The organism is Rhizobium sp. RHZ01, from assembly GCF_014851595.1.
Taxonomy (GTDB): domain Bacteria; phylum Pseudomonadota; class Alphaproteobacteria; order Rhizobiales; family Rhizobiaceae; genus Rhizobium; species Rhizobium altiplani.
In genome coordinates this window covers 54,210-111,193 of the sequence record NZ_JACUZZ010000020.1, presented here as the reverse complement: position 1 = coordinate 111,193, position 56,984 = coordinate 54,210, and the positions used below count along the sequence as shown (strand labels likewise).

At 60.1% G+C, this 56,984-nt stretch carries 54 protein-coding genes, 2 tRNA genes and 1 pseudogene (2 of these 57 cut by a window edge); 19 read left to right on the top strand and 38 right to left on the bottom strand.

Annotation, left to right across the window (positions count from 1 at the left end):
* From gatA to IB248_RS20585, 3 genes are all read right to left on the bottom strand, one after another.
* Positions 1-242 carry the beginning of an Asp-tRNA(Asn)/Glu-tRNA(Gln) amidotransferase subunit GatA gene (gatA, locus tag IB248_RS20595; RefSeq protein WP_018857012.1) on the bottom strand. Its footprint begins 1,240 nt before the window's first position, so the window shows 242 of its 1,482 coding nt (coding positions 1-242); the start codon lies at positions 240-242; its stop codon lies beyond the left edge, outside the window.
* A gap of 54 nt (positions 243-296) precedes the next feature.
* Entirely contained in the window at positions 297-584 is a 288-nt protein-coding gene (gene gatC / locus IB248_RS20590) for an Asp-tRNA(Asn)/Glu-tRNA(Gln) amidotransferase subunit GatC (RefSeq protein ID WP_018857013.1), read from the bottom strand.
* Between the two features lie 124 nt (positions 585-708).
* On the bottom strand, positions 709-1,413 hold the full coding sequence (locus IB248_RS20585; protein ID WP_018857014.1) for a metal-dependent hydrolase: 705 nt from the start codon (positions 1,411-1,413) through the stop codon (positions 709-711).
* A 115-nt stretch (positions 1,414-1,528) separates the two neighbouring features.
* Between IB248_RS20585 and ruvX the strand changes: the two genes are divergently transcribed.
* Entirely contained in the window at positions 1,529-2,023 is a 495-nt protein-coding gene (ruvX, locus tag IB248_RS20580) for a Holliday junction resolvase RuvX (protein ID WP_018857015.1), read from the top strand.
* Here the strand turns inward: ruvX and IB248_RS20575 are convergent.
* The 4 genes from IB248_RS20575 to IB248_RS20560 form a co-directional block, all read right to left on the bottom strand.
* Entirely contained in the window at positions 1,960-2,292 is a 333-nt protein-coding gene (locus IB248_RS20575) for a DUF6105 family protein (RefSeq protein ID WP_018857016.1), read from the bottom strand. The genes ruvX and IB248_RS20575 overlap by 64 nt on opposite strands.
* Positions 2,293-2,584: 292 nt before the next feature.
* Positions 2,585-3,247: a TetR/AcrR family transcriptional regulator gene (locus IB248_RS20570; RefSeq protein ID WP_018857018.1), complete on the bottom strand. Its 663-nt coding sequence runs from the start codon at positions 3,245-3,247 to the stop codon at positions 2,585-2,587.
* A gap of 150 nt (positions 3,248-3,397) precedes the next feature.
* Complete coding sequence (locus tag IB248_RS20565) at positions 3,398-4,015, bottom strand: GNAT family N-acetyltransferase (protein WP_018857019.1); 618 nt, start codon at positions 4,013-4,015, stop codon at positions 3,398-3,400.
* Positions 4,015-5,664, bottom strand: coding sequence for an acyl-CoA dehydrogenase family protein (locus IB248_RS20560; RefSeq protein WP_018857020.1), 1,650 nt, complete (start codon positions 5,662-5,664; stop codon positions 4,015-4,017). Before IB248_RS20560 ends, IB248_RS20565 begins: the two co-directional genes overlap by 1 nt.
* 180 nt (positions 5,665-5,844) lie before the next feature.
* On the opposite strand from IB248_RS20560, the gene IB248_RS20555 reads away from it, so the two are divergent.
* The 4 genes and pseudogenes from IB248_RS20555 (at position 5,845) to dprA (ending at position 9,839) form a co-directional block, all read left to right on the top strand.
* Positions 5,845-6,801: an aspartate carbamoyltransferase catalytic subunit gene (locus IB248_RS20555; protein ID WP_018857021.1), complete on the top strand. Its 957-nt coding sequence runs from the start codon at positions 5,845-5,847 to the stop codon at positions 6,799-6,801.
* Positions 6,798-8,087, top strand: a complete 1,290-nt coding sequence (locus IB248_RS20550) for a dihydroorotase (RefSeq protein WP_018857022.1) — start codon at positions 6,798-6,800, stop codon at positions 8,085-8,087. Before IB248_RS20555 ends, IB248_RS20550 begins: the two co-directional genes overlap by 4 nt.
* A 20-nt stretch (positions 8,088-8,107) precedes the next feature.
* Complete coding sequence (gene plsY / locus IB248_RS20545) at positions 8,108-8,728, top strand: glycerol-3-phosphate 1-O-acyltransferase PlsY (RefSeq protein ID WP_169681814.1); 621 nt, start codon at positions 8,108-8,110, stop codon at positions 8,726-8,728.
* A 1-nt stretch (position 8,729) separates the two neighbouring features.
* Positions 8,730-9,839 (top strand): annotated as a pseudogene (gene dprA / locus IB248_RS20540) (DNA-processing protein DprA).
* 5 nt (positions 9,840-9,844) lie between these two features.
* On the opposite strand, the gene IB248_RS20535 reads toward dprA, so the two are convergent.
* A complete protein-coding gene (locus IB248_RS20535) occupies positions 9,845-10,024 on the bottom strand; it encodes a hypothetical protein (protein WP_018857024.1) in 180 nt (59 codons plus the stop codon).
* A gap of 258 nt (positions 10,025-10,282) precedes the next feature.
* Between IB248_RS20535 and topA the strand changes: the two genes are divergently transcribed.
* From topA to rpmG, 5 genes are all read left to right on the top strand, one after another.
* Complete coding sequence (gene topA / locus IB248_RS20530) at positions 10,283-12,934, top strand: type I DNA topoisomerase (RefSeq protein ID WP_018857025.1); 2,652 nt, start codon at positions 10,283-10,285, stop codon at positions 12,932-12,934.
* Entirely contained in the window at positions 12,931-15,303 is a 2,373-nt protein-coding gene (gene rnr, locus IB248_RS20525) for a ribonuclease R (protein WP_192241582.1), read from the top strand. Before topA ends, rnr begins: the two co-directional genes overlap by 4 nt.
* Before the next feature lie 31 nt (positions 15,304-15,334).
* On the top strand, positions 15,335-15,790 hold the full coding sequence (locus IB248_RS20520; RefSeq protein WP_018857027.1) for a DUF983 domain-containing protein: 456 nt from the start codon (positions 15,335-15,337) through the stop codon (positions 15,788-15,790).
* Positions 15,791-16,046: 256 nt separating this feature from the next.
* Positions 16,047-17,234 carry an MFS transporter gene (locus IB248_RS20515; RefSeq protein WP_192241581.1) on the top strand — a complete coding sequence of 396 codons (1,188 nt, stop codon included), beginning with the start codon at positions 16,047-16,049 and terminating at the stop codon, positions 17,232-17,234.
* 93 nt (positions 17,235-17,327) lie between these two features.
* Positions 17,328-17,495 (top strand): 50S ribosomal protein L33, encoded by a 168-nt coding sequence (rpmG, locus tag IB248_RS20510; RefSeq protein WP_003587245.1) that lies wholly within the window; start codon positions 17,328-17,330, stop codon positions 17,493-17,495.
* A 706-nt stretch (positions 17,496-18,201) separates the two neighbouring features.
* On the opposite strand, the gene IB248_RS20505 is transcribed toward rpmG, so the two are convergent.
* On the bottom strand, positions 18,202-19,572 hold the full coding sequence (locus IB248_RS20505; protein ID WP_192241580.1) for a PleD family two-component system response regulator: 1,371 nt from the start codon (positions 19,570-19,572) through the stop codon (positions 18,202-18,204).
* An 18-nt stretch (positions 19,573-19,590) separates the two neighbouring features.
* Complete coding sequence (locus IB248_RS20500; RefSeq protein WP_007531841.1) at positions 19,591-19,962, bottom strand: response regulator; 372 nt, start codon at positions 19,960-19,962, stop codon at positions 19,591-19,593.
* Between the two features lie 132 nt (positions 19,963-20,094).
* Between IB248_RS20500 and IB248_RS20495 the strand changes: the two genes are divergently transcribed.
* Positions 20,095-20,403 carry a DUF3572 domain-containing protein gene (locus IB248_RS20495; protein ID WP_018857030.1) on the top strand — a complete coding sequence of 103 codons (309 nt, stop codon included), beginning with the start codon at positions 20,095-20,097 and terminating at the stop codon, positions 20,401-20,403.
* Between the two features lie 2 nt (positions 20,404-20,405).
* Positions 20,406-21,077: a hypothetical protein gene (locus IB248_RS20490; RefSeq protein WP_018857031.1), complete on the top strand. Its 672-nt coding sequence runs from the start codon at positions 20,406-20,408 to the stop codon at positions 21,075-21,077.
* Here the strand turns inward: IB248_RS20490 and IB248_RS20485 are convergent.
* Entirely contained in the window at positions 21,052-21,639 is a 588-nt protein-coding gene (locus IB248_RS20485) for a GNAT family N-acetyltransferase (protein ID WP_018857032.1), read from the bottom strand. The genes IB248_RS20490 and IB248_RS20485 overlap by 26 nt on opposite strands.
* Positions 21,640-21,714: 75 nt before the next feature.
* Here IB248_RS20485 and IB248_RS20480 point away from each other — a divergent pair, with 75 nt between their 5' ends.
* Together IB248_RS20480 and IB248_RS20475 are read left to right on the top strand one after the other, a co-directional pair.
* Positions 21,715-23,004: a DNA polymerase IV gene (locus IB248_RS20480; protein WP_026371766.1), complete on the top strand. Its 1,290-nt coding sequence runs from the start codon at positions 21,715-21,717 to the stop codon at positions 23,002-23,004.
* Positions 23,005-23,098: 94 nt separating this feature from the next.
* Positions 23,099-24,334 carry a L,D-transpeptidase family protein gene (locus IB248_RS20475; RefSeq protein ID WP_192241579.1) on the top strand — a complete coding sequence of 412 codons (1,236 nt, stop codon included), beginning with the start codon at positions 23,099-23,101 and terminating at the stop codon, positions 24,332-24,334.
* A gap of 2 nt (positions 24,335-24,336) precedes the next feature.
* On the opposite strand, the gene dnaE is transcribed toward IB248_RS20475, so the two are convergent.
* Positions 24,337-27,837, bottom strand: coding sequence for a DNA polymerase III subunit alpha (dnaE, locus tag IB248_RS20470; RefSeq protein WP_192241578.1), 3,501 nt, complete (start codon positions 27,835-27,837; stop codon positions 24,337-24,339).
* Between the two features lie 303 nt (positions 27,838-28,140).
* Here dnaE and IB248_RS20465 point away from each other — a divergent pair, with 303 nt between their 5' ends.
* Both IB248_RS20465 and IB248_RS20460 read left to right on the top strand, forming a co-directional pair.
* On the top strand, positions 28,141-28,725 hold the full coding sequence (locus IB248_RS20465) for a hypothetical protein (RefSeq protein ID WP_113470093.1): 585 nt from the start codon (positions 28,141-28,143) through the stop codon (positions 28,723-28,725).
* A gap of 68 nt (positions 28,726-28,793) precedes the next feature.
* Positions 28,794-29,258 carry a DUF5680 domain-containing protein gene (locus IB248_RS20460; RefSeq protein ID WP_018857038.1) on the top strand — a complete coding sequence of 155 codons (465 nt, stop codon included), beginning with the start codon at positions 28,794-28,796 and terminating at the stop codon, positions 29,256-29,258.
* Here the strand turns inward: IB248_RS20460 and IB248_RS20455 are convergent, their stop codons facing one another.
* The 25 genes from IB248_RS20455 to IB248_RS20335 form a co-directional block, all read right to left on the bottom strand.
* The gene (locus IB248_RS20455; RefSeq protein ID WP_018857039.1) at positions 29,259-29,942 is read right to left on the bottom strand and encodes an ABC transporter ATP-binding protein; all 684 of its coding nucleotides are present in this window, start codon (positions 29,940-29,942) and stop codon (positions 29,259-29,261) included. It lies immediately after the preceding gene.
* A gap of 14 nt (positions 29,943-29,956) precedes the next feature.
* Complete coding sequence (locus IB248_RS20450) at positions 29,957-31,264, bottom strand: lipoprotein-releasing ABC transporter permease subunit (protein ID WP_018857040.1); 1,308 nt, start codon at positions 31,262-31,264, stop codon at positions 29,957-29,959.
* Positions 31,265-31,280: 16 nt separating this feature from the next.
* Positions 31,281-32,603 (bottom strand): proline--tRNA ligase, encoded by a 1,323-nt coding sequence (proS, locus tag IB248_RS20445; protein ID WP_192241577.1) that lies wholly within the window; start codon positions 32,601-32,603, stop codon positions 31,281-31,283.
* 575 nt (positions 32,604-33,178) lie between these two features.
* Positions 33,179-33,460, bottom strand: coding sequence for a DUF1467 family protein (locus tag IB248_RS20440; protein ID WP_018857042.1), 282 nt, complete (start codon positions 33,458-33,460; stop codon positions 33,179-33,181).
* A gap of 124 nt (positions 33,461-33,584) precedes the next feature.
* Complete coding sequence (mce, locus tag IB248_RS20435) at positions 33,585-33,989, bottom strand: methylmalonyl-CoA epimerase (RefSeq protein WP_018857043.1); 405 nt, start codon at positions 33,987-33,989, stop codon at positions 33,585-33,587.
* A 3-nt stretch (positions 33,990-33,992) separates the two neighbouring features.
* A complete protein-coding gene (locus IB248_RS20430; RefSeq protein WP_192241576.1) occupies positions 33,993-35,663 on the bottom strand; it encodes a ribonuclease J in 1,671 nt (556 codons plus the stop codon).
* Positions 35,664-35,680: 17 nt separating this feature from the next.
* Positions 35,681-36,445 (bottom strand): biotin--[acetyl-CoA-carboxylase] ligase, encoded by a 765-nt coding sequence (locus IB248_RS20425; RefSeq protein WP_018857045.1) that lies wholly within the window; start codon positions 36,443-36,445, stop codon positions 35,681-35,683.
* Positions 36,445-37,890 carry an NADH-quinone oxidoreductase subunit NuoN gene (gene nuoN / locus IB248_RS20420; RefSeq protein ID WP_018857046.1) on the bottom strand — a complete coding sequence of 482 codons (1,446 nt, stop codon included), beginning with the start codon at positions 37,888-37,890 and terminating at the stop codon, positions 36,445-36,447. The genes IB248_RS20425 and nuoN overlap by 1 nt, the downstream gene beginning before the upstream one ends.
* An 18-nt stretch (positions 37,891-37,908) precedes the next feature.
* Positions 37,909-39,420: an NADH-quinone oxidoreductase subunit M gene (locus IB248_RS20415; protein ID WP_018857047.1), complete on the bottom strand. Its 1,512-nt coding sequence runs from the start codon at positions 39,418-39,420 to the stop codon at positions 37,909-37,911.
* On the bottom strand, positions 39,420-41,420 hold the full coding sequence (gene nuoL, locus IB248_RS20410; protein WP_018857048.1) for an NADH-quinone oxidoreductase subunit L: 2,001 nt from the start codon (positions 41,418-41,420) through the stop codon (positions 39,420-39,422). Before nuoL ends, IB248_RS20415 begins: the two co-directional genes overlap by 1 nt.
* A 7-nt stretch (positions 41,421-41,427) precedes the next feature.
* Positions 41,428-41,736, bottom strand: coding sequence for an NADH-quinone oxidoreductase subunit NuoK (gene nuoK / locus IB248_RS20405; protein WP_007531803.1), 309 nt, complete (start codon positions 41,734-41,736; stop codon positions 41,428-41,430).
* A gap of 29 nt (positions 41,737-41,765) precedes the next feature.
* Entirely contained in the window at positions 41,766-42,380 is a 615-nt protein-coding gene (locus IB248_RS20400) for an NADH-quinone oxidoreductase subunit J (protein WP_018857049.1), read from the bottom strand.
* 141 nt (positions 42,381-42,521) lie between these two features.
* Positions 42,522-43,013 carry an NADH-quinone oxidoreductase subunit NuoI gene (gene nuoI, locus IB248_RS20395; protein ID WP_007789671.1) on the bottom strand — a complete coding sequence of 164 codons (492 nt, stop codon included), beginning with the start codon at positions 43,011-43,013 and terminating at the stop codon, positions 42,522-42,524.
* Between the two features lie 40 nt (positions 43,014-43,053).
* Complete coding sequence (gene nuoH, locus IB248_RS20390; protein WP_018857050.1) at positions 43,054-44,097, bottom strand: NADH-quinone oxidoreductase subunit NuoH; 1,044 nt, start codon at positions 44,095-44,097, stop codon at positions 43,054-43,056.
* A 12-nt stretch (positions 44,098-44,109) separates the two neighbouring features.
* Entirely contained in the window at positions 44,110-46,191 is a 2,082-nt protein-coding gene (gene nuoG, locus IB248_RS20385) for an NADH-quinone oxidoreductase subunit NuoG (RefSeq protein WP_018857051.1), read from the bottom strand.
* A gap of 219 nt (positions 46,192-46,410) precedes the next feature.
* A complete protein-coding gene (locus tag IB248_RS20380) occupies positions 46,411-47,034 on the bottom strand; it encodes a 5' DNA nuclease (protein WP_169681802.1) in 624 nt (207 codons plus the stop codon).
* 4 nt (positions 47,035-47,038) lie between these two features.
* Positions 47,039-48,343, bottom strand: a complete 1,305-nt coding sequence (gene nuoF, locus IB248_RS20375; protein ID WP_018857053.1) for an NADH-quinone oxidoreductase subunit NuoF — start codon at positions 48,341-48,343, stop codon at positions 47,039-47,041.
* A 10-nt stretch (positions 48,344-48,353) separates the two neighbouring features.
* Positions 48,354-49,490 carry an NADH-quinone oxidoreductase subunit E gene (locus IB248_RS20370; RefSeq protein WP_018857054.1) on the bottom strand — a complete coding sequence of 379 codons (1,137 nt, stop codon included), beginning with the start codon at positions 49,488-49,490 and terminating at the stop codon, positions 48,354-48,356.
* A 16-nt stretch (positions 49,491-49,506) separates the two neighbouring features.
* The gene (locus tag IB248_RS20365) at positions 49,507-49,779 is read right to left on the bottom strand and encodes a hypothetical protein (RefSeq protein WP_192241575.1); all 273 of its coding nucleotides are present in this window, start codon (positions 49,777-49,779) and stop codon (positions 49,507-49,509) included.
* Positions 49,779-50,969, bottom strand: coding sequence for an NADH-quinone oxidoreductase subunit D (locus tag IB248_RS20360; protein ID WP_025659947.1), 1,191 nt, complete (start codon positions 50,967-50,969; stop codon positions 49,779-49,781). Before IB248_RS20360 ends, IB248_RS20365 begins: the two co-directional genes overlap by 1 nt.
* Before the next feature lie 73 nt (positions 50,970-51,042).
* Entirely contained in the window at positions 51,043-51,645 is a 603-nt protein-coding gene (locus tag IB248_RS20355) for an NADH-quinone oxidoreductase subunit C (RefSeq protein ID WP_018857057.1), read from the bottom strand.
* A gap of 15 nt (positions 51,646-51,660) precedes the next feature.
* Positions 51,661-52,245, bottom strand: coding sequence for an NADH-quinone oxidoreductase subunit B (locus tag IB248_RS20350; RefSeq protein WP_018857058.1), 585 nt, complete (start codon positions 52,243-52,245; stop codon positions 51,661-51,663).
* On the bottom strand, positions 52,236-52,601 hold the full coding sequence (locus IB248_RS20345; protein ID WP_018857059.1) for an NADH-quinone oxidoreductase subunit A: 366 nt from the start codon (positions 52,599-52,601) through the stop codon (positions 52,236-52,238). Before IB248_RS20345 ends, IB248_RS20350 begins: the two co-directional genes overlap by 10 nt.
* Before the next feature lie 314 nt (positions 52,602-52,915).
* A tRNA-Asp gene (locus IB248_RS20340) sits at positions 52,916-52,992 on the bottom strand.
* A gap of 52 nt (positions 52,993-53,044) precedes the next feature.
* Positions 53,045-53,121, bottom strand: a tRNA-Asp gene (locus tag IB248_RS20335).
* A 543-nt stretch (positions 53,122-53,664) separates the two neighbouring features.
* Between IB248_RS20335 and IB248_RS20330 the strand changes: the two genes are divergently transcribed.
* Entirely contained in the window at positions 53,665-54,711 is a 1,047-nt protein-coding gene (locus IB248_RS20330) for a GGDEF domain-containing protein (RefSeq protein WP_018857060.1), read from the top strand.
* Positions 54,712-54,844: 133 nt separating this feature from the next.
* Entirely contained in the window at positions 54,845-55,450 is a 606-nt protein-coding gene (locus IB248_RS20325) for a class I SAM-dependent methyltransferase (RefSeq protein ID WP_018857061.1), read from the top strand.
* 6 nt (positions 55,451-55,456) lie between these two features.
* Here IB248_RS20325 and IB248_RS20320 read toward each other — a convergent pair whose 3' ends face one another.
* Positions 55,457-55,858, bottom strand: coding sequence for a cupin domain-containing protein (locus tag IB248_RS20320; protein ID WP_192241584.1), 402 nt, complete (start codon positions 55,856-55,858; stop codon positions 55,457-55,459).
* Between the two features lie 308 nt (positions 55,859-56,166).
* Here IB248_RS20320 and IB248_RS20315 point away from each other — a divergent pair, with 308 nt between their 5' ends.
* Positions 56,167-56,984 carry the 5' portion of an aldo/keto reductase gene (locus IB248_RS20315; RefSeq protein WP_018857063.1) on the top strand. It continues 169 nt past the right edge of the window, so 818 of the gene's 987 nt are visible here — the first part of the coding sequence; the start codon lies at positions 56,167-56,169; its stop codon lies off the right edge, out of view.

Here is a 56,984-nt window from a genome sequence, read left to right as displayed (position 1 = left end):
AGGTCCTTGATACCGAGCGGGATGCCTTCAAGCGCACCGCCCTTGCCGCTGGCAAGCCGCCCATCGGAGGCTTCGGCCATCTGCAGCGCCTTCTCCGGCGTAACCTTGACGTAGGCGTTGAGCTTGTCGTTGGCGGCCTCGATCGCCGAGATGTAGGCCTCGGTCAGTTCGGTCGCTTTGATCTCCTTGGCGCGCAGCTTCGTGCGGGCTTCGGCAATGGTCAGGCTGGTAAGTTCGCTCATGGTAATTCGCTTCAAATCTGGAATGGCAACGGGTTCGGAAAGCGGCGAAAAGCCTTATTCGACGACCTTGGGTACCAGGAAGAAATTCTGATCGGTAACGGGCGCATTCGAGACGATGTCGGCGGCCTTGTTGCCTTCGGTAACTTCGTCCGTGCGCTTCTTCATCTTCATCGGCGTGACCGATGTCATTGCCTCGACGCCTTCGACATCGACTTCGGAGAGCTGCTCGACAAAACCGAGGATACCATTCAACTCGCCAACCATGCGGTTTGCCTCTTCCTCCGAAACGGCAATACGGGCAAGGCGCGCTACGCGCTTAACGGTGGCAAAGTCGACGGACATGACATTCTCCGGATAGGATTTTTCCTACCCGCTATAAAGGCCATGCCCGCCACGTGCAACGGGCATGGCCTTTGGATTGTGTAGAATTCCGCGACCGAAGTCGACGCGGTTCAGCGGACCTCGACTAGAGAGAAAGGCTTTCGCCCGGCGTCGGCGTTTTCACCGCCGTCTTCGATCCATCCATGCCGGAGACGAACTTCTCGGGCGTCTGGTCGATGATCGGGAACGTGCCGTAGTGGCAGGGTATGGCGGTCTTGAAGTTAAAGTAACGCTGGCAGGCGAGAGCGGCAACCGCGCCGCCCATGGTGAATCGGTCGCCAACCGGCACGAATCCGATATCCGGCTGGTGCAGTTCGTTGATCAGCGCCATGTCGGAGAAGATGTCGGTATCGCCCATGGCAAGAATAGAAGCCTCCTCGTCGAAATGCAGCATCAGGCCGTTGGCATTGCCGAGCGCATGAGAGACGCCGTCCTCGGTGATCTGCGCGGACGAATGCAGCGCATTGGTGAAAGTCGCCGAAAAACCGTCGAACGAGATCGTGCCGCCGGTGTTGCCCGCTTCGATCTTCGTCAGGCCCTTCGAACCTAGCCAGGCGGCGAGATCGGCATTGGCGAGAACGACCGCACCGGTTTCCTTGGCAAGCGCAACCGAGTCGCCGACATGGTCGCCGTGACCGTGCGTCAGAAGAATATGCGTGACGCCGCGGGCAACATCCTTTGCAGCCTGCCCCGCAAAGGACGGATTGTGCGTGAGGAACGGATCCAGCAGGATTTTTGCCCTTCCGATCTCGATGCGGAAAGCAGAGTGACCAAGCCAAGTGATCTTCATGAAATTCTCCTTTATTGCCGATACAAAAGCCTGCTTTGCTCGTTATGGACATATCCGATGCCGCTACAAAGAAAAGCGGCACTGCTTCAAATTCTTTTGACGGGATGGAACGACGATGACGGTGCTGACGATCGAAGAACTGGCAACTGCGCTGCAGCCGGGACAGGCGATCGCGGGTCTCGATCTCGGCACGAAAACGATCGGGCTTTCGATGTCCGATCTCGGCCGGCGCTTTTCGACGCCGCGCCCTGTCATCAAGCGCGAGAAATTCACGATCGATGCGGCAACGTTGCTGGAATTTGCCGAGAAGGAGAAGGCCGCGGCCTTCGTCATCGGCCTGCCTATCAACATGGACGGATCGGCCGGGCCGCGCGTGCAGGCAACACGCGCCTTCGTGCGCAACATGGAGCAGAAGACCGCCTTGCCCTTCGTCTACTGGGACGAGCGTCTGTCGACGGTCGCTGCCGAGCGCGCGCTACTGGAAATGGACGTATCGCGCAGGCAGCGTGCCGAGCGCATCGACTCGGCGGCGGCAAGCTTCATTCTTCAAGGAGCGCTCGACAGGCTTTCCTTGCTCGGCAGAGCGGCATGGGACGATTTCGATGCGTGACGGGCACGCCACCATGCGGTGATCGCCTTACGCCGGCGGAACCCAATAATTGCGAAAACGACAAGACTGTCGACGACGATCGCACGGGCGACCAGCGGCGGAATGGTTTCCGGAGGAATGCCGAGCACCTTCCCATAAATCTCGAAGGTCAGGTCATGGACTTGCCTGCTGAGCATGAAGATACCGAAATTCATGTCGTAGTAAGAGAGCCAGTACCATCCCGCTAGGAAGACAATGGGACCGGCCCAGAAGATCAGGAACCACTTCATGCGGTCGTCTCTCGTTCTTTTCGAATGGATAGTCCCTCGTAAGACACCGCCCATATCGACAACGCCATCGAACCCAGAACCAGCGCCGGTACGGCAATATCCAGCGCAAGCACAGCGAAAAACATCATCACGGCAACAAGAAACGTGGCTCTCGCGATTTTGGTTCCCATGGTCCCAGACACCCAACATTTTGGACTGCCCAGCAACGTGACTTGTTAACCGCGAGAGCGCAACGTAAACCATTTGTTAAGGTTAACGCGTAACGGGACGCCTGTGGATGGCCGAACTCGCCTCAGCCGTAGACTCCGCGAACGATGCGCTTCAGGGCGGTCGCCGCCTTCTCCCAATCCCTCGGCGTTTTCAATGCGAGGCCCGCGCATTGATCGCTCGAGGACGCGGAAAGCACGAGATGCTGGATAGCTGCGATCAGAATCGCATTGACGGCCAGGACGTCGACACCCTTCGGCGGCGTCAGCGATCCGCGCATGCGATCGAGCCAGTTTGCCAAGGCCTTCGACCGCGCCTCCGAAAGCCGCCTCACCTGCTCGGTGTTTTCGGAAACTTCCCAGGCGACGATGCGGCGAACAAGCGGATCGTCTCGCAAGGCCTCGAGGAACAGCAGCGATAGCCGCTCCATCAGATCGCCGTAAGTCAGGAGAAACATGCCGCCGGTATCTTCGGGAATGCGATCCTTGACCCAGGTACCAAGATCCGCGCCGATCGCCTCCACCAGCCCGTTGAGGCCGCCATAGTAGCGGTAGATCAGCTGCTTGTCGCACCCCGCGCGGCGGGCAACGGCGTTGATGCCGAAATTCTGGAACCCCTCCTCCGCCAGCAGCGACTTGGCTGCCCAGAGGATCGCTTTCTCCGTCGCGCTTCGGTCGCGGATACGCTTTTCGGGTTCGACGACGACGCTGCCGACTACGGGCGCCAACACCATGGGATCATTGAGCATCAGGGATTCGGTCCGAATTGTCACTTTGCGGTGAGTAGCAACGCCGCTCGGACCCGGCAACGGACAGGCCGCTCAAAGATTGTGGACAGTTTGCTATGGGTGCAAACAGGTGAGCAGGTGTCACCGCTCAGCGACACAAGTGCTGTGCCCCTAGAGTTTCTGCCCAAACCAGACGGTCCGGTCGGAAGGCTCCACCAGCGGTGGAGCGAGGCGGGCGAAACCGCGAGAGCCCCAGAATCGTACCGCACCATGATTGCTCGCGCTGGCTCCGAGGTGGACACCCTCCACGCCTGCCTCCAGCGCATCGGCAAACCATCGATCGAGCAGCTTGGTGCCCATCCCCTGTCCCTGTAATCGCGGCAGGAGGTTCATGTGGATGTGGGCCGGAAAGGATTCGACCAGCGCTGCAGGCGCATGCGCCGGGTGATGGATTGTGGCAATGCGCTTCTGATCCGCGTCCCAGCCGGCAGAATCGCCCTGCGGGTCGGCGTAAACCTTGCGAAGCGCCGGCCACCACTCGCGCTCCAGCCGCTCCTCGAAGGAACGCGTGTCGTGAACGCCGACGATATACCCGGCCACGCCCTCAGAATCTTCCGCCACTAAAGCGGTTTCCGGACTGAGCAAGACGTAAGGCGCAGCATAGATGTGTCCGATCAGCTTGCCGTCGCGATGCAATCTGGTCGCATCGCCGCCAGCATCGCCCGTCACCAGCGATATCAGATAGATCTGCTCGAGATCATCGGTGCGGATGGGACGCAGCGCTGTCATCAGCTTGCCGGCGGATAAAGAAGATCGACGATGTAGCTGGCGTCGAAACGTGAATCCAGCATGCCATAGGTCGAGCGCCAGCCGCCCGCGAGGCGGGTCTCGATGAAGGCATCGGCGATCCGCCCCGCCCCAAGGCGATAAAGCTCGGCGGCGCCGGCGGCGAGCGCCAACTGCTCGACCAGGAGGCGCGCAGCGCCCTCGTCCCGCTCGCAGAGCGCCATGGCGGCGCGCAGCACATCAATCGTCTTCTTCCCGGCCGGGCCGAGATCGCGCGCGAGCCCGGCAAACACCGTCTCGAAGAGATCCTTGCCGCGGTTCAGAATGCGCAGCACGTCGAGCGCCATGACGTTGCCCGAGCCCTCCCAGATCGCATTGACCGGCGCTTCGCGATAATGACGAGCGATCGGGCGCTCCTCAATGTAGCCGCTGCCGCCGATGCACTCCATCGCCTCGTAGATCAATGGCGGCGCGATCTTGCAGCACCAGTATTTCGCAACCGGCGTCATGACACGCGCGTAGGCTGCTTCTTCAGCGCTGCCGCGCGCCTTGTCGAACGCATCGGCAAGGCGGAAGGACAGCGCTGTCGCCGCCGCCACATCGAGCGCCATATCGGCCAAGACGCGCGTCATGATCGGCTGGCTGACCAGCATCTTGCCGAAGACGCTGCGCCCACGGGTGTGGTGCACGGCTTCAGCCAGCGAGGCGCGCATAATGCCCGAGGAGGCCAGCGCGCAGTCGAGCCGCGTCAGTGTCACCATGTCGAGAATAGTGCGGATACCGCCATCCGGCGTACCGAGCAGAAATCCGAACGTATCGCTGAATTCAACTTCTGACGAAGCATTGGAGCGGTTGCCGACCTTGTCCTTCAGACGCTGGAAGTGCAGGCCGTTTGCCGAGCCATCTTCCAGCAGACGTGGAACGAGGAAGCATCCCATTCCATCCTTCGTCTGCGCCAGCATCACGAAGGCGTCGCTCATCGGCGCCGACATGAACCACTTGTGACCGGACAGACGGTAAATGCCTTCGCTGACCTTTTCCGCCGTCGTCGTGTTGGCGCGGACGTCAGTGCCGCCCTGCTTCTCGGTCATGCCCATGCCGATGGTCACGGCGGACTTCTGCATGGCCGGCTTGTTGGTGGAATCATATTTGCGCGACAGGATCTTCGGCGCCCAGTCCTTCTGCACGGCCGGCGAAGCCGACAGCGCCGCGACGGACGCACTCGTCATCGTCAGCGGGCACAGGTGACCGGATTCCAGCTGTGCGGTCAGGTAGAAGCGCGCTGCCCTGACCTTGTGCGCCTGGTTCTTCGCCTCGGTGTCCGCCTGCGGATCCCAGACCGACGAGTGGAGTCCCGATGCCATCGAACGGCGCATCAGCGCGTGCCACGCCGGGTGGAATTCGACGACATCGAGCCGCTCGCCGCGCGGACCGTGCGTGCGCAGCTGCGGCGTGCCCTGATTCGCCATGCGCGCCAGCTCCTGCGCTTCCGGCGAGGTCACGTACCGCCCCATATTGTCGAGGTCGTCGCGGATCCCACGCGGCAACGTGCCGGTCAGATCGACGATCAGCGGATCGGACCTGTAGGCATTGATGCCGGACCAAAGGCTCGGCTGGTTGAGTTCGGCAAGTTTCTCTTCGGCAGGCGTCATGAATCGCTTCTAGTGTAAGAGGCAGGCAAAGGGAAACCGGAAGTTATAATTTCCCTACCTCTGCAATAGTTGAATTCGGGTAAAATTGCAGGGGGAGACGGGCCTTTGCCCACAGCGCAAGCTTGCCGCCGCCCGGCTCACTCTTTATAGACCCCGCAGACGACAGCAAGAGGCAGGTTCATGGTCTTCTTTCCCCACCGCCACCTCATCGGTATCAAAGGGCTCACCGAGCAGGATATCACCTTTCTCCTCGACAAGGCCGACGAGGCCGTCAAGATCAGTCGGCAGAGAGAGAAGAAAACCTCGACGCTGCGAGGCCTGACACAGATCAACCTGTTCTTCGAAGCTTCGACGCGCACCCAATCTTCCTTCGAGCTCGCCGGAAAGCGCCTCGGCGCCGACGTGATGAATATGTCCGTCGGCAATTCTTCGGTGAAGAAGGGCGAGACGCTGATCGATACGGCGATGACGCTGAACGCGATGCGGCCCGATGTGCTTGTCATCCGCCATTCGAGCGCTGGTGCCGCCGCCTTGCTCGCGCAGAAGGTTTCCTGCTCGGTGGTCAACGCCGGCGACGGCCAGCACGAGCATCCGACCCAGGCGCTTCTCGACGCGCTGACAATCCGCCGCGCCAAAGGCAAGCTGTCGCGCATCATCGTCGCGATCTGCGGCGACGTCCTGCATTCGCGCGTGGCGCGCTCGAACATCCTTTTGCTGAATGCCATGGGCGCACGCGTGCGAGTTGTCGCGCCGGCAACGCTACTGCCGGCTGGCATCGCGGACATGGGCGTCGAGGTCTTCCATTCCATGAAGGAGGGCCTGAAGGACGCTGATGTGGTGATGATGCTGCGCCTGCAACGCGAGCGCATGTCCGGGGCCTTCGTGCCGTCGGTTCGCGAGTACTATCACTTCTATGGGCTCGACGCGGAGACCCTCAAGGCGGCGAAGGAAGATGCCCTCGTCATGCATCCCGGCCCGATGAACCGTGGCGTCGAGATCTCCTCCGAGGTTGCGGATGGACCGCAGAGCGTGATTGCAGAACAGGTGGAAATGGGGGTCGCGGTGCGCATGGCCGTGATGGAGACGCTGCTGGTCTCGCAAAATCAGGGTCCGCGTACCGAAGGAGCCGGCGCATGAAGAACTCGATCGTCCTCAAGAACGTTCGTATCATCGACCCCTCGCGCAATCTCGATGAAGTCGGCACGATCATTGTCAAGGATGGCATGATCGTGGCAGCCGGCGCGGATGCGCAGAACCAAGGAGCGCCCGCTGGCGCCGACGTGCGCGATTGCACCGGTCTCGTCGCCACCCCAGGCTTGGTGGATGCCCGCGTCCATATCGGTGAACCCGGAGCCGAACATCGCGAGACAATGGCATCGGCGAGCCGTGCGGCGGCAGCCGGCGGCATCACTTCGATCATCATGATGCCGGATACCGATCCTGTCATCGACGACATCGCGCTGGTCGAGTTCGTCAAGAAGACGGCGAAGGACAAGGCGCTGGTCCACGTCTATCCGGCTGCGGCGATCACCAAGCATCTTGCCGGCGAGGAAATGACCGAGATCGGCCTGCTGATGGAAGCGGGCGCAGTCGCGTTCACCGACGGCCGCTCGAGTGTCCACGACACGCAGGTCCTGCGCCGGGTGATGACCTATGCGCGCGAATTCGGCGCGGTGATATCCTGCGAGACCCGCGACAAATATCTCGGCGCCACCGGTGTCATGCATGAGGGACTGTTTGCCAGTTGGCTCGGTCTCGGCGGCATCCCGAAGGAAGCGGAACTGATCCCGCTCGAGCGCGACCTGCGCATCGCCAAGCTGACGCGCGGCAACTACCACGCCGCGATGATCTCCGTGCCGGAATCGGTCGAGGCGATTGAGCTTGCCCGGAGCCGCGGTGCGACCGTGACCTGCGGCATCTCGATCAACAATCTCTCCCTCAATGAGAACGACATCGGCGAGTACCGCACCTTCTTCAAGCTCTACCCGCCGCTGCGATCCGAAGACGATCGCGTCGCGATGGTGGATGCGCTGGCGCGCGGCGCGATCGATATCATCGTCTCCTCGCATGATCCGCAGGATGTCGACACAAAGCGCCTACCGTTCGGCGAAGCGGCTGATGGCGCCATCGGCCTTGAAACGATGCTTGCTGCGGCACTCCGCCTGCATCACAGCGGCCAGGTCAGCCTGATGCGCCTCATCGATGCCATGTCGACGCGGCCGGCGCAGATCTTCGGCCTCGAGGCGGGCACGCTGAAGCCGGGCGCGAAGGCAGATATTACGCTGATCGACCTCGATGACCCTTGGCTGGTTTCGAAGGACATGCTTCTTTCCCGCTCGAAGAATACGCCGTTCGAAGACGCGCGCTTCAGCGGACGCGCTGTAGCGACCTATGTCGCCGGACAGTGCGTGCATAGCATATAAAAAGACCACCGGAGGGGAACATGGTCTCGGATCTTATGACCTGGCAGATCACGCTGCCTATCGCGCTCGTGGCTGCCGCCATCGGCTACTTGCTCGGCTCCATTCCTTTCGGCCTGATCCTGACGAAGGCAGCCGGGCTCGGTGACGTCCGCAGCATCGGATCCGGCAATATCGGCGCGACCAATGTGCTCAGAACCGGCAACAAGAAGCTTGCAGCCGCAACGCTTCTTCTCGATGCTCTGAAGGCGTCTGCAGCAGCCTGGATCGTCGGCTATTTTTTGGGCAGCGAGGCGGCGCTGATCGCCGGCTTCTTTGCCTTTATCGGTCACCTCTTCCCGGTCTGGATCGGCTTCAAGGGTGGCAAGGGTGTTGCCACCTATATCGGAACACTGCTCGGCATTGCGCCGATCATGGTTCTCGTCTTCGCCGCGGTCTGGCTGGCCGTCGCCTTCACGACCCGGTACTCATCGCTTTCAGCACTGGTTGCAATGCTTGTAATTCCGGTTGCATTGTGGATACTGGGCGCCGAGAAGGTTGCAGCTGTTATGGCCATCATGACTATTATCTCCTACTGGAAGCACAAGGCCAATATCTCCCGCCTGATGAGCGGGACGGAAACCAAGATCGGGGCGAAGGGATAGGATGGACGCTCTCAGCGCCGCGTGGCTGCGTCTCATTCGCTCGGACAATGTCGGGCCTGCGACCTTTCGCGATCTCGTCAATCACTTCGGATCCGCCGAGACGGCGCTGGCCGCCCTGCCCGAGCTTTCTGCGCGCGGCGGCGCCACGCTCTCCATCCGGATAGCGACGGAGAGCGAAGCGCATAAGGAGTTGGAGGCCGCGCGCCGCTTCGGCGCCCGCTTTGTTGGCATCGGCGAGCCAGAATACACACAGGCGTTGAAGCAAGTCGACGTGCGCCGCCGCTGCTTGCCGTCAAAGGCAATCTCGCCGTCTCTTCGCAGCCTGGCGTCGGTATCGTCGGCTCCCGCAATGCCTCCATCAGCGGCGCCAAGTTCGCCGCCACGATTGCGCGCCAGTGCGGCCGAGCCGGCTATGTCGCGGTCTCCGGCCTTGCGCGCGGCATAGATACCGCAGCGCATCGTGCAAGCCTCGATACCGGAACGGTGGTCGCCATGGCCGGAGGTCTGGATCAGCCCTACCCGCCGGAGAATGCCGATCTGCTTGACGATATCTGGAATGGCAACGGGCTCGCCGTCAGTGAGATGTCGTTCGGCTGGGAACCGCGGGCACGCGACTTTCCGCGCCGAAATCGGCTCATCGCCGGCGTTTCGCTGGGGGTCGTTGTCGTCGAAGCAGCGATGCGCTCGGGCTCGCTGATCACCGCAAGACTGGCCGGCGAGTTTGGCAGGCTGGTATTTGCGGTGCCGGGTTCACCGCTCGATCCGCGCTGCCATGGCACGAATGGATTGTTGAAAGACGGTGCCATGATTGTCACGACGCCAGATGACGTCACCGAAGCTCTGGCGCCCCTCTCGCAGATCGAACGGTACTCAACGCCGGTCGCCGAGGAGCCGGAGCGCGAGGGTGGCCGTTCGATGCTTCCGCCCGACGAATCCGATCGCTCGCTTTTCGTCGATGCGCTCTGCCCGACGCCCGTCGAGATCGATGATATCATCCGTCACACCGGTTTGCCGGCGGCTTCGGTTTTATCTTGTCCTGCTGGAGCTTGATATTGCCGGACGGCTTCATCGCCATCCCGGCGGCTTCGTCTCTCTTGCGATTGGCGACTGAGATCCCTACATCCGGGCCTGCAGATCGCCGGCCTCCACATAGGCCATCACGATCAGATAGCAGAGCATATCGGCGTTCTCTTTTTCCGCCACTCGCCGCAACTCAGCCAGCATCTGCCTGATGAACGCGATGTTCTCTTGCGAGCCGGATCGTCCGGTATCTTTCTTTGCGAACTTGGCCGCCATGGGATAGTCTCTGAGGAAAGAGAAACGCCGCCTTTCGGCTAGCCCGAACCACACTCCAAAAACGATACCTAAATTATCCTAACTTGCAATACGTTCGCTATCTCGCATTGGTTGCATCGCGTTGTAATACGCAAAAATGAGGTCAGACCACTTGACCGAAACGATTTCCCTGTCCATGTCGAAGAGCCGGTTATCCTGGCACGGCAGGGATTCCATCTGCTTATGCACCGGCTTGGCACGTTTTTTTAGAGAATCATGATGAATGTTGTAGTGGTAGAATCGCCCGCCAAGGCAAAGACGATCAACAAGTATCTGGGCTCCGGATACAAGGTGCTCGCCTCCTTCGGCCATGTCCGCGATCTGCCTGCCAAGGACGGCTCGGTCCTTCCCGACCAGGATTTCGAGATGCTGTGGGAGGTCGACGGCGCGTCTGCCAAGCGACTGAAGGACATCGCCGACGCTGTGAAGTCATCCGACAGCCTATTCCTCGCAACCGACCCGGATCGCGAGGGTGAAGCGATTTCCTGGCATGTCCTCGACATGCTGAACAAGAAGCGCGTCCTGAACGGCAAGACCGTGAAGCGGGTCGTTTTCAATGCGATCACGAAGAAGGCCGTGCTCGACGCCATGGCCGACCCGCGCGACATCGATGTTCCGCTGGTTGATGCGTATCTCGCTCGCCGTGCCCTCGACTATCTCGTCGGTTTCAATCTGTCGCCGGTTCTCTGGCGCAAGCTCCCCGGCGCGCGTTCGGCCGGCCGCGTACAGTCAGTGGCGCTGCGCCTGGTCTGCGATCGCGAATCCGAAATCGAACGCTTCATCTCTGAAGAGTACTGGAACCTTTCGGCTCTCCTGAAAACGCCGCGAGGCGACGAGTTTGAAGCGAAACTGGTTGCGGCTGATGGCAAGCGGTTGCAGCCTCGCGCGATCGGAAACGGCGAAGAAGCCGGCAAGCTCAAGGCACTTCTGGAAGGCGCGACCTATGTCGTCGACACGGTCGAGGCGAAGCCGGTCAAGCGCAACCCGGGACCACCCTTCACAACCTCCACGCTTCAGCAGGCAGCGTCCTCGAAACTTGGCTTTTCGGCGTCGCGGACGATGCAGATCGCCCAGAAGCTCTACGAGGGTGTTGATATTGGTGGCGAAACAGTTGGTCTGATCACCTACATGCGTACGGACGGCGTCCAGATGGCGCCCGAAGCCATCGACGCGGCACGCAAGGCCATCGTCGATCAATTCGGCCAGCGCTACATGCCCGAGAAGGCGCGCTTCTATTCGACCAAGGCAAAGAACGCACAGGAAGCGCACGAAGCGATCCGCCCGACTGATTTCAATCGGTCGCCCGACCGCGTGCGGCAGTACCTGGATGCCGACCAGTTGAGGCTTTACGACCTCGTCTGGAAGCGGGGCATTGCGAGCCAGATGGCATCGGCTGAGATCGAACGCACGACGGCTGAAATCACCGCCGACAACAAAGGTGAGAAAGCTGGGCTGCGCGCTGTCGGCTCGGTGATCCGTTTCGACGGCTTCATCGCCGCCTATACCGACCAGAAGGAAGATGGCGAACAGAGCGACGACGGTGACGAGGATGGTCGCCTGCCCGAGATCAACGCTCGTGAGAACCTTGCGAAGCAGAAGATCAATTCGACTCAGCACTTCACTGAGCCGCCACCGCGCTACTCCGAGGCAACGCTGATCAAGAAGATGGAAGAGCTCGGCATCGGGCGTCCGTCGACTTACGCGGCGACGCTGGCGACCTTGCGTGACCGCGAATACGTCACCATCGACAAGCGCAAACTGATCCCGCAGGCCAAGGGCCGGCTGGTGACGGCCTTCCTCGAAAGCTTCTTCACCAAGTACGTCGAATACGATTTTACGGCAGATCTTGAAGAGAAGCTCGACCGGATCTCTGCCGGGGAGCTGAACTGGAAGCAGGTGCTGCGCGATTTCTGGAAGGACTTCTTCTCCCAGATCGAGGATACGAAGGAACTTCGTGTCACCAACGTCCTCGATTCGCTTAACGAGGCACTGGCGCCACTTGTATTCCCGAAACGAGAAGACGGCGGTGATCCGCGCATCTGTCAAGTTTGCGGCACCGGCAATCTTTCGCTTAAGCTTGGAAAATACGGCGCCTTCGTTGGCTGCTCGAACTATCCCGAATGCAACTATACCCGCCAGCTTTCGTCAGAAGGCGGTTCGGAGGCCGAAGGCGTTGCGCTGAACGAGCCTAAGAATCTCGGTTCCGATCCGGTGACTGGCGAAGAACTGACCCTGCGTTCAGGACGCTTCGGCCCCTACATCCAGCGTGGCGAAGGCAAGGAAGCCAAGCGTTCTTCCCTGCCGAAGGGCTGGAAGCCTGAGGACATCGATTACGAAAAGGCGATGGCGCTGATTTCGTTGCCACGCGACATCGGCAAGCACCCGGAAACCGGCAAGATGATTTCTTCCGGCATCGGCCGTTATGGGCCGTTCCTGCTGCATGATGGAGGCTACGCCAACCTTGAAAGCGTCGAAGACGTCTTCTCGATCGGCCTCAACCGCGCTGTCACCGTGATCGCCGAGAAGGCGAGCAAGGCGCCGGGTGGGAGGACGGCGGCGGCAGCTCTGAAAGAGCTCGGCGACCATCCCGACGGCGGCGCAATCACGGTTCGCGACGGCAAGTACGGCCCCTATGTGAACTGGGGCAAGGTCAATGCGACGCTGCCGAAGGGCACCGATCCGCAGGCCCTGACCGTCGAGGAAGCGCTGGCGCTGATCGCCGCCAAGGCCGGCAAGGCACCGGCTTCGAAGAGTAAGGCAAAACCGAAGGCGAAGGCCGCTGCGGCTGAAACCAAGACGACCAAGACCGCGGCCAAGCCGAAGACGGCGAAGGCCAAGGCGCCGGCAAAGACGAAAAAGAGCAAAGAGTGAGCAAAATCCCGCGGGAAAGAATGAAGGGCATGGGCAAGCGTCCCGGCAAGATTGGACGCGCCAGCCAACAACCCGCAGCCGAACCGCTGAACATCGCTCACGGAGCCCTGCCTTCCCGCGACGTGATCCTGCGCTTCATCGCCGATCATCCGCAGAAGGCCTCGAAGCGCGAACTCGCAAAGGCCTTCGGGCTGAAAGGCGACAGCCGGGTCGAGCTGAAACACCTCCTGCGCGAACTGGAGCAGGAAGGCATGCTGCAGAAGACGCGCAAGTCGCTGATCCGGCCGGGCGCACTGCCGCCTGTCACCGTGCTCGACATCACGACGCGCGACAAGGATGGCGAACTGATCGGCCGCCCGGCGGAGTGGCCTGACGATCAGGGCGTTGCGCCTGCTGTCGCTATTCGCCAGTCGACCTCGCCTGCCGGGCGCAACGGCAAGGGCAAGGCGCTGGTTGCCGGCATGGGCGATCGCATCCTGGCGAAGATCTTTCCGGCCGCCGACCGTGGTGGGCCGGCCTACACGGCGCGCATCATCAAGATTTTGGACAAGCGCCGCGGTGCGCTGCTCGGGGTCTTCAAGGATGCGCCGGGAGGAGCCGGCCGTCTGCTTCCGATCGACCGACGCGGCGAGGAAATGGTGATCGACCCTGACTACAAGGGCGAGGCCAAGGACGGCGATCTGGTTGAAGTCGAAGTCGCTCGCCTTGGGCGCTTCGGCCTGGCACGCGCCAAGGTCCTGTCGATTGTCGGTTCGGTCGCATCCGAGAAGGCGATCTCGATGATCGCCATCCATGCTCACGGAATCCCTTATATATTTCCGCCTGCTGTGGTCGCCGAAGCCGACGATGCCAAACCTGCGACGATGTCGCATCGCGAAGATTGGCGAGATGTCCCGCTGATCACCATCGACCCGGCGGATGCGAAAGACCATGACGACGCCGTCTATGCGGAGACTGACCCTTCTCCCGACAATCCGGACGGCGTTATCGTTACGGTCGCCATCGCCGACGTCTCCTATTACGTCCGCCCGAGCTCGCCACTCGACCGCGAAGCTCTGAAGCGCGGCAACTCGGTCTACTTCCCCGACCGGGTCGTGCCAATGCTGCCGGAGCGCATCTCGAACGATCTCTGCTCGCTGAGAGAAGGTCAGGACCGGCCGGCGCTTGCCGTTCGCATGGTGTTTTCGAAGGAAGGCCGCAAAATCGGCCACACCTTCCACCGTGTCATGATGAAGAGCGCTGCAAAGCTCTCCTATCAGCAGGCCCAGGCGGCCATCGATGGCAAGCCGGATGACAAGACGGGACCGCTTCTGGAACCAATCTTGAAGCCGTTGTGGAATGCCTACAGGATCATGACGCGCGGCCGCGAGCGCCGGCAGCCGCTTGAACTCGACATGCCGGAACGCAAGATCCTGCTAAAGCCTGACGGCACCGTGGATCGCGTCTTCGTGCCGCCGCGCCTCGATGCACACAAGCTGATCGAGGAAATGATGATCCAGGCCAACGTCTCGGCCGCCGAGACGCTGGAGAAGAAGCGGCAAGTCCTGATCTACCGTATCCATGACGGGCCGACGCTCGCCAAGCAGGAAGTGCTGCGCGAGTTCCTGGCAACGCTTGGCATATCGCTTGCCAAGGGCGGCAACATGCGCGCCAACAATTTCAACATGATCCTCGCCAAAGCAGACGACACGCCGCACCAGACGATGGTCAACGAGATGGTGCTGCGTTCTCAGAGCCAGGCGATCTACAGCCCCGAGAATATCGGGCATTTCGGCCTGAACCTCATGAAATACGCGCACTTCACCTCGCCCATCCGGCGCTATGCGGACCTGATCGTGCATCGGGCGCTGGTCGGTTCGCTCGGCTTCGGTGAAGGCGGGATCACGCCCGACGAAGAGGCCGCGCTCGACGACATCGCCGCCGAGATCTCAACCTTCGAGCGCCGCGCGATGGCGGCCGAGCGCGAAACGGTGGACCGCCTGATTGCGCATCATCTTGCCGGCCGCGTCGGCGAGGAATTCGAAGGACGCGTATCAGGTGTGACGAAATCGGGACTATTTGTCACTCTCCCGGACTATGGAGCAGACGGCTTCGTTCCTATATCTACGCTCGGAACGGACTACTTCATCTATGATGAGGCGCACCAGGCGCTGTCTGGCGAAAAGACCGGGCTCGGATATCGCCTCGGCGACAGTGTCACGGTCAAGCTTGCAGAGGCCATTCCGCTTGCCGGTGCGCTACGCTTCGAGATGATCAGCGAAGGGCGAAAAATTCCCACAGCTGTACGTTCGTTCCACAAGGCGGGCCGGCGGGACGCAAGCCGGGCACGCAAGAAGGCCGGGACAAGGCCGCCAAGAGGGCGGCGATAGGCGTGTAGGGCGCCGCGAAAGGAAACGAACGATGACGACCACCTCGAGCGACCAGACGATCCGTTACGGAAGCAATCAGGAGGCGGAACGTCCGCTCGGCCGCTCTGTCAAGCGCGGCATGATGAACACCTGCCCCGCATGCGGCAGCGGCAAACTCTTCAAAAGCTTCCTGAAGCCGGTGGACAATTGTGCCGCCTGTGGCGAGGCCATGTACCATCATCGCTCGGACGACCTACCGCCTTACCTTGCAATCGTGGTGATCGGCCATGTCATCATCGGCGGCTACATGGCAACGGATCTCGTTTGGCCAATGCCCCTCTGGCTGACCTTCGCGATCTGGACACCCATCACATTGATTGCCACGCTTTTGATCATCCAGCCGATCAAGGGCGGTGTCATCGGTCTGCAATGGGCGTTGAAGATGCACGGCTTCGGTGGACAAACCGACGATCATGACGCCTACGAGATACCGGGCCGCAAGCGCTAGGACATTTCTGCCTTCACCTTGACGACACAATTGACGTGTAGTGGCAGCCCCAACGGCGCTGCGGTTCCGCGGGGCGAAATCTCATGTGTATTCGGTAAGCTTCTTTGACTATACGACTTCAAGAACATCCAGGTTATTGCCGCCAGCGCATTTCATCTTGTAAAGCACAGCCGTCACTTGGATTTGGCACGCCTGTGCCTTTCTATGGTGCGTCGCGGTGAGCGATTCTGTGCAGCAGGTCTCTAAGGATGCGTATATGTCTCAGCCGCGGAACGGCGCAACACCAGGCGATGTCGAAGAAATTCACTGGCCTTCACTGGTGGCAGCCATTTCGTCCATCTCCGCTGTCGGCATAGCAATCGGCCTGGGACTCCCGCTTCTCAGCATCATTCTCGAAAAGCGCGGCATTCCATCGACACTGATCGGACTGAATACGGCGATGGCCGGGGTTGCCGCCATGGCGGCTGCGCCGATCACCACGAAACTGGCGCACAAATACGGCGTCGCCCCGACGATGATCTGGGCCGTCGTGATTTCAGCGATCAGCGCACTCGGCTTCTACTATGCCCAGGACTTCTGGATGTGGTTTCCGCTGCGGTTCGCTTTTCACGGCGCGACGACGACGCTGTTCATCCTATCGGAATTCTGGATCAATGCCGCCTCGCCGCCCTCCAAGCGCGGCTTCGTGCTCGGCATCTATGCAACCGTCCTTTCGCTCGGTTTTGCAGGCGGGCCGCTGCTCTTTTCGATTCTCGGCAGCGAGGGCGTGCTTCCATTCGCGGTCGGCGCTGGTGCCGTCTTGTTGGCCGCCATTCCCATCTACATCGCACGCTACGAAAGCCCGGTTCTCGAGGAGAAGCCTGAACTTCATTTCATGCGCTACGTCTTCCTTGTGCCCACCGCAACGGCCGCCGTCTTCATTTTCGGGGCCGTCGAAGCCGGCGGTTTGGCACTGTTCCCGATCTATGCGGTGCGCGCCTCCTTTACGGAATCTCAGGCCGCGCTGCTGCTGACGGTGATGGGAATCGGCAACGTGATCTTCCAGATCCCGGTTGGGCTGCTCTCGGACCGCATGAAGGACAAGCGCCCGCTGCTGGCCGCGATGGCCTTCATGGGCCTGATAGGTTCCCTGATGCTGCCGGTTCTCGTGCACAGCTGGATTCTGATGGCGACCGTACTTCTGTTCTGGGGCGGCTGTGTCGCGGGCCTTTATACGGTGGGACTCAGTCACCTCGGCTCTCGCCTGACCGGCTCGGACCTCGCAGCAGCCAACGCGGCCTTTGTATTCTGTTACGCGGTTGGCACTGTGGCCGGGCCGCAGGTTATCGGCGCCGCCATCGACGTTGCCGGCAACAACGGTTTTGCCTGGGCGATCGCCGGATTCTTCGGGCTTTATGCCCTGCTTTCCTCGATCAGGCTGCTTTTCCTCCGAAAGCGGGCTTGACTTTTCGGGCGGGATTCGTAGTTTCGCGCCAGAATTTGCCGTGGAGCCTATCCGGCCTGCCACGGCTTTCATTTTATTAAAGGCAGGACGACCATGGCCAAGGCTACCACAATCAAGATCAAGCTGCTGTCGACGGCCGACACCGGTTTCTTCTACGTCACGACGAAGAACAGCCGTACGATGACCGACAAGATGACGAAGACCAAGTACGACCCGATTGCTAAGAAGCACGTCGAGTTCAAGGAAACCAAGATCAAGTAATCGCTTGATCTGACGTTTTTCGAAGAGGCGCGCGCCCATGGGCTGCGCGCCTTTTTGTTTTCCGGCTTTGCCGTCTGGTCTCGAGGCCTGAAAACAGAAACGCCGTCCTTCCTAAAATGCGGAAAGGACGGCGTTTTCCTGAAAGGGGGTCGACCAGCAAGCAACGCGGCACGAGGAACCGCTTATTGTTGCAAACCAGCCGACCGACCCCACGACCCAGGAGATGCGGCGGACCTGAGCATCATGGGGTACCTCGGACTCCTCACGGGAGTACTTATCTCTTATGGCCGATAATTTGCTCGAAAATGAAAGAAAATCAACAAATTCTTAATGGTTAGATTTCTGGGCTTGATTTCATGGTTAAAAGTACGGCTTTGGGACAGTTTTTAAAGCTTGGAATCGCGTACTTTTGCAAGAATAGCGCCTAATGGGCAAAGAAGGCCGAAACTATAGCCCAATAGTATTAGCTTCCGCCGATGCGGGCCAAAGCTTGTCCATTCGCGGCTACTTGCGAAATGCCGGCTACATCCGATTGATCCTCACATTTGTCCCAGCAACCGCGCGGCATCTGCCTAGCATGATATCAAGAGCGAGCAAACCTTCGGAGGGAAATGCCGGCTTTGCAACTGCAATTACTTCGTTGCCGTGCCGTCCGCCCTTAATTAGCAAGTTGTGGATGACCTGAAATGCCTCATAGAAGCATTGCTCAAGCGGCGGCGACCACGCGATTACGGCCACCCGTTTTTGCCTCGTAAAGCGCAAGGTCCGCCTGCTTCATCAACTGCCCTGGAGTGAGGATGGAGGAGATCCGCGACGAAATGCCGAAGGACGCCGTGACGTCCAGTTCCTGCCCCGTTGACTTCAGCAGGAACGGTACCGTCTCGACCACCGAGCGCAGTCGCTCCGCGACGGCTGCCGCCACTTCGGGCGAGGTATCCGGCATAACCACTACGAATTCCTCGCCGCCGTATCGGCAGGCCAGATCGGCACCACGGACGGTGGAGCGGATGCGCCTTGCAAACTCCCGCAGCACATCATCCCCCGCATCATGGCCATAGGTGTCGTTGACTTGCTTGAAGCGATCGATATCGGTGATCAGCACCGATAGCGGACGACCTCGCGCCATCGAGCGATTGAAGAGCGTGCTGAGGTGATTATCCAGGTAGCGGCGGTTGCTGAGCCCGGTCAGCGGATCGGTCACGGCAAGCTCGATCGTTTGCTTCACGCTCGCGCGCAGGCGATCATTATAACGCTTGCGGCGCATCTGCGTCAGGCTGCGCGCCACCAGCTCATTGGGATCGACCGGCCGGACGATATAGTCGTTGACGCCGAGTTCCAGGGCCCGGATCACCATGTCGTCGTCGCCCTGCTCGGTGATGATCAGGATCGGTAGAAAGCGCGTGCGCTCGAGCGAACGAAGCTGCGAGCACAGGCGCAGCGGATCATAGTTGTCGAAATTGGCGTTGACGATAACCAGTTCAAAGGGGGTTTCCGACGCTTCGAAGAGTGCCGCCTGCGGATCCGAGATTGCCGAGACATCGGCGATGGGCTTCAGCGCCTTGATGATGCGTTCCTGCGAATTGGCGCGTCCGTCGACCAGCAGCACCTGGCCCGATTCGTCGCTCCGCCCCTCGCCGGTTCGCAGCAGTTCATCGATCCCCATGGTCTGCGCTGTTTCGGCGCGAATGCGCAATTCGTCGCTGAGCGTCTTCAGCCGCAACAGGCTCTTCACCCGGGAAATCAGCTGAAGGTCATTGACCGGTTTGGTGAGAAAATCGTCTGCGCCGGCTTTCAGACCACGCACGCGATCGGCCGACTGATCCAAGGCCGTCACCATGACGACAGGTATGTGCGAGGTCTTGGGATTGGCCTTCAGGCGCTCGCAGACCTCGAAGCCGTCCATCCCCGGCATCATGATATCAAGAAGGACAAGATCGACCTGGTTGCGCTCGCATATTGCGAGGGCCTGATAGCCGTCGCCGGCGGTCAAGACATCGAAATACTCCGCGACTAGCCGCGCCTCGAGCAACTTGACGTTGGCCGGAATGTCATCAACCACGAGAATGCGCGCAGTCATAGGCTTCTTTCCGATGCGTCAGGCATCGCCCAAATAGGTCTTGATCGTCTCAATGAATTTAGGAACGGAAATGGGTTTGGAGACATAGGCCTCGCAGCCGCCCTGGCGTATGCGTTCCTCGTCACCTTTCATGGCAAATGCTGTAACGGCAATAACAGGAATGACGTGCAGGTCATCGTCTTCCTTCAGCCATTTGGTAACCTCGAGACCAGAAACCTCGGGGAGTTGGATATCCATCAAAATCAGATCGGGCCGGTATTTGCGCGCGAGGTCGAGCGCTTCCATGCCGTTTCGGGTCTGAATCGTCGTGTAACCGGACGCCTCGATGAGGTCGCGAAAGAGCTTCATGTTGAGCTCGTTATCTTCTACAATCATCACCTGCTTGGGCATGACACGCGTCCTACGTCCGTTCCGGTACCGCTTCCCCGCATGAAGAAGACTTCTGCGATGGCATGGTTCCATAGAACCGATCGCGGCACACTATCGCTATTTGGTTGAAAAATAGGTAATTTACCCAGAAAAATGCAAAGCAACTTCAAGACTTCGAAACAACTCGCGGCCGATCCGCAGCAGACTGCGATCTCCGTTCTTGCCTGGCTTGCCAACGATCCGGATCTGTTCGGTCGTTTTCTCGCATTGACCGGTGTTGAACCGGCCCAGGTGCGCCGCGTGGTCAGCGATCCCGGCTTCCTTTCCGGCATGATGGATTTCGTCATGCAGCACGAGCCGACGGCGATGGCCTTCTGCCAAGCGACCGGCACCGCGCCCGACGCATTGAATGCGGCATGGCTGCACTTTTCGCCGCCGGGACTTGGCTCGGGAGAATTTTGAGCATGGATATTGCTACCAACGTCAGCCAGGTGCGCCTCGGCGACCGGCCTTTGGTTGTGTGCGACATCGACGAAGTGGTTCTCGAGTTCCTCACTCCCTTCACCGCTTTCCTGCGCTCGCACAGCTACGACCTCCTGCCGCGGTCGTTCCGCCTCTACGGTAATATCGTCTCTCTGCTTGACGGCAGCGAGCTGGATAGGGACGCCGTCGATTCGTTCGAGGAAGTGTTCTTCGCGAACCAGCACCTCTGGCAGAAACCGGCGGAAAAAGCCGTTGAAACACTGCAGTCGCTTTCGGCCGACGCCGACATCGTCTTCTTGACCGCGATGCCACCTCGGCACCACGGTATCCGGCGCGAATTTCTCAATCAGCTCGACCTCTCGTTCGACCTGATCGCCACGGAAGAGCCCAAGGGGCCCGTCGTCGCAAGGCTGCATGATGGCCGAAGCCTGCCAGTCGCCTTCATCGATGATATGCAACGCAATCTCCTTTCCGTTGCCCATCATGTGCCTAAGTGCTTGCTCCTGACCATGATGGCCAACGCGGATTTCAAGCCGTTCGCGCCACCGCCAGTTGGAAACATCGTCGCTGCCGCCGGCTGGGACCATGCCGCAGAGTTGCTGAGGGCGCATTTCTCGGCGGATGTCCTCAAGGGCGCAAGTCCAGCCGCATGAGCGGTCGGCCATCCTTTCGTCTGGCCACGGTTTCAAATCCAGCCGCATCGAAGATCGCGGTTGATCCAATACAGAGCGTCACCGACTTCGATTGCTTGACGTGGTCAATCGGACAGCCCTCGAGGTAGCGGGCACCGTGGCGCCACGCATGGTCGATCGCACCGGCAAGCAGTTGATGGCTGAGCCCCTGCCCACGCAAATGCGATGTCAGGAAGAAACAACTCACCGCCCAGAATGACGGATCGTGTGCATCACCCTCTTCCATCGGTCGGGACACTGTCCGCGACGAGTTGAATTGCGGTACGTCGTGCCTTGGCCCGACCTGAACCCAGGCGACCGGTTCCTCATCGGCATAGGCCAGAATACCTGGCGGCGGCCCGACAGCGATCCTGCCAAGCATGTGCGACTTTCGCTCGTCCGGCCTCATCTTCGTCCGCACGGCATGAGGCAAGCGAAGCGCGACACACCAGCAATCATAAAACGCTCCGCGGGGACCGAAGAGCCGTTCGAAGTCACTCCACCGGTCTGCTGTCACCGGCTCGAAACGGAGATCGATATCCAATGCAAACCTCCCAGCCTCTCTTGAGACTCGAAAGTTTAGAAGCTAATGTTGCGATGTTCAATCTTTGTTCTCATCATGACACTTGCCTACGCCAAGACACCCGGCTTCTGTCGCGACTGCCTTGCCGAGCAGAAGGCCGAAACGTGCCGTTGTGTGGCGTGCGGCAGCCCCCGGCTTGTGCGACACAAGGAGCTGTACGAACTGACGCTGGCGCATATCGATTGCGACGCCTTCTATGCAGCGATCGAGAAGCGTGACAATCCAGAACTCGCCGATAAGCCCGTCATCATCGGCGGCGGCAAACGCGGGGTGGTCTCGACCGCATGTTACATTGCGCGTATCCACGGCGTTCGTTCTGCAATGCCGATGTTCAAGGCTCTTGAGGCCTGCCCCCAGGCAGTCGTCATCCGACCCGACATGGAAAAGTACGTGAAGGTCGGACGCGAAGTCCGCACCTTGATGCAGGAACTGACCCCGCTCGTTCAGCCGCTTTCGATCGACGAGGCGTTTCTGGAACTCGGCGGCACCGAGCGGCTGCATCACGATCCGCCGGCGCGCACGCTTGCCAAGTTCGTCCAGCGCATCGAGAAGGAGATCGGCATAACCATCTCCGTTGGGCTCTCCTACTGCAAGTTTCTCGCCAAGGTCGCGTCCGACCTTCAGAAACCTCGCGGCTTCTCGGTCATTGGCCGCGAGGAAGCAGTTTTTTTCCTGGCACCGCGGCCGGTGACGACGATCTGGGGCGTCGGCAAGGCGTTTGCAGCCACGCTGGAGGCCGACGGCATCCGGACGATTGGCCAGTTGCAGACGATGGAGGAAAACGACCTGATGCGCCGATATGGCAGCATGGGGCAGCGGCTGGCGCGTCTTTCCCGCGGCATCGACGACCGCGAAGTGCATCTGAACGACGCGGCGAAGAGCGTCTCGTCCGAAACGACTTTCTTCGACGATATATCCCGCCATGACGAGCTTGTTCCGATCCTCCGCAGTCTTTCCGAAAAGGTCTCCTGGCGGCTGAAGAAAGATGATATCGCCGGCCAGACCGTGGTTCTCAAAATGAAGACGGCGGACTTCAAGCTGCGCACCCGCAATCGCAAACTTGAAGACCCGACCCGGCTTGCCGACCGGATATTCCGTACCGGGCTGGACCTGCTGGAGAAGGAAACGGACGGCACGAAGTTTCGCCTCATCGGGATCGGCGTCACCGACCTTTGCGACCCCGCGCGCGCAGATCCGCCCGACCTTATCGATGAGCAATCGGGTCGTAGGGCCGCAGCCGAAGCGGCAATGGACAAGTTGCGCGACAAGTTCGGCAAAGGCACCGTCCAGACCGGATATACGTTTGGCGGCAAGCGCGATCACTAATACGTGAGGCTGCCTCAGGGTTCCTTATATCAAGTTTTCCTTAAGCTTCACCGACTAGGCTTCGGCTTCAAGTATTGCGTATCGGTTGAGTCATATGTTGTCGCGTCTCGTTTTTGGCCTCGGCTTGCTGTCGGCCACCGCGCTCGTGCATCCCGCTCTCGCGGCGGATGCACGCACGCTGCAGATCTTCGTATCGAAGGATGCGCAGTCGCTTACGCTCTACGACGGCACAGAGGTCGTGGCGACCTCGAAGGTTTCGACGGGGAAGCCGGGCCATACGACGCCGAGCGGCATCTTTTCCGTCATCGAGAAGCAGAGATATCACGAATCCAACATCTATTCGGCTGCGCCGATGCCGTTCATGCAGCGGCTGACCTGGTCTGGCATCGCGCTTCACGAGTCGAATTCCGTGCCGCGCTACCCAGCATCGCATGGCTGCGTCCGAATGCCGGCAGCCTTCGCCAAGCAGCTCTACAAGATGACGGCAATGGGCGTTCCGGTTGTCATTACCGACGCGGAAGTAACGCCGGAACCGATCGATCACCCGACGCTCTTCCGGCCGGATATGCCGGAGCCGCCAGCACTGCTTTCCGACGCTTCGCTGAGGCCGACGATCGGGCAGGCTCCCGTTCAGGTCGCCATGAACGACGTTGCGCCACCGCCTGCACAAATGCCGGCAGCGAGCGCTCCCGCAAACGACACACCGATCCGTATTCTCATTACGCGCCGCAGTCTGCGCGAGGAGATCATCGACCTTCAGACATATCTCAACGAGCTCGGATTTGCCGCGGGTGAACCGGATGGCCTCCTCGGGTCGGCAACGCTTCAGGCAATCAGTGATTTCAAGTTGCAGCATCCAGTCGAGCCGACCAACGACAAGTCACCGGCAAGTGACGCGCTCATTAAGGCGGTCTATGCCGCGGCGGGCAAGGGAGCGCCGCCGAACGGCGTCATCATGGTTCGCCAAGGCTTCCAGCCGGTTCTTGAAGCGCCGATCTCGATCGAGAACCCGGGCCTTGCCCTCGGTACGCATTTCTTCTCTGTCCACAACGTCGATTTCGAAACCGGCTCGGCGGACTGGATGGGAGCGACGCTTCCCAACACACTCGCCCGCGCGATCATGAACCGGCTCGGCATTAGCAGCCTGGAAAGCTCGATCATATCAGGCACGCCGATCGCCAATGCGCTGAGCCGTATCGATATTCCTGAGGAGGCGCGGCGGAAGATCGACGCCATGCTGACCACCGGCTCGACGTTGACAATCTCAGACACCGGCCTCGGACCGGAGACCGGCGAAGGAACCGACTTCATCACCCTTACAAGAGGCTGACGTCAGACCAGCTCGACGTCGATGACGCCGGGCGCTGCGCGCAGTGCGGCAGCAATCTCCGGCGTGATACGATATTTCTGCGGAAGCTCGACTTCCACCTCGCGCTTGCCTTCCTCCTTGATCACGATGAAGGAGACAAGGCCATCGCCCTTGGCATTGAGGTGTGCCGCGACGGCACGAAGCGGCCCGGAATCGCGCACGTAGACGCGCAGGGCCTTCTGCATCTGCAGCGATTTCTCTTCCAGCGACTGAATGGTCTGCAGGCGAAGGCCGATGCCTTCCGGCCGCTCTTCCCCTGTCGCCGTGATAACGAAGGACTTTCCGGACTCCAGCACGTCGCGATACTGGTTCAACATCTCGGAGAACAGAACGGCTTCGAACTGACCCGAGGAGTCGGAGAACACGATGATACCCATCTTGTTGCCGGTCCTGGTCTTGCGCTCCTGCTTGGAAATGACGGTGCCCGCAAGGCGGCCGTTGCTCGCGCCCTGCTTAACGGCCGCCGAAAACTCGGCGAAGGTCTGCACGCGCATCTTCTGCAGAATGCTCTGGTAGCTATCGAGCGGATGCGCGGTCAGGTAGAAGCCCAGGACCTGGAATTCCTTGAGCAGCTTTTCCGAGGCCAGCCACGGCGAAAACGGCGGCAGCGAGATTCTCTCTGGGCCGGATGAAAGAGCGCTGCCGAAGATATCCGACTGGCCGCTCAGCTTGTTTTCCTGCGCACGCTGGGCGTAGCCCATGATGCGGTCGAGCCCGCCCGCCAGTTGCGCGCGGTCGAGCCCGAAACAATCGAAAGCACCGGCGAAGATCAGGCTTTCCAGCACGCGGCGGTTCACCTGTCGCGGATCAATGCGCAGGCAGAAATCCTCAAGGCTCGCGAATGGGGTGCCACCGCGGACCTCCACGATATGATCGACAGCCGATTCGCCGACCCCCTTCAGCGCCGCCAGCGCGTAGTAGATCCTGTTGTCGCCGGTCTCGAAATGGCGGAACGAGGTCTGTACCGAAGGAGGGATTACCTCGATGTCGAGACGCTTGGCGTCCTGCCGGAAGTCGTTGACCTTTTCGGTGTTCGACATATCGAGCGTCATCGACGCGGCGAGGAACTCGACCGGATAATGCGCCTTCATATAGGCGGTCTGGTAGGAAACGATCGCGTAAGCGGCGGCGTGAGACTTGTTGAAACCGTAGTTGGCGAACTTGGCGAGCAGGTCGAAGATCACATCGGCTTGCGGCTTCTTCACGCCGTTCTTGACGGCGCCATCGACGAAGCGCTCGCGCTGCTGGTCCATCTCCGCCTTGATCTTCTTACCCATGGCGCGACGCAGAAGGTCGGCTTCACCGAGCGAGTAGCCCGACAGGACCTGGGCGATCTGCATCACCTGCTCCTGGTAGACGATAACCCCCTGCGTTTCCTTCAGCAGGTAGTCGATCGTCGGATGGATCGACTCGATCTCTTCCTCGCCGTGCTTGCGGGCATTGTAGACCGGGATGTTTTCCATCGGGCCTGGGCGATAAAGCGCCACGAGTGCGATGATGTCCTCGATGCAGTCCGGCTTCATGCCGATCAGCGCCTTGCGCATGCCCGCACTTTCAACCTGGAACACGCCAACCGTTTCGCCGCGCGAGAGCATCTCGTAGGTCAGCTTATCGTCCAGCGGGATCGAGGCAAGATCGACCTTGATGCCACGCTTGGCGACGAAATCGACGGCGACCTTCAACGTGGTCAGCGTCTTCAGCCCGAGGAAGTCGAACTTGACGAGGCCGGCCTGCTCGACCCACTTCATGTTGAACTGGGTGACAGGCATGTCGGAACGCGGATCGCGGTACATCGGCACCAGCTTCGACAGCGGGCGGTCGCCGATGACGATACCGGCAGCGTGGGTCGATGCGTGGCGGTAGAGACCTTCAATCTTCTGGGCGATATCGAGCAGGCGGGCGACGACCGGCTCCTTGTCGGCCTCCTCCTGCAGCTTCGGCTCTTCCTCGATCGCCTTCGACAGCGGCGTCGGGTTGGCCGGATTGTTCGGCACCAGCTTACAGATCTTGTCGACCTGACCGTAGGGCATCTCCAGCACACGGCCGACGTCGCGCAGCGCCGCGCGGGCCTGCAGCGAACCGAAGGTGATGATCTGCGCGACCTGTTCGCGGCCGTACTTGCGCTGCACATAACGGATCACCTCTTCGCGGCGGTCCTGGCAGAAGTCGATATCGAAGTCGGGCATCGAGACGCGTTCCGGGTTGAGGAAGCGTTCGAAGAGCAGCGAGAAGCGCAAGGGATCAACGTCAGTGATCGTCAGCGCGTAGGCAACGAGAGAGCCTGCACCGGAGCCGCGGCCCGGGCCGACGGGGATGTCATGCTGTTTTGCCCATTTGATAAAGTCCGAAACGATGAGGAAGTAACCCGGGAATTTCATGCGCTCGATGACGCTCAGCTCGAATTCCAGGCGCTCGCGGTAATCCTTCTCCTCATAGCCGGGCGACATGCCGAGAGTGGCAAGGCGCTTATCCAGCCCCTCCTCCGCCTGCCGGCGCAGTTCGAGTGCCTCTTCGCGTTCCGCCTCCTCGGGATCGGCGGTGGCGCCGGTGAAACGCGGCAGGATCGGCTTGCGCGTCTTCAGGATGAACGAGCAGCGCCGCGCGATCTCGATGGTGTTTTCCAGCGCCTCCGGCAGATCCGCAAACAGCTTCGCCATTTCGGCGCGGCTTTTCAGGTAGTGATCAGGCGTCAGGCGAAACCGGGTATCATCCGAAACGATGGCGTTGTGGGCGACGGCCATCAGGGCGTCATGCGCATCATAGTCGTCACGGGTCGGGAAAAAGGCTTCGTTGGTGGCGACCAACGGCAGGTCGTGCTCATAGGCAAGGCCGACGAGCTTCTGCTCATGGCGCTTGTCGTAAGTGCCGTGCCGCTGCAACTCAACATAGAGCCGGTCACCGAAATGGCGCTTCAGCAGCAGGAGGCGTGCCTCCGCCTGGGCGGCATGCCCATCCTTCAGCGCCACGTCGACCGGCCCCGTCAGGGCGCCGGTCAAAGCGATCAGGCCGTCGGTGCCGATCTCGTCGAGCCAGGAGGCACGAATGTGGATCGATTGACCGTTGCCCTCGCCGCCGAGATAGGCGCGGCTGACAAGGTCCACCAGCAGCTCGTAGCCGGCGTCGGTGGCCGCAAGGAGCACCAGCGACGGCAGCTTGGCGAGCGCCTGCTGGCCGCCGCGCCGTTCCGTCTCCAGTCCATCCTCCATGTCGATCGAGACCTGGCAGCCGATGATCGGCTGAAGGCCCTCGTCCATCGCCTTCTGTGAGAATTCGAGGGCGACGAACAGGTTGTTGGTGTCGGTGATCGCTATGGCCGGCTGGCTGTCGCCCGACGCCTTGTAGAGGATCTTCTTAAGCGGCAGCGCACCTTCAAGGAGCGAATAGGCCGAGTGGACCCGAAGGTGAACGAAGCCCGGCGTACCACCGATGAAACCGCCTTCCGCGTCTTTCTCCGCACCCGCCATGACATGCCTTCCGATCACCTGAATCAATCAGGTCTATTCTCAGCATTGAGGGGTTGATGTCCAGACAAGGGCTGCGCTCGGACCGCATGGCAGCCATGCGGTCCCCGGAATTCTTACATTGCCATGCAGATAAGCGAGAAGCTGGCAACGAACATTGCGATGGAGGTGAATGCTGCGATATCACGGATCAAGTCAGTCATTTGGCTCTCCTGTTCTCTTATGTTTTTAATTTGTTCCGCTATTGTTCTATTGTCAACAGGATTCTTTTCCGTTTTGCTGACCGCATGGTGATGGGAGAAAAGCATGTTTAAGTTTGTATTAATTGCTGGATTGGCTCTATCGGCGGCGTTTACCGCTCGAGCCGAGCAAATCGATCCCACGCGGATCGTCGACGCGGCGACGGGGGATTGGGATGGCGATGGGCGTGCGGACCTCGCGCTGCTGGTTGCTCCCGAGGAGGGCGCCAACTATGATCAAATCGGCATCTACCTCTATCTTCGTGACAGCGACCACGAACTTCTGCGGCTTTCGCTGGCCGCACCAAACAAGATCTGGGGCAGCACCAATGCGGACGGCGTCTTCGGACAGGAACCGTCGTTGAAGGCCGTCGGCAAATCCTCCATCGCCGTACACTCACAGAACAGCGCGATCGGGCGCGATCGCTGGGACCAGACGCTGACGGTGGCCTATCGGAACAAGCAGTTCGTCGTTGCCGGCTATACCTACAACCACTACGACACGCTCGACCCCAATGCCGCCGGCTCCTGCGACTACAATGCACTGACCGGCAAGCTGCAGAAGGATGGCAAGGATGTCAAAGCCGAGCCACGTGTCCTCCCGATCGCTGAGTGGAACGACGACACTGGACAAACGATCTGCGGACCGTGAGGCTTGTTCTTATTTTGTTCTTTACATTTAATAGCGTTGTTGAGACGCTGTCGAGCGGAGGGAACGCCATGGATATTGTCGCATTGAACAGTTTCATCGTCGAGGCGAAGGCGAATACCTATGTCGGTGGCGGAAGCCCTGTGCCCGCCTGCCGGACAGGATCGCGCGACATCGGATATCAGCGCGGCGCCTGGCGCTATCTCGACAGCTATTTCGGCGGCGCAGATTTCGCCGGGCAAGAAGTGGTCTGGCTGGAGAGCGAACCGGTCTGGGCGATGAACTACTTCGGACGCATCGTCGAGCATTCGCTGATCGACGGAGAACGGGCGGGAACGGTGATCAAGGCTGCACTGTCAAAAATGTATGCCGAATATCGGCGCTTCCTCGGCGGCATGGAGTTCGAGCACGCCTTCGGTTACTATGCCGATCAAAGCATAGGGGACTGCAGCCATTTCAGCGGTCGCGAAGTGATCGTCGTGAACGAGCGCAGAGCCTACGAATTGGACTACCGTGGCGGTCTCATCCACCCCTAATCAGAAATCCACGACCTTGCCGTCGGCGATAGTCACGCGGCGGTCCATGCGCCCGGCGAGTTCGTGATTGTGGGTCGCGATCAGCGCCGCCAGGCCTGATTGACGCACCAGCGCTTCAAGCGCGTCAAAGACATAGCTTGCCGTTTCAGGATCAAGGTTGCCAGTCGGCTCGTCCGCCAGCAGCAGGCTTGGCGCATTCGCGACGGCACGCGCAATCGCCACACGCTGCTGCTCGCCACCGGAAAGCTCTCCGGGGCGATGCGCGCCGCGATGGCCTATGCGCATATAATCGAGCAGCTGGCCGGCTCGCTCCTTCGCTTCCTTACGCGGCAGCCCTGCGATCATCTGCGGCATCATGATATTCTCGATCGCAGAAAATTCCGGCAGCAGGTGGTGGAATTGATAGACGAAGCCGATTTCGCTGCGGCGAATCGCGGTGCGCTTATCGTCCGGCAAACCATCGCAGGCCTTTCCGTTGATGATCACCTCGCCGCCATCGGGGTGCTCAAGCAGGCCGGCAATATGTAGAAGCGTCGACTTGCCTGTGCCTGACGGCGCGACAAGGGCGACGATTTCGCCGCTGTTCAGCGTGAAGTCCGCACCCTTGAGGATCGAGAGCAGCGTCTCGCCCTGACCATAGTGGCGCTCGACACCGGAAAGCTTGAGAACGGTATTCCGCTTCATGAAGAGAGCATTCCTTATTCGTAGCGCAGGGCCTGCACGGGATCGAGCTTGGAGGCTCGCCATGCCGGGAAGATGGTGGCGAGGAAGGACAGGGTCAGCGCCATGATCACAACTGAAAGCGTCTCTCTCATACTCATTTCCGCAGGCAGCTGGCTGAGGAAGTAGAGTTGCGGGTCGAACAGCACCGTGCCGGAAACCCAAGAAAAGAACTCGCGGATTTTCTCGATATTGATACAGACAACGACACCAAGCAGGACACCGGCTATCGTGCCGACGACACCGATCGCCGCACCCGTCATGAAGAAGATGCGCATGATCGCGCCAGAGCTCGCGCCCATCGTGCGCAGGATCGCGATATCGCTGCCCTTGTCCTTCACCAGCATGATGAGGCCGGAAATGATGTTCAGCGCCGCAACGAGGACGATGAGCGTCAGGATCATGAACATCACGTTCCGTTCAACCTCGAGCGCCGAGAAGAAGGTCTGGTTGCGTTGGCGCCAGTCGGTAATCGCAATTTGCCGACCGGCTGCGGCCTCGACCTTCGGCCGCATATTGTCAATGTCGTCGGGATTGTCGACGAAAAGCTCGATGGATTGAACTAGGCCCTCGGCATTGAAATAGAGCTGCGCTTCCTCAAGCGGCATGTAGATGATCGTCGCGTCGTATTCCGACATGCCGATCTCGAAAATGCCGGAGACCTTGTAGGACTTCACCCGCGGATTGACGCCCATCGGTGTGACGTCACCTTCCGGTGATATCAGCGTAATGTTGTCGCCTGCCTGGAGGCCGAGTTGGGCAGCCATGCCCGAACCGATCAACACGCCCTGCCCGGCGGCAAAACCGACCAGATCACCGGACTTGATATTACCGGAGACGGTCTTCACCTTTTCCAGGTCTTCAGGTCGGATGCCGCGTACCAGCGCGCCCGTGCCCGCACCGCCCTGACCTGAGGCCAATGTCTGGCCCTCGACCAGCGGCAGCGCAAGCTTAATGCCCGGCACGCCGGCAAGCTTGTCGGTCAACGCCGGATAGTCCGTGAACGGAGTATCGACGGGCTGAACGATCATGTGACCGTTGATGCCCAGAATGCGGGAGATCAGCTCCGTGCGGAAGCCGTTCATGACAGCCATGACGATGATCAGCGTCGCAACGCCGAGCATGATGCCGATGAAGGAGAAACCGGCGATCACCGAAATGAACGCCTCCTTGCGGCGGGCGCGCAGATAGCGCCACGCCACAAGCCGTTCGAAGGCGGAAAATGGCCGGCTGGCCGGCGCCGAGCCGGATTTAGAACCCTGCTGGCTCACCGCTACATCTGCCATCCTGCCTCCCGCCTTCTTAGCCCAAGAGCTTGTTGATCGCCGCGTCGATGGTCATCGTTTCGCGGGCGCCCGTTTTGCGGTCCTTCACTTCGACTTCGCCGCTCGCGACCGCACGCGGGCCGGCGATGATCTGCAGCGGAACACCGATCAGGTCGGCGGTCGCAAATTTCGTTCCGGCGCGATCGTCCGTATCATCGTAGAGGACGTCCTTGCCGGCATTCGAGAGCGCCGCATAGATCTTCTCGCAGGCTGCATCGCACGCCGCATCACCGGCCTTCATGTTGATCACGACCGCATCGAACGGCGCTACCGACGCCGGCCAGATGATTCCGTTCTCATCATGCGATGCTTCGATGATGGCGGGAACAAGGCGGGTCGGGCCAATCCCGTAGGAACCCATGTGGACCGTATGTTCCTTGCCATCAGGACCTTGCACTTTCGCGCCCATCGGCTCGGAATACTTCGTGCCGAAGTAGAAGATATGACCCACTTCAATGCCGCGCGCAGAGAGACGCTCGCCTTCCGGAACGGCGTTGAACGCCGCTTCGTCGTGCATCTCCGATGTGGCGGCATAAAGCGACGTCCACTTGTCGAAAACAGCCTTCAGGCCCTCGACGCTGTCGAAGTCGGTGCCTTCAGCCGGGATATCGAAGTTCACGAAGTCCTTGTGGCAGAACACTTCGGATTCGCCGGTGTCGGCCAGGATGATGAATTCGTGGCTGAGATTGCCACCGATCGGACCAGTGTCTGCACGCATCGGGATCGCACGCAGGCCGAGGCGATCGAACGTCCGCAGATAGGCGGTGAACATCTTGTTGTAGGAATGCTCCGCACCTTCGCGAGTCAGATCGAAGGAATAGGCGTCCTTCATCATGAATTCACGCGAGCGCATGGTACCGAAGCGCGGGCGGATCTCGTCGCGGAACTTCAGCTGGATGTGATACAGGTTGAGCGGCAGGCTCTTGTAGGACTTCACGTAGGACCGGAAGATATCCGTGACCATTTCCTCGTTCGTCGGGCCGTACAGCATCGGGCGATCCTGGCGGTCCGTGATGCGCAGCATCTCCTTGCCATAGGCGTCGTAGCGACCGCTTTCCTGCCAGAGCTCGGCGGACTGCAGCGTCGGCATCGACAGTTCGATCGCGCCGGCGCGATTCTGCTCATCGCGGATGATGTTGTTGACCTTGTCGAGAACGCGCTTGCCGAGGGGCAGCCAGGAATAGATGCCCTGCGACTGCTGCCGGATCATGCCGGCGCGCAGCATCAGCCGATGAGAGACGATTTCCGCCTCCTTGGGATTTTCCTTAAGGATGGGCATGAAATAGCGAGACAGGCGCATGGCGAATTCCAGAACTGTTGAGACACCGCATGTCGCGGAATCGAAGGCGGATCACAAATATTGGCAGCGTTCATAGCTGCTTCGCGAAAGGAAAGAAACCCGCCACGGGCTGAAGCGGTCTGCCGTTAAAGCAAGTTCGCACCCGCGAAGCAGACAAAGTAAGAAAAAGGCGAAATTATAATGGTTTGTACGATATTCTTATGAACAGAAAAAATTTGCTGGAGTGTAGCAAAAATGCAAAAAAACCTGATGACAAAGCCCATTCTTTGAGCTAGCTTTAGCCCACAAAACAGGCAGGGAGCTAAATTCCTGCCGATTTCGCGGTCAAGTCTTGGGAGGATCAGATCTTAGGCGCGCTCGTCGCAGCCCCGGCAACGGATAAGGATCACGCGATACTTAAAACAAGGCTTTCAGCCTTGTTTTTTTTTGGCTTTTCTCAACCACGTTCTGCCATCCGAGCCCCTCGCTGCCGTTGCGTGAGGCCTCGCCTGCCGTTACGGCAACTCCATGCCGCAACTTCATGACATGTGTGTGACAGCGAATATCTGTATCCGCCCAAAAACTGGGCAAACGCCCTAAACGTTTGAGAACGATGGGCCAATCTGCGGCAGGGCGTCGAAACCCCAACCGAAGTAATTCGAAGCGATATACCAGAGCCCGTAGATGACAGCCGAGATGATCGTCGTCATCGAAAAGACGAATACCGGCCGAAACCGGCTCGGGGCGCTGTGTACGGTCCCCAACACGATATCGTTATCTTCCGCTTGCGTGCGCAGGCCAATCGGCAGGACGGCAAAGAGCGTGATCCACCAGACGATAAAGTAGACGGCAAAGCCCTGTAGAAATATCTGCAGCATCGAATTGTCCCGCTAGGCTCTCTGCGACTGCGGTGCTTATAAGCCGAAATGTCCGTTAACTCAAAGCCGGTTCGGACCCCAATGACGGTTTTTGCCGCGTCTCGGTCACTCTGCCGCAGCCCGCTCAGACCTGCTCCAGCTCGATCAGGGTGCCGAAAAAATCCTTCGGATGCAGAAAGAGCACCGGCTTTCCATGGGCGCCGATCTTCGGCTCACCATTGCCGAGCACTCTTGCACCACCTTGCACCAGTTGGTCGCGAGCGGCGAGGATGTCGGCAACTTCGTAGCAGATATGGTGCATTCCTCCAGATGGGTTCTTCTCCAGGAAAGCAGCGATCGGCGAGTCCGCTCCCAGCGGCTCCAGCAGTTCGACCTTGGTATTCGGCAGCTCCACGAAGACGACTGTGACGCCGTGCTCCGGCAGAGCCTGCGGGGCAGAGACAGTTGCGCCGAGCGTGCCCCGGTAGGCGGCCGTTGCGGCCGCAAGGTCCGGAACGGCGATGGCGACATGGTTGACCCGGCCGAGCATGGGTCAGACCTTCGTAACAAAGACCGTGACCACAGGCTTTTTGCCCCAGGTCTGGTTTGCGGTTGCGCGGATCGCACGGCGGACCGACTCCTGCAGCAGGTCGAGATCCTTCCGGCGTGCCCGCGGTATGCTCTCGATGGCGCCGACAGCAGCGTCGTAAAGCGTATCTTCCATATCGTCGCCCTCGTCGTCGTAGACAGGCAGACCGATCGCAACGAGGTCCGGATCGCCGACGATATCGTAGCGGCTGTCGATCACGACGTTGACGGCAACGTGGCCGACATAGGAGAGCTTCTTGCGCTCGCCAATGCCCATCTCGTCGAAATCCCCGATGAGCGAGCCGTCCTTATAGATACGGCCGTGCGGCGCCTCGTCGACAACCTCGACTGGTCCTGGTGCCAGACGAAGAATGTCGCCGTTGCGCACGCGCGGCACGATCGGGATGCCGGATTGCTCCGCCAGTTCCTTGTGCGCCGTCAGGTGCGTCGCCTCGCCGTGCACCGGCACGACGATCTTCGGCCGCGTCAGCTCATACATCTTCTGCAGCTCGTTGCGGCGCGGATGTCCGGAAACGTGAACAAGGGCTTCGTTGTCGGTGATGACATGGACACCCTGCTCGATGAGGCCGTTCTTGATGTCCTGGATCGCCTTCTCGTTGCCCGGGATGGCGCGGGAGGAAAATACGACGATATCGCCTGCTGCAAGCGCCACGTTGCGCATCTCGTCACGCGACAGCTTCGCAAGGGCCGCGCGTGGCTCACCCTGGCTACCGGTCAGAATGACGACAACCTTGTCGCGTGGGACGTAACCGTATTCCTCCTCGGAAATGAACGGCTTGATGCCCTCCATCAGGCCGATATCGCGGGAAACGTCGACCACGCGCTTGAGCGAACTGCCAAGCAGTAGTACCTCGCGGCCCTCAGCCTCGGCCGCCTCGGCTACCGTTCGGATACGGCCGACGTTCGATGAGAACGTCGTCACCGCAACGCGGCCCTCGGCGTTCTCGATGATCTTGCGCAGGCTCTCGGAGACGTCCTTCTCGGATGGCGATACACCATCCCGCAGGGCATTCGTGGAATCGCACATCAACGCCAGAACGCCTTCATCGCCAAGCTGGCGAAAACGGGTCTCGTCCGTCAGCGGACCGAGCGACGGCTCATGGTCGATCTTCCAGTCGCCGGTATGGATCACATTGCCGAGTGGCGTGCGGATCACCAGCGACATCGGCTCGGGAATGGAGTGGTTGACCGCCACGCCTTCGACGCTGAAGGGGCCGGCATTGACGGTGTCGCCCGCCGTAAACAATGTCACCGGGATCTCCCCGATGGCCGACTTTTCAAAGTTGCGCTTCGCCTCGAGCAGGCCAGCCGTAAAGCTAGAGGCATAGACCGGCACATTGAGACCGGGCCATAGATCGGCGAGCGCGCCGTAGTGGTCCTCGTGCGCATGCGTGATGAAGATCGCCTTCAGGCTCTTGCGCTCGGTGGCGAGATAACGAATGTCCGGCAGCACAAGATCGACACCAGGCAGATCAGGCCCCGGGAAGGTAACGCCGCAGTCAACCATGATCCACTGGCGGTGCGTCGGTGGGCCGTAGCCGTAGAGGGCGAGATTCATTCCTATCTCGCCAACGCCACCCAACGGCAGAAATACCAATTCGTCCTGCTTCGCCATATTATTCTTTTTTCCAATCAACCAAAGAAGACGTCGCCGGCGGCAATCGTCATCATCCTGCCTGCGCCAATATCGAGCATCAACAGGCCATTATCATCAATTCCGGCGAAGTGGCCGGAAATCGACCGGTCCGGCAGGTTCACCGTTATCTTTTCGCCAATGCCGCAGGCGACCTGGCGCCAGCGTTCCGTGATTTCGCGCACGCCGCGGCCCCGATCCCATGCTTCCAGGACTTCGGCCATCGATGCAAAAAGATGGGCGAAAACCTCTTCGGGGGAAGCAGAGCTCCCTTGCTCACGCAGGCAGGTCACCGGATAGAGCGGGTTGTCAGGCATGAATGCGACGTTGATACCGATGCCTATGACGAGCGCATGGCGTCCCTCCGACAGGGCTTCGCCTTCCACGAGAATGCCACAAGTCTTCTTGCGTCCGATCAGGATATCGTTCGGCCACTTCACTTCCAGCGGCTCGGCCGTATGCGGGAGCACACGGCGAACGGCCTGATGCACGGCGACGGCAATTGCCAACGGCAGCGAGCCGAGGCGCTCCATGGGCGCCGGATCGATGAGAAGAAGCGAGGCGTAGAGATTGCCCCGCTCTGAAACCCAGGGGCGTCCCCGGCGGCCACGGCCGCCGGTCTGTTTTTCCGCCGTGATCCAGAGGTGACCGCGGTCCCCTGCCCGCGCACGGGCAAGGCATTCACTGTTCGTGGACGACGTCTCCGGCAGAGCCTCGTGCCTGAAATCGTCGAGCGATATCCGGCGCCGTGCCTCGGAGTTCATCAAAAGAGTGTCGCAGCTGCAAGCTCGGCCGCACCGCCAATCGGACCGCCGATGATGACATAGGCGAGAACGAAGAGGCCGGAGAGACCAAAGACGAGACGGAGCGAGCCCGAAACGCGAGCGAACTCGCCCGTGGCTTCATCGAACCACATCAGCTTGATGACGCGCAGGTAGTAGTAAGCGCCGACAACCGATGCAAGAACGCCGATGATCGCAAGAGCGTAGAGCTTCGCCTCTATCGCAGCGACAAACACGAAGTACTTCGCGAAGAAGCCTGCGAGCGGAGGAATGCCTGCCAGCGAGAACATCAGGATGGTCAGTACCGTCGCCATGAACGGATTGGTGGTCGACAGGCCAGCCAAGTCGTTGACTTCCTCGACAACCGTGCCGTCCTTGCGGCGCATCGACATGATGATCGCAAAGCTGCCGAGCGTCATGACCATGTAGATGACCATGTACAGCATGACGCCCGAGACGCCGGTCTGATTGCCTGCAGCAAGGCCAACCAATGCGTAACCCATGTGACCGATCGACGAATAGGCCATCAGTCGCTTGATGTTCCGCTGACCGATTGCGGCGAAGGAGCCGAGCAGCATGGAAGCGATCGAAATGAAGACCACGACCTGCTGCCAGTCAGCCACGACCGGCTGGAAGGCAGTGATTACAATGCGGGTCAACATCGCCATTGCCGCGACCTTGGGAGCGCTGGCAAGGAAAGCGGTGACCGGGGTCGGAGCGCCTTCGTAAACGTCCGGCGTCCACATATGGAATGGAACAGCGGAGATCTTGAAGGCGATACCGGCCAGGATGAACACGAGGCCGAAGACGAGGCCAAGCGAACGAGCACCTTCGACAGTCAGGGCCTGAGCGATTGCAGCGAATTGCGTGTGACCGGTGAAGCCGTAGACCAGCGACATGCCGTAGAGCAGCATGCCCGAGGACAGCGCGCCGAGCACGAAGTACTTCAGGCCGGCTTCAGTGGACTTGACGCTGTCGCGGTTGATCGCAGCGACGACATAGATTGCCAGCGACTGCAGTTCGAGGCCGAGATAAAGCGAGATGAGATCGTTGGCCGAAATCATCAGCAGAATGCCCAGTGTGCAGAGCACGAGCAGCACCGGAAACTCGAACTTGTCGAGCTGATTTTCCTTGGCAAGCCCCAGCGACATGAAGAGCGCCGTAATCGATCCGACCAGCGCGGTGATCTTCATGAAGCGGCCGAAGCCGTCCGACAGGAAGACGCCGCCATAGGCAACGCCTTCGCTCGGAAGGAAGATCAGCCAGAGCGCAGCAGCGGCCAGCACGATTATCGCGAGAACGCTGACCATACGGCCGGAGCGCTCTCCCGAGAAGACGCCGATCATCAACAACGCGAGGGCGCCGACCGCGAGGATCAGCTCCGGTATGGAAAGATGCAGGCTTGCGAGAATAGTTTCAGAGGTCATGTCCCAAAAGTCCCGTCATCATTTCATCGACAGCGCAACGTCCTGCGCTGCCTGGACTGCGGCTGTATAGCTATGGATCAGCTGGTCAACCGATGCAGCGGTCACATCGAAGACCGGAGCCGGATAGACGCCGAAGAAGATGGTCAGTGCGATCAGCGGATAGAGGATCAGCTGTTCACGCCGAGAGAGGTCGAGCAGCGCTTTGAGCTTTTCCTTCTCCAGCGCGCCGAAGATGACCCGGCGATAGAGCCAGAGCGCATAGGCGGCGGAGAGGATAACGCCCGTCGCGGCGAAGAGTGCGACCCAGGTGTTGACGCGGAAGACGCCGATCAGGGTCAGGAATTCGCCGACGAAGCCCGAGGTGCCCGGCAGGCCGACGTTCGCCATCGTGAAGACCATCATCGCAACAGCGTATTTCGGCATGTTGTTGACCAGGCCGCCATAGGCCGCAATCTCGCGGGTATGGGTTCGGTCGTAAATCACACCGACGCAAAGGAAGAGAGCGCCGGAGACGATGCCGTGCGACAGCATCTGGAAGATCGAGCCCTGCAAACCCTGCGCGTTGGCCGCAAAGATACCCATTGTCACGTAACCCATGTGGGCGACCGACGAATAGGCAATCAGCTTCTTCATGTCGTCCTGCATCAGCGCCACCAGCGAGGTGTAGATGATGGCAATGACCGACAAAGCGAAGACGAGCGGTGCGAAGAACTCGGAGGCAACCGGGAACATCCCGAGCGAGAAGCGGATCAGGCCGTAGCCACCGAGCTTCAGAAGCACGCCTGCCAGAATGACCGAGCCGGCCGTCGGCGCCTGAACGTGCGCGTCCGGAAGCCACGTGTGAACAGGCCACATCGGCATCTTCACCGCGAAAGACGCGAAGAAGGCAAGCCAGAGCCAAGTCTGCATCTGCGGCGGGAACTTATAGGCGAGCAGCGCCGGAATATCCGTCGTGCCGGCCTGCCAGTACATCGCCATGATGGCGAGCAGCATCAGAACGGAGCCGAGCAGCGTGTAGAGGAAGAACTTGTAGCTGGCGTAGACGCGATCCTTGCCGCCCCAAACGCCAATGATGAGGAACATCGGGATGAGGCCGGCTTCGAAGAACACGTAGAAGAGAACGATATCGAGCGAAACGAAGACGCCGACCATCATCACTTCCAGGATCAGGAAGGCGATCATGTAGTCCTTGAGGCGCTTCTCGATCGACAGCCAGCTCGCCAGCACGCAGAAAGGCATGAGGAAGGTCGTCAGGATCACGAAAAGCATCGAGATCCCGTCAACGCCGAGATGATAGCTGATGCCGGTGCCGAGCCAGTTGTGCTTCTCGACCATCTGGAAACCGGGGTTCGCATTGTCGAAGCCGATCCAGATGAGGAGCGAAAGGACAAAAGTCACGACCGTCGTGATCAGCGAAATGTTGAGCACGTTGCGGCGGCCACTCGGACCGTTTTCATTCATCAGCAGCAGGAGCACCACGCCGACGAGCGGCAGGAAGGTGACCGTTGAAAGAATAGGCCAATCGGTCATCAGAAGGAACTCCCGAGCATCATCCAGGTAACGAGCGCTGCGACACCGATCAGCATGGCGAACGCATAGTGATAGAGGTAGCCCGTCTGCAGACGGACGACGCGGTTGGTGACATCGACGACGCGCGCGGCGACGCCATCCGGGCCGTAGGCGTCGATGACGCCGACATCACCCTTCTTCCACAGGAAGCGGCCAAGGGCCTTGGCGCTGCGGACGAAGAGGAAGTCGTAGAGTTCGTCGAAGTACCACTTGTTCAAGAGGAACTGGTACAGGACGCGGTGCTGCTGAGCGAGAACGCGCGGCGTCGATGGCGACTTGATGTACATGTACCAGGCGGTGACGAAGCCAACGAGCATGGCGATGAACGGGCTGAGGCCAACCCAGGCCGGAACGTGATGGAATTCTTCCAGCAGTTCGTTGTGCTCGGAGGTGAAGAGCGCGCCCTTCCAGAACTCGGCATATTCCTCGCCGTAGAAGCGACCCTCGAAGAGAACGCCTGCGAGAACCGCGCCAGCGGCAAGAATATAGAGCGGCACGAGCATGACCTGGGGAGATTCATGCACGTGGTGCATTACTTCGTGCGAGGCGCGCGGCTGACCAAAGAAGGTCAGGAACGCCAGACGCCAGGAATAGAAGCTCGTGAACAGCGCAGCGATGACCAGAAGCGTGAAGGCGAAACCTGCGACCGGTGAATGCGACGCGTAAGCGGCTTCAATGATGACGTCCTTCGAGAAGAAGCCGGCAAAACCAAACGGCGTGAACGGAATGCCGACGCCGGTCAGTGCCAGCGTGCCGATCGTCATCATCCAGAAGGTCACCGGAATGTGCTTCCGCAGGCCACCCATGTAACGCATGTCCTGCTCGCCATCGACGGCGTGGATCACCGAGCCGGCGCCAAGGAACAGCAGAGCCTTGAAGAAGGCGTGCGTGAACAGGTGGAAGATGGCCGCGCCATAAGCACCGACGCCGAGAGCAACGAACATGTAGCCGAGTTGCGAGCAGGTCGAGTAAGCGATGACACGCTTGATGTCGTTCTGCACGAGGCCAACGGTTGCTGCGAAGAAGGCCGTGATCGCACCGATCGTCGTTACGAAGACGAGCGCATCCGGCGAAAGCTCAAACAGCGGCGACATGCGGGCGACGAGGAAGACGCCTGCGGTAACCATCGTTGCAGCATGGATGAGTGCCGACACCGGTGTCGGGCCTTCCATGGCATCCGGCAGCCAGGTGTGCAGCAGGAACTGTGCCGACTTACCCATCGCGCCCATGAAGAGCAGCAGGCAGGCGCCGGTCAGTGCGTGTGCCTTGTCGAGGTGCATGCCGAAGAGGTTGAGAACGACCTCTCCGCCCTCACCGCCGGCTTCGCCCGGGGCAAAGCTCGCAGCGTTCGCAAAGATGGTGTCGAGGTTGATCGCGCCGAAGAGCACGAACAGGCTCGCAATGCCGAGGATGAAGCCAAAGTCGCCGACGCGGTTGACCACGAACGCCTTGATCGCAGCGGCGTTTGCCGACGGCTTCTTGAACCAGAAGCCGATGAGCAGATAGGACGCCAGACCAACGCCTTCCCAGCCGAAGAACATCTGGGCCAGATTGTCGGCCGTCACCAGCATCAGCATGGCGAAGGTGAAGAGCGAGAGATAGGCGAAGAAACGCGGACGATGCGGATCATGATGCATGTATCCGATCGAATAGACGTGCACCAGGGTCGAGACCGTGTTGACGACGATCAGCATGACGGAGGTGAGCGTATCGACGCGTAGCGACCAGGATACGTCGATGCCGCCGGACTGGATCCAGCGCAGCACTTCGACCTTGATCGGGCCGCCTTCGTGGTGGCCCATGCCGATGGTCATGAAGACATACCACGACAGCACCGCAGCGATGATCATCAGGCCGCAGGTAACGTATTCCGATGCCTTGGCGCCGATCGCGCGGCCGAAGAGGCCTGCGATGATCGCGCCAATCAGGGGAAGAAAGACGATAGCCTTATATAAAAACATAGCCTTATCAGCCCTTCATCATATTGACGTCTTCAACGCCGATCGAGCCGCGGTTGCGGTAGAAGACGACGAGAATTGCAAGACCGATAGCCGCTTCAGCCGCAGCAACGGTCAGAATGAACAATGCGAAAACCTGGCCGACGATGTCGTTCAGGAACGACGAGAAGGCGACCATGTTGATGTTGACCGCAAGCAGAATGAGCTCGATCGACATCAGGATAACGATGATGTTCTTCCGGTTCAGGAAGATACCGAAGACGCCGAGCGTGAAGAGGATGGCGCTGACCGTCAGGTAATGGGAAAGTCCGATGACCATTGTATTTGTTCCTTAAGCTCGCGCCTGCTTCAAACGCCCTGTCCCGGCTTCACCTTGACCACCTCGACGGCGGTCTTAGGATTGCGGGCAACCTGATTGGCGATATTCTGTCGCTTGATGTTCTGGCGATGCTTGAGCGTCAGCACGATCGCACCGATCATTGCGACGAGCAGCACCAGACCAGCGATCTGGAAGAAGTAGACGTAATTCGTATAGAGCACGTCGCCGAGTGCGGCGGTGTTGGTGCGCTCTGTCAGCGCCGGGATCGGCATTGCCACCGACTTGGCGATTTCCGGCGAGATTACGCTACCACCCACAACGACGATCAGCTCAGCCGCGAGGATCAGGCCGATGATCGCACCGATCGGCGCATATTCGAGAACGCCGGCGCGCAACTCCGTGAAGTCGATGTCGAGCATCATGACCACGAAGAGGAAGAGAACGGCCACGGCGCCGACATAAACGACGAGCAGGATCATCGCCAGGAATTCGGCGCCCAGCAGCAGGAAGAGGCCGGCCGCATTGAAGAAAACCAGGATCAGGAAGAGAACCGAATGAACCGGATTCTTCGACCAGATGACCATGAACGCCGACGCTACCGCGACAAAGGCGAAAAGATAGAAAAATAGAGCCTGCAGACCCATGTTGGTGCCTTTTTCATCTTCCCCCGGGCAGCCGGGAGTTTCCCTGCCCGATGAAGCTTCGCGCGGAAAGATCCAGCAAAGCCTCGGTGCATGTTGACCGGAAGCCGCGCAAGGGGCGGCACTCCGGCATTTCAATTCCGATCAACGGTACGGCGCGTCCAGTGCGATGTTGCGCGCGATTTCGCGCTCCCACCGGTCGCCGTTCTCCAGAAGCCGCGCCTTGTCGAAGTAAAGTTCTTCGCGGGTTTCCGTTGCAAATTCGAAATTCGGACCTTCGACGATCGCATCGACAGGGCATGCCTCCTGGCAGAAGCCGCAGTAGATGCACTTCACCATGTCGATGTCGTAACGAACCGTGCGGCGCGTGCCATCGTTGCGGCGGGGGCCGGCTTCGATGGTAATCGCCTGGGCAGGACAGATCGCCTCGCAGAGCTTGCAGGCGATGCAGCGCTCTTCGCCGTTCGGATAACGACGCAGTGCGTGTTCGCCGCGGAAGCGCGGGCTGACCGGTCCCTTCTCGAAGGGGTAATTGATCGTTGCCTTCTGCTTAAAAATGTACCGGAAGGTCAGCCAGAACGCACTGACGAATTCCTTCAGGAACAGCGAGCTGACCGCGTTGGACAAGCCTGCCATCTTCAACCTCCAATATTGCTTGAAACGAGGGCCGGCATGATCATGCCCAACCCGTCAGCTTCAGCACGAATGCAACGATAACGACCATGGCAAGCGACAGCGGAAGGAAGACCTTCCAGCCGAGGCGCATCAGTTGGTCGTAGCGATAGCGCGGGACAAATGCCTTCACCATCGCAAACATGAAGAACACCAGGCACGACTTCAGCGTAAACCAGATGACACCAGGGACCCAGTTCAGGAACCATACGTCGACTGGCGGCAGCCAGCCCCCGAGGAACAGGATCGTCGTCAACGAGCACATCAGAACGATGGCCGCATATTCGCCGAGCATGAACATCATGTAGAGCGAGGAACCGTATTCGACCATGAAGCCGGCGACGAGTTCCGATTCCGCTTCCGGAAGATCGAAAGGTGGGCGGTTCGTTTCGGCAAGCGCGGAAATGAAGAAGACGATGAACATCGGGAACAGCGCCAGCCAATGCCAGTCGAGGAACGACGCCGGGAGACCCAGGCGCGTGCCGAGGCCGGTCTGCTGTGCATGGACGATATCCGTCAGGTTCAGCGAACCTACGCAGAGCAGAACGGTGACGATAACGAAGCCGATGGAGACTTCGTAGGAAACCATCTGTGCCGCGGAGCGGAGTGCGCCAAGGAACGGGTACTTCGAGTTGGAGGCCCAACCGCCCATGATGATGCCGTACACTTCAAGCGATGAAATCGCGAAGATGTAGAGGATACCGACGTTGATGTTGGCGATGACCCAGCCATCCGCCAGCGGCACGACGGCCCAGGTGGACAGAGCCAGCAGCACGGTCACGAGCGGCGCCAGCAGGAAGACTGCCTTGTTGGCGCCAGCCGGGATCACCGGCTCCTTGAAGACGAACTTCAAAAGATCCGCGAAGGACTGGAAAAGGCCCCACGGACCCACCACATTCGGACCACGACGGAGCTGTACTGCTGCCCAGACCTTGCGGTCGGCCAACAGGATGTAGGCGATGAAGACGAGCAGGCAGACGAGGAGAAGAAGCGACTGACCGACCATGAGAAGGCCGGGCAAGACATAAGTTGAAACAAACGAATCCATAGTCCCCTGCCCTTACTCTGCCGCGACTTTGAAGTTGTTGCGGGCCAATGCCGAGCACTCGGCCATCACTGCCGAAGCGCGCGCGATCGGGTTCGTCAAATAGAAGTCTTTGACCGGCGACGCAAACCCGGATTTGTTCATCTTGCCGGCTTTTTTCGCTACTGCGGCAATTTTGGCGCTGTCGCTTTCGGCGATCTCGTCAAGCGCTGCGAAATGCGGGAAGGCCGCATAGAGCCTTGCGCGCAGTTCGCTAAGCGAATCAAACGGAAGCTTCTTGCCGAGCACGTCGGAAAGCGCACGCAGGATCGCCCAGTCTTCGCGGGCGTCGCCCGGTGCGAAGCCAGCGCGATTGCCCATCTGGACGCGACCCTCGGTGTTGACCCAAATGCCGGACTTTTCGGTGTAGGCAGCGGCTGGCAGGATGACGTCGGCATTGTGGGCGCCGTTGTCGCCGTGCGAGCCGATGTAAACAGTCAGCTTTGCCTTCTTGGCCGTGAAATCAAGCTCATCGGCGCCAAGCAGGAAGAGAACGTCCATCGACGACAGCATTTCTGCAGCGTTGACGCCCTTTGCGCCCGGAACGAAGCCGAGATCGAGGCCGCCGACGCGCGATGCCGCGGTGTGGAGCACGGCAAAGCCGTTCCAGCCTTCGACGACCGCGCCCACCGTGCCGGCAAGCTTTGCGGCAGTTGCGAGAACGCCAGCACCATCGGTGCGCGACAGTGCGCCCTGGCCGGTGAGGATCATCGGCTTCTTGGCATCCGTCAGAACCTTCGCGAAAGCGTGGTTGCCGTCGGCGAGGTCCTTCAGCGTATCCGGGCCAGCGCCGAGATATTCATAGTCGTAGCGTAGTTCGCCAGCTTCACCGATCACGCCGATCGGGAAGTTGCCGCGACGCCAGCGCTTGCGAATGCGAGCGTTGAGAACGGCGGCTTCGAAGCGCGGGTTCGCGCCGATGATCAGCAGCGCGTCGGCCTGTTCGATGCCTTCGATCGTCGGATTGAAGATGTAGCTTGCGCGGCCGAGCGACGGATCAAGTGCCGTCCCATCCTGGCGACAGTCGAGGTTCTCGGAACCGAGCGACTTCACGAGTTCCGACAGAGCGTACATTTCTTCGACGGATGCGAGGTCGCCGGCAATCGCGCCGACCTTCTCACCGCTGGTTGCGGCAACGGCGGCCTTGATCGCGCCAAAGGCTTCGCCCCAAGTCGCAGGCTGCAGGCGGCCATCCTTGCGAACGTATGGGCGGTCGATACGCTGCGTCTTCAGGCCGTCCCAGATGTAGCGGCTCTTGTCGGAGATCCACTCTTCATTGATCTGGTCGTTGACGCGCGGCAGCACGCGCATGACTTCACGGCCACGCGTATCGACGCGGATCGCAGAACCGAGGGCGTCCATGACGTCGATCGATTCGGTCTTGTTCAGCTCCCACGGACGGGCCGTGAAGGCGAAGGGCTTGGAGGTCAGCGCACCGACCGGGCAGAGGTCAACGACGTTGCCCTGCAGCTCGGAGGTCATCGCCTGCTCGAGATAGGTGGTGATTTCGGCGTCCTCGCCGCGACCGATCAGGCCGAGTTCGGAGATGCCGGCAACTTCGGTCGTGAAGCGAACGCAGCGCGTGCAGTGAATGCAGCGGTTCATGACCGTCTTGACGAGCGGTCCGATGTACTTGTCTTCGACGGCGCGCTTGTCTTCCTGATAGCGCGAGCTGTCGATACCGAAGGCCATTGCCTGGTCCTGCAGGTCGCATTCGCCGCCCTGGTCGCAGATCGGGCAATCGAGCGGATGGTTGATCAGCAGGAACTCCATCACGCCTTCGCGGGCCTTTTTGACCATCGGCGTGTTGGTGAAGACCTCAGGAAGTTCGCCATTCGGGCCGCCGCGGATATCGCGCACGCCCATGGCGCAAGATGCCTGCGGCTTCGGCGGACCACCCTTTACCTCAACGAGGCACATGCGGCAGTTGCCGGCAACCGAAAGGCGCTCATGGAAGCAGAAGCGCGGAACTTCAGCACCGGCTTCCTCACACGCCTGAATGAGGGTGTAATGATCCGGAACCTCGATCTCGTTGCCGTCAATCTTCAGTTTTGCCATCGTCACTCAGTCCTGTTTTCCGTTTGCCGGATGGCGGCAAACAAACCCACTTTGCAACAGTTTCGCTGCCAGGCCGGATTCTTATCCCGTTGGCATCGGTGTCGCTCAAATTCTCCGCCAATCCCGAGACCCGGGATCAGCCTCGGGCCTCAATAGTGTCGGGCCCCTGCCCTTTCACTCTTCAGCCTTGACCTTGCTCCGGCCTATTCGGCCGAAAATTCACTTCCGCTTTCGCCCCTTGGCGACCAGGGCCTTGGCTTGGCCCACCCAACCATCACGAGCGATCCGCCCATCAAACCCAAGCTCTGCGTCGATCCGCGCCGCGTCCTCGTCCGACCAGCCGGCGATGACGGCAAAGGAGCGAATACCCTTGCTATTCAACACCTGCTCGATCTTCGGACCGATGCCGGAAATCTGCTTCAGATCGTCAGCCCTGCGAGCGCGCGAAGCGGGCTTGGCCGCGGGCTTTGCGACCGGCTCTGCTGGAACGACAGACAGCTTGACCTTCTCTGCAGCTTTCCTGGCAGGCGCCGGACGAACGTTCTCCGGCCGGATCTCGACCTGCGGCTTACCTTCGTCGGGCGGCGTTTCGTGGAGAACTGCTGCAAGCTTGCTCGTTGCATCGAGCGCCCCCTGCAGCGCGCCGAAAAAAGCGCCCGCCATCTGCGTCGAAAAGCCGAAGCCGATCGCCGTGGCCGCCGCCATTGCCGCAGCCGGGTTGACCATCACAGGCGGCACCGGAAGCGCGCGGGCGTTCTCCAGCATCTCGGCAGCAAGACGGCCGAAGTCGGCCGAGAAATCAGCCGCTCCTTCCTTGCCTATGCTGTCGGACGCCTTCGTCATCAGCTTACTCTGCCGCCTCGAGAACCGCACCGTGATCCAGTGCGCTTGCGGTATACTGGTCGATGCGCGCTTCGATCTCATGACGGAAGTTGCGGATCAGACCCTGCACCGGCCATGCGGCCGCATCGCCGAGCGCACAGATGGTATGGCCCTCGATCTGCTTGGTGACCTGGAACAGCATGTCGATTTCGCGCTTCTGGGCATTGCCCTTGGCCATGCGCTCCATCACGCGCCACATCCAGCCGGTGCCTTCGCGGCACGGCGTGCACTGGCCGCAGCTCTCGTGCTTGAAGAAGGCCGAGATGCGGGCGATAGCCTTGATGACGTCGGTGGACTTGTCCATGACGATCGCAGCCGCGGTACCGAAGGACGAGCCGACAGCGCGCAGGCCGTCGAAATCCATCGGGCAGTCGATGATGTCCTTGGCCGGAACGATCGGGCACGATGCGCCGCCCGGAATAACCGCGAGCAGGTTATCCCAACCGCCGCGGATGCCGCCGGCATGGCGATCGACCAGCTCACGGAACGTGATGCCCATTTCTTCTTCGACCGTGCACGGCTTGTTGACGTGGCCGGAAAGCATGAACAGCTTGGTGCCGACGTTGTTCGGGCGACCGATCGACGAAAACCAGCCAGCGCCACGACGCAGGATGGTCGGAGCAACGGCGATCGACTCGACGTTGTTGACCGTCGTCGGGCAACCGTAGAGACCCATGTTTGCCGGGAACGGCGGCTTCAGGCGCGGCTGACCCTTCTTGCCTTCCAGGCTTTCGAGCAGCGCGGTTTCTTCGCCGCAGATGTAGGCGCCAGCACCGTGATGGACGAAGATGTCCATGTCCCAGCCCAGCTTGTTGTTCTTGCCGAGCAGGCCGTAGTCATAGCACTCGTCGATTGCCGCCTGCAGCGCTTCACGCTCGCGGATGTATTCGCCGCGAACGTAGATGTAGGCAGCGTTCGCACCCATAGCGAAACTCGCGATAACGCAGCCTTCGATAAGCGTATGCGGATCGTGGCGCATGATGTCGCGGTCTTTGCAGGTTCCGGGCTCGGACTCGTCGGCATTGACGACGAGGTAGTGCGGACGACCATCGCTTTCCTTCGGCATGAAGGACCACTTGAGCCCGGTCGGGAAGCCTGCGCCGCCACGGCCGCGAAGACCCGAAGCCTTCATCTCGTTGATGATCCAATCGCGACCCTTTTCGAGGATCTGCTTGGTGCCGTCCCAGTGGCCGCGGCTCATCGCGCCCTTCAGAGACTTATCCTTGAGGCCGTAGATGTTGGTAAAGATGCGGTCTTTATCTTGTAACATGCTTCACCCCTTACCGCGGCTTCTTACCGAAGACTTTAATGTATTCGGCTTCGCCGCCCTTGGCGAGCGCCTTGGCCTGCTTGACCCAGTCGTCGCGCTCGATGCGGCCCTTGAAATTCAGGTATCCGTCGACCCATTCGCGCTCAGCCTTCTTCCAGCCCGCGACCTGCGCGAAGGTGAAGATGCCGATCTCATGCAGTGTCGCCTCGATCTTCGGGCCGACGCCGGAGATCATCTTCAGATCGTCAGGCGTCGCGGGCTTCTCGATGCCCGCCGGGCGGTTCTTGTCGCTGAGGGAGGGCTTGCCAGTAGCAGCGGCCTGTGCGGCCGTCGCCGGCGCCGGCTGCTCTTCGACAGCCTTGACGTTCTTCGCGGCCGCCTTCGGCGCGGTGGCCGGCGTCTTCAGCGCAGCATTGGTCTCGGCGTCGGTGCTCTTTGCACGTGCGGCCTCAGACGGGGGAACCGGGGCTGCGTCAACGGTTGCCGTCGCGGCATCCTCGACAGCCTTCTTGGCGGAAACCCTCTTGGCCTTCGGCTCGTCGGCTACGAGCGTCGTCGGACCACCCTCGGGGGAGGAGAAGTGACGATCAATCTGCGGGCCGGGCGTGATGCTGGCGCCATTGCCGGCTTCGAAGGTATCAATGATCTCTTCGAGACGTTCCGGCGTCAGGTCCTCGTAGGTATCCTTGCCGATCATCACCATGGGCGCGTTAACGCAGGCCCCGAGACATTCGACTTCTTCCCAAGAGAGCGTGCCTTCAGCGTTACGTTCGAAGGGGTGATGATGGATCTTGCTCTTGCAAACGGCCATCAGGCTTTCCGAACCGCGCAGCATGCAAGGCGTCGTGCCGCACACCTGGATGTGGGCGCGCGTGCCGACCGGGTTCAGCTGGAACTGCGTGTAGAAAGTCGCAACTTCGAGAACGCGGATATAGGCCATGTCGAGCATGTCGGCGACCTTTTCGATCGCGGCGCGGGTGACCCAACCATCCTGTTCCTGCGCCCGCATCAACAGCGGGATGACCGCGGATTGCTGACGGCCTGCGGGATATTTCTTGATCGTCTTTTCCGCCCAAACCGCGTTCTCGTCATTGAAGGCGAACGCGGCAGGCTGGAATTGATCTTCGGCTAATCGACGAACGGACATTCTTCCTCACGCCTTGTCAGTTTAGGGTCCCACACTGCGATGCCGTCAGAGACTTCATCTCGCAAGCGTAGGCCGACTGGTCTTTTTGCAAAAACACAACGAACTTGCCGCCGTTCGGAACGGCAGCCTTGATTTCATAGCCCTTGGACAAAAGCTCGCCCATGGAGGCTTTTGCTGTCGGCGGCTGCACCTCGCTCTGGCCCAGCTTTGGACCCATTCCCCCAACCTCCTGGGCGAAAGCTCCGGAGGCAGTGAAAAGAGCGATGGTGGCAAGCGGCAGCAGCTTCATCAGCGGTCCACCTCGCCGAACACGATGTCGAGCGAGCCGAGCACGGCCGTCACGTCAGCGAGCATGTGACCCTTGCAGAGGAAGTCCATCGCCTGCAGGTGGGCGTAACCCGGTGCACGGATCTTGCAGCGGTACGGCTTGTTGCTGCCATCGGCGACGACGTACACGCCGAATTCGCCCTTCGGCGCTTCGACGGCCGCGTACACTTCGCCGGCCGGCACGTGATAGCCTTCGGTGTAGAGCTTGAAGTGGTGGATGAGCGCTTCCATCGAACGCTTCATCTCGCCGCGCTTCGGCGGCACGACCTTACCGTCGATCGACGAAACAGGGCCGGTCTTGGCGCTGCCCATCAGGCGCTCGACGCACTGCTTCATGATGCGAACCGACTGGCGCATCTCGATCATGCGGATCAGGTAGCGGTCGTAGCAGTCGCCGTTCTTCCCGATCGGAATGTCGAATTCGAGATCGGAATAGCATTCGTAAGGTTGCGAGCGGCGCAGGTCCCAAGCGGCGCCGGAACCGCGAACCATCACGCCCGAGAAGCCCCATGACCAGGCATCCGCCAGCGACACGACGCCAATATCGACGTTACGCTGCTTGAAGATGCGGTTGTCCGTGAGCAGGCCTTCGATATCGTCGAGGATCTTCAGGAACGGATCGCACCACTTGCCGATATCCTCGACCAGCTCCGGCGGGAGATCCTGATGGACGCCGCCCGGACGGAAATAGGCCGAGTGCATACGGGCGCCGCAGGCGCGCTCATAGAACACCATCAGCTTTTCGCGCTCTTCGAAGCCCCAGACCGGCGGCGTCATCGCGCCGACGTCCATGGCCTGGGTCGTCACGTTCATGATGTGAGACAAGATTCGGCCAATTTCGGAGTACAGAACTCGAATCAGCTGACCACGAATCGGAATTTCGAGCTTCAGCATCTTTTCGACAGCGAGCGCGAAAGCGTGTTCCTGATTCATCGGCGCGACGTAGTCGAGACGGTCGAAATAAGGGACGGCCTGCAGGTAGGTCTTCGTCTCGATCAGCTTCTCGGTGCCGCGGTGCAGCAGGCCGATGTGCGGATCGACGCGCTCGATGATTTCGCCATCGAGTTCGAGCACGAGACGCAGAACACCGTGCGCGGACGGGTGTTCCGGTCCGAAATTGATCGTAAAATTGCGAACGTTATGTTCAGTCATAGCGACGCGCTCCGCGCTGGCAATTGGCATGAGACGGCAAATAAAGAGGCTTCAAGAAATCCGAGCCTCATCTTTACTTCGCCGCCTTCTCGTCTCCCGGCAGCACATATTCGGTGCCTTCCCAAGGGGACATGAAGTCGAAATTGCGGAATTCCTGCTTCAGCTCGACGGGTTCGTAGACGACGCGCTTGGCGGCATCGTCATAACGCACTTCGACGTAGCCAGTCGTCGGGAAGTCCTTGCGCAGCGGATGGCCTTCAAAGCCGTAATCGGTGAGAAGACGGCGCAGGTCGGCATGGCCGGAGAACGGAATGCCGTACATGTCCCAGGCTTCACGCTCGAACCACTCGGCACCCTTGTAAACCGCGGTTGCCGACGGCACGGACTCGCCGTCAGCCACAGCAACCTTGATGCGGATGCGCAGGTTCTGCTTCGGCGACAGTAGGTGATAAACGACATCGAAACGCTTTTCGCGCTGCGGCCAGTCGACACCGCAGATATCGATCATGCTAATAAAGCCGCAACGTGCGTCGTCGCGCAGGAACGTCAGCAGCGCCAGAATCGTTTCCGGCGTCGCAGTTACGTTCAGCTCGTCATAGCTGATGGATGCATCGAGAAAGAGATCACCACGCATCTCCCGGAGATACGAGGACAGTTCGCTCAAGGCTTCACTCATGACAGTCCTCCGCCCTTAGCGCTCAATCGTTCCGGTTCGACGGATCTTCTTCTGCAGAAGCAGCACCCCGTAGAGCAGCGCTTCCGCCGTGGGGGGACAGCCCGGCACGTAGATATCGACAGGAACGACACGGTCGCAGCCACGCACGACCGAATATGAATAATGATAGTAGCCGCCGCCGTTGGCGCAGGAGCCCATCGAAATGACGTAACGCGGCTCAGGCATCTGGTCGTACACCTTGCGGAGCGCAGGCGCCATCTTGTTGGTCAGCGTGCCGGCAACGATCATGACGTCGGACTGGCGCGGCGAGGCGCGCGGAGCAACGCCGAAGCGCTCCATGTCGTAACGCGGACCGGAGACCTGCATCAGGCCTTCAACGGCACAGCAGGCGAGACCGAACTGCATCCACATCAGCGAGCCGGTGCGGGCCCAGGTAATAAGATCGCGGGTCGACGTAACGAGGAAGCCCTTGTCGGCCAACTCATCGTTGATTTCGCCGAAGAAGGCGCTGTCGCTGCCGATCGGCTTGCCCGTTGCGGGATCAATGATGCCTTTCGGGTGCGGCGCGACGAGCGCCTTGTCGCTTGGGGCTACTCCCATTCCAGGGCTCCCTTTTTCCATTCATAGATAAAGCCGATGGTCAGCACGCCGAGGAAGACCATCATGGACCAGAAGCCGAACCAGCCGATCGCGCCGAACGAAACGGCCCACGGAAAGAGGAAGGCCACTTCGAGGTCGAAGATGATGAAGAGGATCGACACCAGATAGAAGCGGATATCGAACTTCATGCGAGCGTCATCGAATGCGTTGAAGCCGCACTCGAAGGCCGAAAGCTTTTCCGAATCAGGCGCCTTGAAGGCAACGGCAAACGGCGCAATCAGAAGCGCCAGGCCGATCACAAGGGCGATAGCAATGAAGATAGCGATCGGAATATAGGAACTGAGCAGTCCAGTCATCAGGTTCTTCCCTGCTTGCGGGCTGCGCCAGGCGGCGCACCTGGGCAATTGCCCGGCAAGCGAACGTGCGTTGCAACAGAGCCGTGGTTAGCGCAGCCGGGGCCACGGCGCAAGACTTTTAGAGCACCAATTCGACTGTCGAGGCGCGACATTATCAAGCAGATGCAATGATGTCGCGACAAATCCACACAAGTTGATTCAGACTGCATGCCAGCCCGTCGGATATTGCATGGCTAACGGCAAAAGACAAAGTCGCAGCAGAGCGATAACAGCGAAATCGGCGACCACCTAGACGTCAATATAGAGAGGGAGAATGGCGCGAGTGACGGGGCTCGAACCCGCGACCTCCGGCGTGACAGGCCGGCACTCTAACCGACTGAGCTACACCCGCGCATCATGGACAAAAAGACCGGATCAAGCACTATGCAGCGCCTTTCTTGAAATGGCGCGAGTGACGGGGCTCGAACCCGCGACCTCCGGCGTGACAGGCCGGCACTCTAACCGACTGAGCTACACCCGCATTCATTTCAAGCGATCCGGAAGCTTTCGCGTCCGTGTCAAAGCAGCTTCGCCGCTTCGATGAGCGGCTAACTAAGGGGTTCGCATTTGAGTGTCAAGCAGCTTTGGAGACAAAACGATGACAGTCCGCGAATTGTTTTTAGCGAGCCAAGTTCTCCGGGAAAATTCAGAGCATTATTAAAGACGTGCCTTTAGAGCCACGCGGAAATAACCACCTGTCCCTGACGCCCGCCCCGCCTGCCAGCGGTGTCCGGTTTACGCATTTGGCCGTGCCACCACGTTTCTCGCCCAAAGCTGGGGCCGCAAACACTAATTTACCTCGTTTTAATTGAGCTCGGTAGATAACATTCCTCTAAGTTGCTTTGCCGCTTACGCATGATGCGTCAGCGGCGCTTTATCACCCCTGCCTCATGCCCTCGGCAAACCCGATGAAGGCCGCCGAGATTCACAGCATATCTTGCCTACCTCGACGAAAGTGCATCGGGGTCACCGCCCCAGGTGCAATTCGTTGACGATAACGCAGCGTCACGTCGGAGAGCATCTGGTGCAGCCTAACACATCTACGAATCTCGCCTTTCGCGTTGCAACGATTCTGCAGCAACTAGGCATCGAGGGCCTGCCAAGGAATTATGAGCTTATATTCGAGGCGATGACCGGCAACGCGCCTGATCTCGCTCGCGAGATCAGGTCGCTCGGCGCGATAAAGACGCAGGAGGCCCTGGATCGACTTGGCCGCCGGTATCTGCCGCATCATTTCGAGGCCGGTCTGCTTGAAGCACGCTCGAGCCAAGTACAGCAAGAGCTGCAAAGCATCCTGTCCTTGCTCGACGAGGAGAAGTCGGCGCTCTCGCGCTACGGCAGTGTCATCAATCAGGCTGCGCGGATATTCGACAGTAACGATCTAAGCGACAAGGGTGCCCTCACCCATTCGCTCCAATCGGTGAGTTCTGCAACGCACGCACACGCGGCACACAGCGCCATGCTCGCCTCGAAGGTTGTCGAAAAATCGCAGAAGCTCGAAGAGGTGCAGCGGGAGGCAGCCGCCGCGAACGCCGCAAGATTCACCGATCCCGTGACCGGATTGGGCAATCGCCGGGTATTCAACAAGGAGCTCGCGAGAATCTATGAGAAGGCAGGCCTGCCGGACCTGTGTGGAATCGCGTTTGCGGACATCGACAACTACGAGACAATCGCGAGCATTCCGAATCTCATCGAGCCTGTTCTGAAGAAAACGGGTGAATTGATCCGCGCTGTGTTCGGCAAGGAGGATGTTGCCTGCCGATTCGACCGCGGCCGTTTCGGCTTCGTTTTCCGGACCGCCGACGAATCCGAGATCATGCGGCTTGTCGACCGGCTTCGCGATCGCTTGAAGGGAATTTCCGTTGCACACCCGGTAACTGGCAAACAGGCGGCGGTTCTGTCGCTGGCCGTGGGGATATGCATGTCCAAGCAGGCACGCACAGCCGATTCCCTGATGGCCTTTGCCGAACAGGCGCTTGGCATGGCGAAGGCATCGGGCGGAGACAGCGTTTCCGTGCACGGCGTGACCAATGTCGCGACTGTACCCAAGGATTGGCTGATCTATCGTTAGACTTTGCATCGCGGCCAACGGTGTCGCACGTTGTTCGTCCGATAAAGCCTAGCCAAGGTTGCTGAGGGATGGCTATAAGGTCGTTTCGCGGGCCTAAGCCCTAAGACACTGAAGCCATATCCGAGACATCATCATGAAGACACGCGAAGAACGGCAGGCGCAGCGGGCGGGGATGCCGCGCACGCAGTTGAGCGCGCACCATATGGAAAATGCACGGCTGCTGCCGGATCGCGGCGAGCTCTTGTACCGGATCCCGAATGGCGGCGTTGGCGTCGAGGTGGGAGCAGCGTTCGGAGAATACACGGCCGAGATTCTCGAGAAGAACCGGCCCGCGCAGCTTTACCTGATCGACCCCTGGAGCATGGACCGCTACAGTTCGGGGCTCGATCAAATCCACACCCAGTTCAAAGACCAGATCGAGAGCGGGCAACTGCACCTGATGCAGGGAACCTCGCTCGAAAAGCTTGCCGAATTCGAGGACGACTTCCTCGATTGGGCCTACATCGACACGGACCATTCCTTCGAGCTCACCTGGCAGGAACTTCTGCTCTGCGAGAAAAAGGTCAAGCGAACGGGAAGAATTGCCGGGCATGACTTCTGCACCGGCAACACTGTGAAGCCAATCGTCTATGGCGTCGTCGAAGCGGTCACCAAGTTCTGCAAGGACCACGGCTGGCAATTCGAATTCCTGACGGTCGAATCGCACGCGCACTTTTCTTACTGCCTGAAGCGGCTCTGACCGGCTTCAGGCCTTTCCGGCGTATTGCTCGTCGCTGACGTGCTCCATCCAGTCGGCGGCGCTGCCATCAAGTGCTTCCTGAATTGCAATGTGCGTCATCGCGGTATCGGGTGCGGCGCCATGCCAGTGTTTTTCGCCTGGCGCAAACCAGATCGTGTCGCCGGCGCGAATTTCACGAAGAGGGCCGCCTTCGCTCTGCGCGAGACCCTTTCCGGCCGTCACCACAAGGGTCTGCCCTAGAGGATGCGTGTGCCAGGCGGTTCGCGCGCCCGGTTCGAAAGTGACGCTGACCACCCTGACTCGCGCCGGGCTCGGCGCGTCCATCAACGGATCCTGGCGTACCGCTCCCGTGAAATATTCCGCCGGCGCCTTCATTGAGGGCCGCGATCCGCAGGGTTTGAGCTCCATCAGATTTTCCTTTCGAAGATGATCTGGCCAGTTGAGCCGACCGTAAGCCAAGCGTCCCCGGCATCCAAGCGATACCTGCTTGATCGCACGTGCTGTCATGTCAACTTCCTCCGCCGCATCACCAGTCGGAGACTTCGGCGCGTCCGACGATAGGCAACTCGCAAATCACTCGCTCAGCTACGCCATTGCGTCGCTTCTCGGAAGAAATGGCGACGACCGCAACACACCGCCCTATCTCCGCTGCAGGCGCTTGCTCCTTGCCTGGGCGACTGCTAGTGGCGAGGCATTTCATCACGCGGAGGATTTCCATGAAACAGCATTCTTTCGGCCACCTGCCCCATACCGTCACGAATATCGGCTTCGGCGCATGGCAGATCGGCGGCGCCTGGGGCGATGTGAGCGAAGCGGACGGTCGCGATGCGTTGAATGCGGCGCTCGATGCCGGTATGACCTTCATCGATACCGCCGACGTTTACGGCGACGGCCGGTCGGAAAAGATCATCGCCGACGTTCTTGCGACCCGTGGCGGAGAACGGCCGATGGTTGCGACAAAGGCAGGTCGCCGGCTCAACCCGCATGTCGCCGATGGCTACACCAAAGCCAACCTCGAAGGCTTCATCGATCGTAGCCTGAAGAACCTGAGGGTCGACAGCCTCGATCTCGTACAATTGCATTGCCCCCCGACCGAAGTGCTTTATCGCCAGGAGGTCTTCGAAGGCCTGAACGAATTGCAGAAAGCCGGCAAGATCATGGGCTACGGCGTCAGTGTCGAGAAGGTCGAGGAAGCGCTGAAGGCAATCGAATATCCTGGCGTCGTCAGCATCCAGATCATCTACAACATCTTCCGCCAGCGGCCCGATCACCTGTTCTTCCAGGAGGCTCGACGGAGGAACATCGCCGTCATCGCCCGCGTGCCGCTCGCAAGCGGGCTGCTGTCAGGGAAGATCACCCGCGAGACGAAATTTGCGAGCGACGACCACCGCAATTTCAACCGCCACGGCGAGGCTTTCGATGTCGGCGAGACCTTCGCTGGCGTTCCCTTCGAGGTCGGCCTGCAGGCCGTGGAGGAAGTGCGCAAGCTCGTGCCATCAGGCACGACCATGGCGGCCTTCGCGCTGCGCTGGAT

Excerpts from the sequence above, each read along its gene's own strand:
- gatC (WP_018857013.1), bottom strand. The coding sequence starts at position 584 with ATGTCCGTCGACTTTGCCACCGTTAAGCGCGTAGCGCGCCTTGCCCGT.
- IB248_RS20585 (WP_018857014.1), bottom strand. The coding sequence starts at position 1,413 with ATGAAGATCACTTGGCTTGGTCACTCTGCTTTCCGCATCGAGATCGGA.
- ruvX (WP_018857015.1), top strand. The coding sequence starts at position 1,529 with ATGACGGTGCTGACGATCGAAGAACTGGCAACTGCGCTGCAGCCGGGA.
- IB248_RS20575 (WP_018857016.1), bottom strand. The coding sequence starts at position 2,292 with ATGAAGTGGTTCCTGATCTTCTGGGCCGGTCCCATTGTCTTCCTAGCG.
- IB248_RS20570 (WP_018857018.1), bottom strand. The coding sequence starts at position 3,247 with ATGCTCAATGATCCCATGGTGTTGGCGCCCGTAGTCGGCAGCGTCGTC.
- IB248_RS20565 (WP_018857019.1), bottom strand. The coding sequence starts at position 4,015 with ATGACAGCGCTGCGTCCCATCCGCACCGATGATCTCGAGCAGATCTAT.
- IB248_RS20560 (WP_018857020.1), bottom strand. The coding sequence starts at position 5,664 with ATGACGCCTGCCGAAGAGAAACTTGCCGAACTCAACCAGCCGAGCCTT.
- IB248_RS20555 (WP_018857021.1), top strand. The coding sequence starts at position 5,845 with ATGGTCTTCTTTCCCCACCGCCACCTCATCGGTATCAAAGGGCTCACC.
- IB248_RS20550 (WP_018857022.1), top strand. The coding sequence starts at position 6,798 with ATGAAGAACTCGATCGTCCTCAAGAACGTTCGTATCATCGACCCCTCG.
- plsY (WP_169681814.1), top strand. The coding sequence starts at position 8,108 with ATGGTCTCGGATCTTATGACCTGGCAGATCACGCTGCCTATCGCGCTC.
- IB248_RS20535 (WP_018857024.1), bottom strand. The coding sequence starts at position 10,024 with ATGGCGGCCAAGTTCGCAAAGAAAGATACCGGACGATCCGGCTCGCAA.
- topA (WP_018857025.1), top strand. The coding sequence starts at position 10,283 with ATGAATGTTGTAGTGGTAGAATCGCCCGCCAAGGCAAAGACGATCAAC.
- IB248_RS20520 (WP_018857027.1), top strand. The coding sequence starts at position 15,335 with ATGACGACCACCTCGAGCGACCAGACGATCCGTTACGGAAGCAATCAG.
- IB248_RS20515 (WP_192241581.1), top strand. The coding sequence starts at position 16,047 with ATGTCTCAGCCGCGGAACGGCGCAACACCAGGCGATGTCGAAGAAATT.
- rpmG (WP_003587245.1), top strand. The coding sequence starts at position 17,328 with ATGGCCAAGGCTACCACAATCAAGATCAAGCTGCTGTCGACGGCCGAC.
- IB248_RS20505 (WP_192241580.1), bottom strand. The coding sequence starts at position 19,572 with ATGACTGCGCGCATTCTCGTGGTTGATGACATTCCGGCCAACGTCAAG.
- IB248_RS20500 (WP_007531841.1), bottom strand. The coding sequence starts at position 19,962 with ATGCCCAAGCAGGTGATGATTGTAGAAGATAACGAGCTCAACATGAAG.
- IB248_RS20495 (WP_018857030.1), top strand. The coding sequence starts at position 20,095 with ATGCAAAGCAACTTCAAGACTTCGAAACAACTCGCGGCCGATCCGCAG.
- IB248_RS20490 (WP_018857031.1), top strand. The coding sequence starts at position 20,406 with ATGGATATTGCTACCAACGTCAGCCAGGTGCGCCTCGGCGACCGGCCT.
- IB248_RS20480 (WP_026371766.1), top strand. The coding sequence starts at position 21,715 with ATGACACTTGCCTACGCCAAGACACCCGGCTTCTGTCGCGACTGCCTT.
- IB248_RS20475 (WP_192241579.1), top strand. The coding sequence starts at position 23,099 with ATGTTGTCGCGTCTCGTTTTTGGCCTCGGCTTGCTGTCGGCCACCGCG.
- dnaE (WP_192241578.1), bottom strand. The coding sequence starts at position 27,837 with ATGGCGGGTGCGGAGAAAGACGCGGAAGGCGGTTTCATCGGTGGTACG.
- IB248_RS20465 (WP_113470093.1), top strand. The coding sequence starts at position 28,141 with ATGTTTAAGTTTGTATTAATTGCTGGATTGGCTCTATCGGCGGCGTTT.
- IB248_RS20460 (WP_018857038.1), top strand. The coding sequence starts at position 28,794 with ATGGATATTGTCGCATTGAACAGTTTCATCGTCGAGGCGAAGGCGAAT.
- IB248_RS20455 (WP_018857039.1), bottom strand. The coding sequence starts at position 29,942 with ATGAAGCGGAATACCGTTCTCAAGCTTTCCGGTGTCGAGCGCCACTAT.
- IB248_RS20450 (WP_018857040.1), bottom strand. The coding sequence starts at position 31,264 with ATGGCAGATGTAGCGGTGAGCCAGCAGGGTTCTAAATCCGGCTCGGCG.
- proS (WP_192241577.1), bottom strand. The coding sequence starts at position 32,603 with ATGCGCCTGTCTCGCTATTTCATGCCCATCCTTAAGGAAAATCCCAAG.
- IB248_RS20440 (WP_018857042.1), bottom strand. The coding sequence starts at position 33,460 with ATGCTGCAGATATTTCTACAGGGCTTTGCCGTCTACTTTATCGTCTGG.
- mce (WP_018857043.1), bottom strand. The coding sequence starts at position 33,989 with ATGCTCGGCCGGGTCAACCATGTCGCCATCGCCGTTCCGGACCTTGCG.
- IB248_RS20430 (WP_192241576.1), bottom strand. The coding sequence starts at position 35,663 with ATGGCGAAGCAGGACGAATTGGTATTTCTGCCGTTGGGTGGCGTTGGC.
- IB248_RS20425 (WP_018857045.1), bottom strand. The coding sequence starts at position 36,445 with ATGAACTCCGAGGCACGGCGCCGGATATCGCTCGACGATTTCAGGCAC.
- nuoN (WP_018857046.1), bottom strand. The coding sequence starts at position 37,890 with ATGACCTCTGAAACTATTCTCGCAAGCCTGCATCTTTCCATACCGGAG.
- IB248_RS20415 (WP_018857047.1), bottom strand. The coding sequence starts at position 39,420 with ATGACCGATTGGCCTATTCTTTCAACGGTCACCTTCCTGCCGCTCGTC.
- nuoL (WP_018857048.1), bottom strand. The coding sequence starts at position 41,420 with ATGTTTTTATATAAGGCTATCGTCTTTCTTCCCCTGATTGGCGCGATC.
- nuoK (WP_007531803.1), bottom strand. The coding sequence starts at position 41,736 with ATGGTCATCGGACTTTCCCATTACCTGACGGTCAGCGCCATCCTCTTC.
- IB248_RS20400 (WP_018857049.1), bottom strand. The coding sequence starts at position 42,380 with ATGGGTCTGCAGGCTCTATTTTTCTATCTTTTCGCCTTTGTCGCGGTA.
- nuoI (WP_007789671.1), bottom strand. The coding sequence starts at position 43,013 with ATGGCAGGCTTGTCCAACGCGGTCAGCTCGCTGTTCCTGAAGGAATTC.
- nuoH (WP_018857050.1), bottom strand. The coding sequence starts at position 44,097 with ATGGATTCGTTTGTTTCAACTTATGTCTTGCCCGGCCTTCTCATGGTC.
- nuoG (WP_018857051.1), bottom strand. The coding sequence starts at position 46,191 with ATGGCAAAACTGAAGATTGACGGCAACGAGATCGAGGTTCCGGATCAT.
- IB248_RS20380 (WP_169681802.1), bottom strand. The coding sequence starts at position 47,034 with ATGACGAAGGCGTCCGACAGCATAGGCAAGGAAGGAGCGGCTGATTTC.
- nuoF (WP_018857053.1), bottom strand. The coding sequence starts at position 48,343 with ATGTTACAAGATAAAGACCGCATCTTTACCAACATCTACGGCCTCAAG.
- IB248_RS20370 (WP_018857054.1), bottom strand. The coding sequence starts at position 49,490 with ATGTCCGTTCGTCGATTAGCCGAAGATCAATTCCAGCCTGCCGCGTTC.
- IB248_RS20365 (WP_192241575.1), bottom strand. The coding sequence starts at position 49,779 with ATGAAGCTGCTGCCGCTTGCCACCATCGCTCTTTTCACTGCCTCCGGA.
- IB248_RS20360 (WP_025659947.1), bottom strand. The coding sequence starts at position 50,969 with ATGACTGAACATAACGTTCGCAATTTTACGATCAATTTCGGACCGGAA.
- IB248_RS20355 (WP_018857057.1), bottom strand. The coding sequence starts at position 51,645 with ATGAGTGAAGCCTTGAGCGAACTGTCCTCGTATCTCCGGGAGATGCGT.
- IB248_RS20350 (WP_018857058.1), bottom strand. The coding sequence starts at position 52,245 with ATGGGAGTAGCCCCAAGCGACAAGGCGCTCGTCGCGCCGCACCCGAAA.
- IB248_RS20345 (WP_018857059.1), bottom strand. The coding sequence starts at position 52,601 with ATGACTGGACTGCTCAGTTCCTATATTCCGATCGCTATCTTCATTGCT.
- IB248_RS20325 (WP_018857061.1), top strand. The coding sequence starts at position 54,845 with ATGAAGACACGCGAAGAACGGCAGGCGCAGCGGGCGGGGATGCCGCGC.
- IB248_RS20320 (WP_192241584.1), bottom strand. The coding sequence starts at position 55,858 with ATGGAGCTCAAACCCTGCGGATCGCGGCCCTCAATGAAGGCGCCGGCG.